General features: G+C 54.6%; 38 protein-coding genes and 1 pseudogene (1 of these 39 only partly in view). 12 read left to right on the top strand and 27 right to left on the bottom strand.

Translation table 11 applies throughout. The features are described from left to right. Nucleotides 1–63 precede the first annotated feature (63 nt). The 13 genes from AC23NW_RS23620 to AC23NW_RS23560 form a co-directional block, all read right to left on the bottom strand. Nucleotides 64–2,493 (bottom strand): ABC transporter permease, encoded by a 2,430-nt coding sequence (locus tag AC23NW_RS23620; RefSeq protein ID WP_487452532.1) that lies wholly within the window; start codon nt 2,491–2,493, stop codon nt 64–66. Between the two features lie 165 nt (nt 2,494–2,658). After that, nucleotides 2,659–5,082 carry an ABC transporter permease gene (locus AC23NW_RS23615; protein ID WP_487452530.1) on the bottom strand — a complete coding sequence of 808 codons (2,424 nt, stop codon included), beginning with the start codon at nt 5,080–5,082 and terminating at the stop codon, nt 2,659–2,661. Between the two features lie 13 nt (nt 5,083–5,095). Next, complete coding sequence (locus AC23NW_RS23610) at nt 5,096–7,462, bottom strand: ABC transporter permease (RefSeq protein ID WP_487452529.1); 2,367 nt, start codon at nt 7,460–7,462, stop codon at nt 5,096–5,098. 143 nt (nt 7,463–7,605) lie between these two features. Continuing rightward, entirely contained in the window at nt 7,606–10,026 is a 2,421-nt protein-coding gene (locus AC23NW_RS23605) for an ABC transporter permease (RefSeq protein WP_487452528.1), read from the bottom strand. Between the two features lie 209 nt (nt 10,027–10,235). Continuing rightward, entirely contained in the window at nt 10,236–14,486 is a 4,251-nt protein-coding gene (gene treY, locus AC23NW_RS23600) for a malto-oligosyltrehalose synthase (protein ID WP_487452527.1), read from the bottom strand. Continuing rightward, nucleotides 14,479–16,326, bottom strand: a complete 1,848-nt coding sequence (treZ, locus tag AC23NW_RS23595; protein WP_487452526.1) for a malto-oligosyltrehalose trehalohydrolase — start codon at nt 16,324–16,326, stop codon at nt 14,479–14,481. The genes treY and treZ overlap by 8 nt, the downstream gene beginning before the upstream one ends. A 327-nt stretch (nt 16,327–16,653) precedes the next feature. Continuing rightward, the gene (locus tag AC23NW_RS23590; protein ID WP_487452525.1) at nt 16,654–17,556 is read right to left on the bottom strand and encodes a carbohydrate kinase family protein; all 903 of its coding nucleotides are present in this window, start codon (nt 17,554–17,556) and stop codon (nt 16,654–16,656) included. An 11-nt stretch (nt 17,557–17,567) separates the two neighbouring features. Continuing rightward, the gene (locus AC23NW_RS23585; RefSeq protein ID WP_487452524.1) at nt 17,568–18,905 is read right to left on the bottom strand and encodes a sugar porter family MFS transporter; all 1,338 of its coding nucleotides are present in this window, start codon (nt 18,903–18,905) and stop codon (nt 17,568–17,570) included. Between the two features lie 199 nt (nt 18,906–19,104). Beyond that, nucleotides 19,105–19,851, bottom strand: coding sequence for an alpha/beta fold hydrolase (locus tag AC23NW_RS23580; RefSeq protein ID WP_487452522.1), 747 nt, complete (start codon nt 19,849–19,851; stop codon nt 19,105–19,107). A gap of 12 nt (nt 19,852–19,863) precedes the next feature. Further along, nucleotides 19,864–22,662, bottom strand: a complete 2,799-nt coding sequence (locus AC23NW_RS23575) for a hybrid sensor histidine kinase/response regulator transcription factor (protein ID WP_487452521.1) — start codon at nt 22,660–22,662, stop codon at nt 19,864–19,866. Nucleotides 22,663–22,902: 240 nt separating this feature from the next. Next, entirely contained in the window at nt 22,903–25,302 is a 2,400-nt protein-coding gene (locus AC23NW_RS23570) for an FtsX-like permease family protein (protein WP_487452520.1), read from the bottom strand. Between the two features lie 9 nt (nt 25,303–25,311). Continuing rightward, nucleotides 25,312–25,989 carry an ABC transporter ATP-binding protein gene (locus AC23NW_RS23565; protein ID WP_293836594.1) on the bottom strand — a complete coding sequence of 226 codons (678 nt, stop codon included), beginning with the start codon at nt 25,987–25,989 and terminating at the stop codon, nt 25,312–25,314. 44 nt (nt 25,990–26,033) lie between these two features. Continuing rightward, on the bottom strand, nt 26,034–27,281 hold the full coding sequence (locus tag AC23NW_RS23560) for an efflux RND transporter periplasmic adaptor subunit (protein WP_293836596.1): 1,248 nt from the start codon (nt 27,279–27,281) through the stop codon (nt 26,034–26,036). A gap of 450 nt (nt 27,282–27,731) precedes the next feature. Here AC23NW_RS23560 and AC23NW_RS23555 point away from each other — a divergent pair, with 450 nt between their 5' ends. Both AC23NW_RS23555 and AC23NW_RS23550 read left to right on the top strand, forming a co-directional pair. Continuing rightward, nucleotides 27,732–29,111, top strand: a complete 1,380-nt coding sequence (locus AC23NW_RS23555; protein WP_487452518.1) for a sigma-54-dependent transcriptional regulator — start codon at nt 27,732–27,734, stop codon at nt 29,109–29,111. A 27-nt stretch (nt 29,112–29,138) separates the two neighbouring features. After that, entirely contained in the window at nt 29,139–30,515 is a 1,377-nt protein-coding gene (locus AC23NW_RS23550; RefSeq protein ID WP_487452517.1) for a sensor histidine kinase, read from the top strand. 127 nt (nt 30,516–30,642) lie between these two features. Here AC23NW_RS23550 and AC23NW_RS23545 read toward each other — a convergent pair whose 3' ends face one another. From AC23NW_RS23545 to AC23NW_RS23525, 5 genes are all read right to left on the bottom strand, one after another. Next, nucleotides 30,643–32,874 (bottom strand): xanthine dehydrogenase family protein molybdopterin-binding subunit, encoded by a 2,232-nt coding sequence (locus tag AC23NW_RS23545; RefSeq protein WP_487452516.1) that lies wholly within the window; start codon nt 32,872–32,874, stop codon nt 30,643–30,645. Beyond that, nucleotides 32,871–33,914, bottom strand: coding sequence for an FAD binding domain-containing protein (locus AC23NW_RS23540; RefSeq protein ID WP_487452515.1), 1,044 nt, complete (start codon nt 33,912–33,914; stop codon nt 32,871–32,873). Before AC23NW_RS23540 ends, AC23NW_RS23545 begins: the two co-directional genes overlap by 4 nt. A gap of 3 nt (nt 33,915–33,917) precedes the next feature. Then, on the bottom strand, nt 33,918–34,463 hold the full coding sequence (locus tag AC23NW_RS23535) for a (2Fe-2S)-binding protein (protein ID WP_293836606.1): 546 nt from the start codon (nt 34,461–34,463) through the stop codon (nt 33,918–33,920). A gap of 96 nt (nt 34,464–34,559) precedes the next feature. Continuing rightward, nucleotides 34,560–35,018, bottom strand: coding sequence for a DinB family protein (locus AC23NW_RS23530; protein ID WP_487452513.1), 459 nt, complete (start codon nt 35,016–35,018; stop codon nt 34,560–34,562). Nucleotides 35,019–35,120: 102 nt separating this feature from the next. Next, nucleotides 35,121–38,096, bottom strand: coding sequence for a serine hydrolase domain-containing protein (locus tag AC23NW_RS23525; protein WP_487452512.1), 2,976 nt, complete (start codon nt 38,094–38,096; stop codon nt 35,121–35,123). Nucleotides 38,097–38,323: 227 nt separating this feature from the next. Between AC23NW_RS23525 and AC23NW_RS23520 the strand changes: the two genes are divergently transcribed. From AC23NW_RS23520 to AC23NW_RS23500, 5 genes are read left to right on the top strand one after another with little or no spacing between them, the layout of a single operon-like run. Beyond that, on the top strand, nt 38,324–38,878 hold the full coding sequence (locus AC23NW_RS23520; RefSeq protein WP_487452510.1) for a Rieske 2Fe-2S domain-containing protein: 555 nt from the start codon (nt 38,324–38,326) through the stop codon (nt 38,876–38,878). 23 nt (nt 38,879–38,901) lie between these two features. Next, complete coding sequence (locus AC23NW_RS23515) at nt 38,902–39,342, top strand: thioredoxin family protein (protein WP_293836612.1); 441 nt, start codon at nt 38,902–38,904, stop codon at nt 39,340–39,342. Further along, nucleotides 39,317–40,276 carry an FAD:protein FMN transferase gene (locus tag AC23NW_RS23510; RefSeq protein ID WP_487452509.1) on the top strand — a complete coding sequence of 320 codons (960 nt, stop codon included), beginning with the start codon at nt 39,317–39,319 and terminating at the stop codon, nt 40,274–40,276. The genes AC23NW_RS23515 and AC23NW_RS23510 overlap by 26 nt, the downstream gene beginning before the upstream one ends. A gap of 11 nt (nt 40,277–40,287) precedes the next feature. After that, nucleotides 40,288–40,512: a DUF4266 domain-containing protein gene (locus tag AC23NW_RS23505; RefSeq protein ID WP_293836616.1), complete on the top strand. Its 225-nt coding sequence runs from the start codon at nt 40,288–40,290 to the stop codon at nt 40,510–40,512. A 12-nt stretch (nt 40,513–40,524) separates the two neighbouring features. Then, a complete protein-coding gene (locus tag AC23NW_RS23500) occupies nt 40,525–41,736 on the top strand; it encodes a DUF3570 domain-containing protein (RefSeq protein ID WP_487452508.1) in 1,212 nt (403 codons plus the stop codon). 141 nt (nt 41,737–41,877) lie between these two features. Here the strand turns inward: AC23NW_RS23500 and AC23NW_RS23495 are convergent, their stop codons facing one another. The 3 genes from AC23NW_RS23495 to fmt all read right to left on the bottom strand — a co-directional run bounded on the left by AC23NW_RS23495 (nt 41,878) and on the right by fmt (nt 47,351). Then, nucleotides 41,878–45,153, bottom strand: coding sequence for a sialate O-acetylesterase (locus tag AC23NW_RS23495; protein ID WP_487452506.1), 3,276 nt, complete (start codon nt 45,151–45,153; stop codon nt 41,878–41,880). Between the two features lie 517 nt (nt 45,154–45,670). Further along, the gene (locus AC23NW_RS23490) at nt 45,671–46,162 is read right to left on the bottom strand and encodes a dihydrofolate reductase (protein WP_487452505.1); all 492 of its coding nucleotides are present in this window, start codon (nt 46,160–46,162) and stop codon (nt 45,671–45,673) included. 265 nt (nt 46,163–46,427) lie between these two features. Then, nucleotides 46,428–47,351, bottom strand: coding sequence for a methionyl-tRNA formyltransferase (gene fmt / locus AC23NW_RS23485; protein WP_487452503.1), 924 nt, complete (start codon nt 47,349–47,351; stop codon nt 46,428–46,430). A 322-nt stretch (nt 47,352–47,673) separates the two neighbouring features. On the opposite strand from fmt, the gene greA reads away from it, so the two are divergent. Further along, nucleotides 47,674–48,147 carry a transcription elongation factor GreA gene (gene greA, locus AC23NW_RS23480; protein WP_293836624.1) on the top strand — a complete coding sequence of 158 codons (474 nt, stop codon included), beginning with the start codon at nt 47,674–47,676 and terminating at the stop codon, nt 48,145–48,147. 56 nt (nt 48,148–48,203) lie between these two features. Beyond that, nucleotides 48,204–48,596: an HIT family protein gene (locus AC23NW_RS23475; RefSeq protein ID WP_487452501.1), complete on the top strand. Its 393-nt coding sequence runs from the start codon at nt 48,204–48,206 to the stop codon at nt 48,594–48,596. A gap of 472 nt (nt 48,597–49,068) precedes the next feature. Here AC23NW_RS23475 and AC23NW_RS23470 read toward each other — a convergent pair whose 3' ends face one another. After that, the gene (locus AC23NW_RS23470; RefSeq protein WP_487452499.1) at nt 49,069–50,367 is read right to left on the bottom strand and encodes an acetylxylan esterase; all 1,299 of its coding nucleotides are present in this window, start codon (nt 50,365–50,367) and stop codon (nt 49,069–49,071) included. A gap of 194 nt (nt 50,368–50,561) precedes the next feature. On the opposite strand from AC23NW_RS23470, the gene AC23NW_RS23465 reads away from it, so the two are divergent. Together AC23NW_RS23465 and AC23NW_RS23460 are read left to right on the top strand one after the other, a co-directional pair. After that, nucleotides 50,562–51,761, top strand: coding sequence for a hypothetical protein (locus AC23NW_RS23465; RefSeq protein ID WP_487452497.1), 1,200 nt, complete (start codon nt 50,562–50,564; stop codon nt 51,759–51,761). A gap of 204 nt (nt 51,762–51,965) precedes the next feature. After that, complete coding sequence (locus AC23NW_RS23460; protein WP_487452496.1) at nt 51,966–54,239, top strand: hypothetical protein; 2,274 nt, start codon at nt 51,966–51,968, stop codon at nt 54,237–54,239. An 11-nt stretch (nt 54,240–54,250) separates the two neighbouring features. Here AC23NW_RS23460 and AC23NW_RS23455 read toward each other — a convergent pair whose 3' ends face one another. The 5 genes and pseudogenes from AC23NW_RS23455 to AC23NW_RS23435 all read right to left on the bottom strand — a co-directional run bounded on the left by AC23NW_RS23455 (nt 54,251) and on the right by AC23NW_RS23435 (nt 57,442). After that, complete coding sequence (locus AC23NW_RS23455; protein WP_487452494.1) at nt 54,251–55,282, bottom strand: ABC transporter permease; 1,032 nt, start codon at nt 55,280–55,282, stop codon at nt 54,251–54,253. After that, a complete protein-coding gene (locus tag AC23NW_RS23450) occupies nt 55,224–56,243 on the bottom strand; it encodes an ABC transporter ATP-binding protein (protein WP_487452493.1) in 1,020 nt (339 codons plus the stop codon). The genes AC23NW_RS23455 and AC23NW_RS23450 overlap by 59 nt, the downstream gene beginning before the upstream one ends. 5 nt (nt 56,244–56,248) lie before the next feature. Continuing rightward, the gene (locus tag AC23NW_RS23445) at nt 56,249–57,109 is read right to left on the bottom strand and encodes a COG1470 family protein (RefSeq protein ID WP_487452491.1); all 861 of its coding nucleotides are present in this window, start codon (nt 57,107–57,109) and stop codon (nt 56,249–56,251) included. A gap of 166 nt (nt 57,110–57,275) precedes the next feature. Beyond that, nucleotides 57,276–57,350: pseudogene (locus AC23NW_RS23440) on the bottom strand (DUF2200 family protein); the annotation flags it as partial. Beyond that, entirely contained in the window at nt 57,323–57,442 is a 120-nt protein-coding gene (locus AC23NW_RS23435; protein ID WP_487452590.1) for a DUF2200 family protein, read from the bottom strand. The gene AC23NW_RS23435 and the pseudogene AC23NW_RS23440, both read right to left, overlap by 28 nt. Before the next feature lie 197 nt (nt 57,443–57,639). On the opposite strand from AC23NW_RS23435, the gene AC23NW_RS23430 reads away from it, so the two are divergent. Further along, nucleotides 57,640–57,671, top strand: the beginning of a protein-coding gene (locus tag AC23NW_RS23430; RefSeq protein WP_487452489.1) for an excisionase family DNA-binding protein. The gene runs 424 nt beyond the window's last position; 32 of the gene's 456 nt are visible here — the first part of the coding sequence; its start codon is at nt 57,640–57,642; the stop codon falls past the right edge of the window.

Raw genomic sequence — 57,671 nt, 5'->3', positions numbered from 1 at the left:
CCCCTACCCATACGGGTAGTTTTTTACCAAAATCAGGCCTTTTTCAGGCTTTTTTTACATGAACTACTCACTTTTTAACGATTTGACCGGATTGATCATGGCGGCCTTAATGCTCTGAAAACTGACGGTAAGCAGGGCAATTGCTACCGTAAAAACACCGGCCAGGGCAAACATCCACCACGCAATGCTGATCTTATAGGCAAAGTCCTGCAACCATTTATCCATAACATACCAGGCAACCGGCGACGCAATGACCAGCGCCAGCAGAACGAGTCTGACAAAGTCAAGCGAAAACAGCCCGACGATGTGGGCCGACGTCGCTCCCAGTACTTTCCGGATGCCGACTTCCTTGGTCCGCGATTCGGCCATGAAGGCAACAACACCGTATAGCCCCAGACAACCGATAAACAAGGCAATACCGGCCAACAGGCGAAACAACGCATAGAACTGTTGCTCACTTTTGTAGAACTTCGCCAGCGAGTCGTCCAGAAATTCATAATGGAAAACAAACTCGGGATAAACCGCCGACCAGGCAGTTTCTACTTCGCTCAGTAGTTGCTGCAGTGCATCGGCACCACCTTCGCGGATCGAGAGCTTGATGCCCAGCGAACGGTATTGATCCCGGAACGAGGCCAGTATCGCAGGCGGGGTTTGTTCCCGCAGGGAAAAGGTATTGAAGTCCTTCACAACGCCGACAATGGGCTTTTTGACATCTTCGCCATTAACCCGCAGGTACTTGCCGATTACCTGCTCCGGATGCCGGAACCCCAGCTTTTTCATAAATGCCTCATTGATGACGAACTCCCGCATGCTGTCGGCTGGCTGGAACATACGGCCGGCCAGCAGTTTCAGCCCGTATGTATGGACGTAGGCTGTGTCGGCCGGGCGCATCAACACACCAAAATCGGGTTCTTTCGTATCATTTCCGAACCGGAAGCCGGTTGTCCAGTTAGCGCTGGACGAGGGCGTAGTCATGGCAAACGTATAGGATTTAATGCCGGGTAAACCCTTGATTTTGGCGCCCAGGTTTTCGAGTGTCCCCGGATCGTTGCGCGGAACCGGTATAGTGATGACGGCCTCATGACTGAAACCGAGATCGGCCGACCGGAAGAACTCCATCTGGTTGTAGGCGATGATGGTGCCGATGATCAGGATCTGCGAAATAGCAAACTGACCGATAATCAGGCCGCGGCGCAGGGTAAAGTACTGACCGGCCCGTGTGGCTTTGATGCGGCCTTTAAGGGCCAGAATCGGCTGGTAGCCCGACAGGACCAAAGCGGGATAAAAACCGGCCAGCACCGTGGTCAGCACACCCGTAAGCAGCAGAAAGCCGATCACCGCCGGATTGAGTATCGAGACTGCGTCCGGCTGCATATTCAGCAGTTCACCGACATAGGGCAGGGCCAGTTTGCCCGCCAGCATCGCCAGCACAACCGCAATGCCGGTCAGGACACTGGTTTCGCCCAGAAACTGCCGGATCAGTTGCCCGCGTGTGCTACCGAGTACTTTCCGGACACCGACTTCTTTTGCCCGCCGGATGGCCTGGGCTGTGGCAAGGTTAATGAAATTGATACAGGCCGTGGCCAGAATAAATCCGCCGATGAGCAGCATGGCCCAGATCATTTCCATGCTGATGGTACGGCGGGCATAGTTGGTTGTTTTAGGATCAAAATGAATGTCGGTCAGCGGTTGCAGGGTGTATTTCAGCCGTTTTACATCCTCGGCACTGTGGTATTTCTGGACAAAACCGAGCAGCAGCTGTTCCATTTGGGCCGGTGAGCGGTTGTCCGGCAACTGCATGTATACGTGCGCCCCGCCATAGGTCGACTGCCAGTCGTCGGGGTTGGTGGTATAGCCGAATTCCTTCATCGATGCAAACGACAGCAGCACTTCAAACGGAATGCTGCTGGTAGCCGGCTGCTCATGGACAACGCCCGTTACCAGAAAATCCATTTTGTTATCGACACGGATGGTTTTGCCCATCGGGTCGGCATCGCCGAAATATTTGCGGGCAATACGTTCCGACAAAACGACAGTACCGGGCCGGTTGAGGGCGGTCTGTTTGTTACCGCTGATCCAGTCGTAGCTGAAGAGGCGGAAAAATTCGGGTTCGGCGAGGGCGATAATACCGTCGGTCTCCTGAAATTTCTGTTTCCCCTGACTGCCATTTACGGTCACCACCGCCGTTTTTACGCGGCTGGTCATCGTTACCTGATCCTTGATGTCGGGGAAATCATTGCGGAGGGCGGCAATGGCCGGGTGCGGAATGCCGGTATTGGGTTTGGCATCGTTATCGACTTTACTCGCCTGAAGCATCCGGTAGATGTGGCTGGCATTGGCATGGTGCCGGTCAAAGCTGAGCTCATAGCGAACGGCCACAAAAAGCAACAGGCAGCAGGTGAGGCCCAGCGTCAGGCCCAGCCCGTTAATGACCGAATAGCTCCAGTTGCGCTTCAGCGCACGCAGGGCTGTGAGGAAATAACTTTTTATCATGTATTTGCTGTTATAAATCGTAGAATGTCAGGTGTATTAATTCTGATAATCAAAGGTTTATTTCACCACATAGCCACATAGAAGACATAGTTTTGACTACGGCCGAGATGCTGGATACCCGCTACCCGTTCACCGCAACGAAGGGCCGCTCTTTCACCCTTTCGCTCATTCACTCTTTAATGACCGTATCGGGTTGACCAGGGCGGCTTTGATGCTCTGGGCACTGACCGTGGCAAGCGCAATGACGATGGCCAATATACCGGCGAGGGCAAACAACCACCAGTCCAGCTCAATGCGGTAAGCAAAGTCCTGCAACCAGACGCTCATGGCATACCACGCAATCGGAATCGCCAGTACCAATGCGATGCCGACCAGTTTCAGAAAATCGGCTGACAGGAGCGCTACCACGCTCATGACAGAAGCGCCCAGTACTTTCCGGACACCGATTTCCTTCTGCCGCTGTTCGGCGGTGAACATCGCCAGCCCGAACAGGCCGAGGCAGGCAATGAAAATGGTCAGGCCCGAGAAGAGGCCCAGAATCAGGCCCGTATTCTGTTCGGCGCGGTAGGTATTGGCAAAACGCTCATCCAGAAAGGAGTAGGTAAAGGGCGCGTCGGGCATCAGCTGCTGCCATTTCTGCTGCAATGTTGCCAGTAAACCGCTGATGTCAGTTGGATTTACTTTGAGAATGATCGTGCCGGTATTCCGGCCCAGTACCATCACCAGGGGCGAAATAGCTTCGTGTAATGACTTGAAATGGAAGTCTTTCACGACCCCGATCACGGTAAACGTGCGTTGTGTGCCGTCGTTGTCCGTGTGCGTAATGTGGTGGCCGATGGCATTTTGCGCCCAGCCAAAGGTTTTAGCGGCGGTCTCGTTCAGAATTACCCCCGACGAATCCGTGCCGTATGCCCGGGAGAAATTCCGGCCGGCGGCAAGTTTCATGCCCAGCACCGACAGGTAGTTGTAATCAACGTCGTAGCGCAGGGTTTTGACCAGCTGCGACGCATTGGTTTCCGGCGAAACGAAAAAGTTATTGTTGTTGGACGGGCCCGCCGGGACATAGCCTGAGACACTGGCGTTGAGCACCCGCGCATCCCGTACGATTTCTTCACGAAACGCGGCTTCCTTATCGCCCAGCAGCCAGGTCTCCGGCAGTACCAGTACCTGTTCTTTGGTGTAACCCAGCGTTTTGTGCTGAATATAACTCAGCTGACGATACACGACCAGCGTACCGGCAATGAGCGTGACAGCAATAAAAAACTGAAAGACAACCAGTCCGCTCCGGAGATTCAGCCGGTTAGGTACAGCCTTGAACGTGCCGCCTTTCAGCACGGCAACCGGTTTAAAGGATGACAGGAAAAACGCCGGATAGCTCCCCGCCAGCAGACCGACGAACAACCCGAACAGCAGGATGGCGGGCAGTATCCAGGGGCGCGCCAGCAGGTTAACACTGAGGGTTTTACCGGCAAATTCATTGAAAGCGGGCAGCGCCATCAGTACCAGGCAATATGCCAGCACCAGCGCAAATGCCGTCAGCAGCATCGACTCAATCAGGAACTGGCTGGCGAGGCTCTGCCGCACTGATCCCAGCACTTTCCGGATGCCGACCTCACGGGCCCGTTTGGCCGATCCGGCCGTTGACAGGTTCATGAAGTTGATGCAGGCGATGATCAGGATAAAGGCGGCAATGACGCTGAAGAGATACACATACTGCCGGTTGCCCGGCGCCGACAGGTCGAACGCGAAGTCGGAATGCAGGTGAATGTCGGTCAGCGGTTGCAGGTACAGCCCGATGTCGTTGCCTTTCCGGCGGAACTCGGCGAGGCTCATGCCCATGCCTTGCTGTAGCTGCGGGCCGATGTATTTTTCGATGACCTGCGGCAGTTTTGCCTCCAGTTGTCTGTAGTTATAACCGTCGGGCAACACCAGATAGGTATAATATTCCGACATCATCCACGACGGGGAACGGGCCTCCTGATTACCGGCCATAGCCATCAGCATGTCTTTGTGGAAGTGCGAATTGGCCGGAATGTCCTGCATTACGCCGGTGATTTTAAGCGACGTATTCCAGCTTTTGATGGTCAGGATATGGCCCATCGGGTTGGCAGAACCGAAATACTTCCGGGCCATCGTCTCGCTGATAACCGCCGTGTTGGGCTGAATCAGCGCCGTTTTCGGATCGCCTTCGACGAAAGGCAGGGTGAAAACCTGCGTAAAATTCGAATCGACAAACGCGATGGACGATTCCTTGAACGTCTTGCTGCCATAGCTGATCAGCGGCGAACCGGCATCGCGCAGGCGGGTGGCTTCGAGCACTTCGGGGTAGTCGCGGCGGAGGGTCTGGGCCACGGGCGGCATCACGGTTGATTCGTTGATGCGGCCACCGGAGGAAGAGCCCCGGAAAATAACCCGCACAATGCGGTCTGCTTTGGCATGGAACCGGTCGTAGCTCAGTTCATCCAGTACATACAGGCTGATGAGCAGACAGGTGGCCAGCCCGATGGCCAGCCCGACGATGTTGATGGCCGAAAACGTACGGTTCCGGATCAGGTTCCGCCACGCAATTTTTATGTAATTTAGAAACATGATGTTGCAGGGGCTACTCCGACTTCAGCGACTTTACCGGATCAATAAGCGCGGCTTTGATGGCCTGGTAGCTTACGGTCAGCAGGGCAATGGCCATGGCGATGAGGGCGGCGGCTACAAAGAACCACCACTCAAATGTAATGCGGTAGGCGAATTTTTCGAGCCAGCCCGACAGGAAGTACCACGCAACCGGAAACGAAATCACGGCGGCAATCAGGACCAGCTTCACAAAATCCTTCGACAGCATCCCGACCAGATTCGGCACCGAGGCACCCAGCACTTTCCGGACGCCGATCTCTTTGGTCCGCTGTTCGGCGGTGAAAGCGGCCAGCCCGAACAGGCCCAGGCAACTGATGAAAATAGCCAGGAACGCAAAGTAGTTCGACAGCTTGCTGACCGTATTTTCGGCCTTGTAGCTGTTGGCAAACTCCTGATCGGTAAACAGGTACTTGAACGGGAAATTCGGGTTAAACTGCTTGAACACCTTTTCCATGCTTGCCAGCGCCTCGCGGGTTTTCCCGGCTTCGGCCCGTATCAGCACAATCCCCCAGTTCTCCTGTTTTGGTTGCAGGCGCAGGATCAGTGGCTCAATATTTTCGTGCAGCGAGTTGTAATGGAAGTTCTTCATTACCCCGATAATCGTCCCTTTTTTATCCCACATGGTCATCTGCTTACCGACGGCTTTTTCGGGCACCTGATAGCCCATTTTCTTCGCCGTCGATTCGTTGATGATATAGTTGCTGGTATCTACGCCGAAATCCGGGCTGAACTCACGGCCTGCCAGCAGCTTAATCTGCATCGTCTTGATGTATTCGTAAGACACCGCGTTTTGCGCGAACAGTATTTGCTGAGTCGTATCCTTGCCCGGCCAGGTAACGCCCATCGTCGAGCTGCCGACTTCGAGCGGGTCCGACTGCGAGCAGGTTACCCCACTGATGCCCGGTTGTTTGACCAGTTCCTGCCGGAACGTGGCAAAGTTCTTTTGCAGGTCACCTTCGAGCGGCATATACAGCAGGTTGTCGCGGTCGTAGCCGAGGTTTTTGGTCTGGATAAAGTTCAGTTGCCGGTAAATGACAATCATACCCAGAATCAGCATGATCGACAGCCCGAACTGAAATACCACCAGCCCTTTGCGGAACAGCGTGGCGCTCGGCTTAAATTTCAGCGCCCCTTTCAGCACAACAATCGGGTTGAGCGACGACATGAACAGGGCCGGATAACTGCCTGATAGCAGGCCGGTCAGCAGCGTCAGGCCAATCAGCAGCGCGGGCAGTATCGGGTTGGTAATGCTGAATGCCAGCTGTTTTTCGGTCAGCGAGTTGAATGTGGGTAGTAAGATGAGCACCAGCATGACCGAAAATGTCAGGGCAAGAAAGGCGATCAGGACCGACTCACCGATAAACTGGCCGATCAGGCTGTTTCGGTAAGCGCCCACTACTTTCCGGATACCGACCTCCTTGGCGCGTTTCACCGAACGGGCCGTGGCGAGGTTCATGAAGTTGATGCAGGCAATGACCAGAATAAAGATCGCGACAATCGAAAAGATGCGTACGTACTCGATGCGGCCACCGGTCTGGACGCCGGATTCCCATTTTCCGTAGAGGTACGATTCGCCGTAATTCTGCAGGAACAGCTCGACATTGCTGTCCTTATTTTTGGTTTTGATGTAGTTTTTGATCTTCGCATTGACCTTGTCGATAGACGTGTTTTCGGCGAGGAGCACGTAGCAGCGCGGGCCGTTGTTGCCCCACTGTTTGGCCCACTCGTTGCTTTTCAGCCAGCGGTCATAGCTCATCAGGAAATCAAATTTGAGCGAAGAGTTTTCCGGAATATCAGCCAGCACACCCGTTACAATGACATCGTCCTTGTTGTCGATACGTATGGTTTTGCCGATCGGGTCCTGTCCCTTAAAGTATTTGTCGGCCAGCTTTTTCGAAATCACCAGACCATCGGGCCGTTTAAGCGCCGTTTTCGGATCGCCCTGGGCCAGCCCGAACGAAAACATCGTCAGGAAATCGCCCTGCACATACCGGCCTTTTTCTTTCTCAAACGTACTGCCGACAGTAAACAGCGGGCTTTCTTCCCACAGCATCTGGCTGGCCATTTTAATCTCCGGAATGTCCTTAGTGATGTTGTCGGCCAGAAGGCCCGGCGTCGACGGATAGGTGTTGATCACACCCGTGTAGTGTTGGTTCTCCATCACCCGGTACAGCCGCTTATCGTTTTTATGGAAGCGGTCCATCGCCAGTTCATCCTGTACCCATAGCGTAATCAGGAGACTGCACGTCATGCCCAGCGCAAGGCCCATGATGTTAATGAAGGAGAACATCTTGTTCTTCCACAAGTTCCTCCACGCGATTTTAAGATAGTTCCGGATCATAGTATTTGAAGAATTGAGTGATTGGGCGATTGAATTATTGAGCGATTGTGTGAATGAGTGATTGAGCGGTTGGATAGGAAACAACCGCACTGGTCACCCGATAACCTTGCGGTAGCCACTTAATCACTCAATCGCTCAATCACTCATTCACTCTTTAGTGACCGCACCGGGTTGGTGAGGGCGGCTTTGATGGATTGGAAGGAAACGGTGAAGAACGCGATCAGGATGGCCGCCAGGGCCGCCACGGCAAATACCCACCACTCAATGGTGATCTTGTAGGCATAATCCTGCAGCCACTGATTCATGGCGTACCAGGCAATTGGTGAGGCAATCACAATGCCCGTGATGACCAGTTTCAGGAAGTCTTTCGACAGCAGTAATACGATGCTGCTTACCGACGCGCCCAGCACTTTCCGGACACCGACCTCTTTCCGGCGCTGCGCCATTACCATCACCGCAATGGCAAACAGTCCCATACACGACAGCAGAATGGCAAGTACCGCCGCGCTGATGAAAAGCTGCGACAACCGTTTTTCGTTCTGGTACTGCCGGTTGGTGTTTTCGTCCAGGAAACTGCCCTGGAACTGGCCTTTAGGCGAAATTTCTTTCCAGACCCGCTCCATCGTTGCCATTGTGGCCGGTACATTGTCAGGTCTTACTTTGACCAGAATGTAAAACAAGGGCGTTTTCGGATCCAGAATCAATGAGTTGGGCTGAATCGTGCGTTTCAGGCTTTCGTGGTGGTAGTTTTTTACCACGCCGATGACGCGCATCGGCTGATCGGGATTGACGTTCAGCAGGGTGCCGACCGGATTTTTCTCGTTCAGCTGCTTCGCCATCTCCTCGTTGATGATAATGCTTTCGGTCGAATCGGTAGCGAACTGCGTTGAGAAGTCACGGCCCGCTATGAGTTTGATATCCAGTGTTTTCAGGTAATCGTAATCAACGATTTGCCAGTGCGTTTTCACCTCGCGGTTTTTGTGCTCAAACCCGACAATAGACGTAAAGGTTGACCCATCGCGGCCACGGCCGAAATTTTTGTAGGCCCCCGTTACGCTTAGCACGTTCGGTTCCTGCGCTACCCGGTCGCGGAAGAGTTTCAGCGCCTGCCGGCCATTGACCCCGCCGTTGATCGGGATACTGATGACCTGATCTTCGTTGAAGCCCAGCGGCATGTTCTGCAGGAAATTCATCTGCTGCCAGGCTACCAGCGTGCAGATCATGAGCAGCGTGGCAATGCCAAACTGAACGATCAGCAGCACATTGCGGAGCGAACCGGCCTTCCCGATCGACAGCGAACCTTTCAGTACTTTCACCGTGCTGAACCGGGTGATAAACCACGCCGGATAGCCACCGGCCACCAGCGTAATGAACAGAAATCCGGCCAACAGGCTGATCAGAATGACCGGCTGTTTCAGGTACGTAATAGACGTGGCACTTTTAAATATACTTTTCAGCTCCGGCAGCAGGGACCACGCCAGCAACCCGCCAATCGACAAGGCAATCAGGCACAGAATCAGCGCTTCGCCCCAGAACTGGAAAATCAGCTGGCTTTTGATCGCGCCCAGCGCTTTCCGCATGCCTACCTCGCGGGCGCGGGTAAGCGAACGGGCGGTTGAGAGGTTAATAAAGTTGATGCAGGCAATTAAGACAATAAAACCAGCTACAATCAGCAGCAGGTAGGGGTATGATTTCTTGATGGCCATCACACTGCCACCGCCAAGCTCCGTCGCGAAGTGCATCTCCGCAAACGGCAGCAGGCGCAGGCTCAGCAGGTCGCCCTTTTCGTCGGGCTGACCACCATCCCGTTTCAGGTTCTTAATATTACCGGCATAATATTTTTTGACAAAGCCACGAAGCTGTTCTTCGACTGAGGCTTGCGTCACCGAGGGAATTAACTGGATGTAGGTGTTATGGTAACGGTTATCCCATGTGTCTTTGTGGATGTGGTAATCGGCTTCCGCCTCAAAACGGGCCAGGGCATCGAACCGGACACTTGAGTTTTCCGGCGTATCGGCAACTACGGCCGACACCACAAACGGGCTCCAGCGCTCCTGCTGCTTCATCTGAACCGTTTTGCCGACCGGATTCTCCGTTCCGAATATGGCTTTTGCCGTCGTTTCGGTCAAAACAATGCTGCTGAGGTTACGGAGTGCACCGGCACTTTTCTGTCCGTTCAATACCGGAAAACTGAACATGTTCAGGAAACCGGCATCAACAAACTGAACATTTTCGACTACTTCCTTATTGTTGTACCGGATGTAGCTGTCACTACCAACAACGCGGGAAATGTTGGCGATTTGCTGCGGAAACTCCTTGCGCAGGGCCGGTTCCAGCGGAGCCGGCATGGTTTCCGATTTGTCTTTGGCACCGGTCTGCTGATAGATCATGAACAACTGCTTCCCGTTTTCCTGGAAGTTGTCGAACGAAAGCTCGTGGTAGGCTGTCAGAAATAACAGCAGGCAACTGGCAAAGGCGACAGACATACCCAGCACATTAATGAGGGCATACGTTTTGTTTTTCCAGAGGTTCCGGACCGCGATCTTGAGATAATTCTTCAGCATGACTCGTTTGTTTACTGTTCTGGCAGGGTAGCTGTCTAAAACGTCGAAAGTAAACAGCTATAGCGTTAACTGTAAACCAAACGGTATACCAAAAAAATAACCGGCTGATTATGAGTGTTTTTTGTTTAGCCGGACTGTGGTCGGTTGTCCGTAAACGGACGATGTTCGTTCATTTGCGGACAACCGGTAAGTACAGGAAAACGCAAAAATTACCAGCGGCTGTAGGTTCTGGCCAGATCACGGAGCAGCTGCTCGGCCTCCGGACTGAACTGCTCCGGCTGTAAACGCCAGCCCCAGTTGCCTGATGCTGAGGCCGGTGTATTCATACGGGCCGTTTCGTCAAGCCCCAATATATCCTGAAGCGGTAAGATGGCGGTACGGGCTACAGACGCATACACCATGCGTCCCAACACCAGGTGCACCGATGCCTCCGACGCCTCATGGCCCAGATAGCTGTTTAGCCGCCGGAGGTGAGACGGGGTGGCATCTTTCCGGAACCAGCCACGGGTCGTGTTGTTATCATGCGTGCCGGTATAGGCAATCGCATTCGGTACGTAGTGGTGCGGAATGTTGACGCTGTCGGCCATGTCGGCACCGAACGCAAACTGCACCACCCGCATGCCCGGCATCCCGAACGCATCCCGTAACTGATAGACGCCTTCGTTGATATCGCCCAGGTCTTCGGCCACAAACGGCAGATCGCCCAGTTCCTGCTGCATGACGAGGAAGAAATCGGCGCCCGGCCCCTGTTTCCATTGCCCGTTTTTTGCCGTGTTGGAGTGGGCCGGAACTTCCCAGTAATCGGCGAAGGCGCGGAAATGGTCGAGCCGCAGCAGGTCGTATAGCTCCATATTCTTCCGGATCCGCTCAACCCACCAGCCGTAACGATGGTTTTTCAGTACATCCCAGCGGAATACCGGCATGCCCCAGAGCTGCCCGTCGGCGTTAAAATAGTCGGGAGGAACACCGGCCACGCCGGTCATGGCACCGTTCTCATCGATGCTGAAAAATTCACGGTTGGCCCAGACATCTACCGAATCGTAGCTAACATAAAACGGTAAATCGCCGAAGAATTGAATGCCCCGGTGATGGCAGTAGGTCCGCAACTGCTGCCACTGCTGCATGAAGACAAACTGCAGCCATTTTACTTTCCGGATGGCATCGGCTTTTTTTCCGGCAAACGCCTTCAGTGCCTCCACATCGCGGAGTTTGTATTCGTCCGGCCAGAGCGACCACGGCTTACCGCCAAAATGCTCTGTCAGGGTAGCATAAAGGGCATAGTCCTGTAGCCACGAGGCTTCCTGCTCACAAAAGGCATCAAACTGCCGCTGCCGGTGACCGGAATGGCCGCTCAGAAACGCGCGGTAGGCCTTCTCAAACAGGTGAGCCTTGCGGGTGCCGGCTTCCGTAAAATCAACGCGGTCGCTGACCGGCTGTGCATAGGCCTTCAGGTCGTCGGGGTCGAGAAGCCCCTCCGCGGCCAGTAGCTCCGGACTGATCAGCAACGGACTGCCGGCCATGCTGGAGGTCGAGCTGTAGGGGGAGTGACCCTGTCCGGCCTCCACCGGATTGAGCGGCAGAATCTGCCAGTAGGCCTGATGGCTGCGGTTGAGCGCGTCGGCAAACCGGTAGGCTTCCGGCCCGAAATCGCCGATGCCGAACGCCGATGGCAGTGAGGTGATGTGCATCAGTACACCGGCTTTACGGTCTTTCGGAACATAGGGAAGGTGCAGCAACGCCAGCGGCAGGCTGTCGAAAACAGCCTTTACCGCAATGCCTTCCTGTGTGTTGCCGGTTGCCTGATGCAGCTGGCTGACCCAATAGGCCGGTGCTTCGTCGGGCAGCAGAATGCGGGTATCTTTCCAGTCGAGCGCGTCGAGGGTTGTTTGCTGCTCCTCGCACAGAAGCGCCAGCCCGAGCGGTACGGCCACAACTACCCAGGTATGTTTGTGGCGCCGCGCAAAGGCAATGACCTGATCTTTGTAGGTGCCGGTTACAGTAAGCGGCATATACTGGCCGTGGGCAAACAAGTCGGGATGCGTCTGCCGTTCCTGAAGCAACTGCCGGATCAGCCATTGCTTGATGCGGGCGTCGTACCGGCAGGCCCATAAATGGTCGCAGCCGTCTGACAATCCGCCCGTATCGAGTCCGCTCAGGTCGCTGTTGCGGAGCTCGTAATCGACCGGCCGCCGGTTGTCGGGATCCACCAGGCTAAGGTCCCAGCCTTCGCAGCCCTGATAAACGTCGGGTGTACCGGGACAGGTGAATTTGAGCAGCACCTGCGCCAGCGAAATGGCCATGCCGAAATCAGCGACCTTGCTGCGGAACCGGTCAAACTGTTGCCGGAACGGACGGTTTTTATCCAGCAGTCCGGTCGCGAAATCTTTGGCAGCCTGTTCGTAGGCTTCATTGGGCTCGTTCCAGGACGAATGCCGTTTTGCTTCCCGCAACGCTTTTTCGAGGTATTCTTCCAGCCGCCCGGCAAAATCCGATGCATCCTGCTCCGGCATCGGATGTGCTCCGATCAGAGTCTGGTAAATAAAATACTCGTCGTTGGCGTCGGGCGCGTGGGTCAGTTCCGGATCATCCGGCGACTGCCACGCCGTTTTGAGGTCTTCGTTGAGCGACTGCCATTCGGTTACCGTTCTGATCCACTCGTCGGTCAGGTCGGTTAGCACATTCAGGCGGCTGCGTACATCTTCGCCCCGCTTGGTGTCGTGGGTCGAGGTTGCGTTAAGCGCCAGCGGCCAGTTCGCCTGGCGGTCGGCCATGAGCCGGTGAAACTCAGGTACGGTCAGGCCGAAGAACGTAGGCGAGTCGCCGACTTCATCGTGGCCGATAAAGCGGTTGTAGGTATACATCAGCGTGTCTTCCATACCCTTGGCCATCAGCGGGCCGGTAAACTGCATGCAGCGCTGGTAAAAACTGACTGCCCGGCTGTTATAATCCGCATCGTTCAGGAGCGGCTGTTCCAGCATGGCTTTTTCAAGCAGGGCAATGCCTGGCTCCAGTTCGGGAGTATGCCGGCGGATGCGTGCGAAAAGGTCAGCAACGGCTGTTGTCTCCGGCTTGCCGAGCGGGAACTGGTTACCATAATACCGGTAAACCGGGCACTGGATCAGGAACCGGCCAATGGTTTGCCGGAGCATATCGGCCGGTACGGCAGCCAGTTCGTCCTGCGGCACAAGGTCAAGCTCCCGGAAGAAATCGGTCAGGTTATCCAGCTCGCCGGCCATGTGTTCGAACAGGATATAGGCTTTTTTCTCGTTGAGTTCCTGGTGGATCTTTATTTTTTCGCCCAGGAGCTGCTGGTAAAAGCGGGTAAAGCTCGTCTCGCTTTTGGTACGGGTAAAGAGGTTATTGACCATCGACAGGTAGCCGTAACCCGTTGTTCCCTGGATGGGCCAGTACGAAGGCAGTTTTTCGTCGGGTTCCAGAATTTTTTCAACAACGATATAAGTCTCGTCTCCCGCCAGCTCGCGGAGGTTTTCGAGGTACAGCGTCGGGTCAGACAGTCCGTCGATATGGTCGACGCGCAGGCCCTGGAAAACGCCTTCGTCCACCAGTTGTTTAATCAGTGTGTGGGTTGCGTCGAAAACCGGTTTATGCTGGATATTAAGGCAGATCAGGCCGTTGACGGTAAAAAAACGCCGGTAGTTGATCTGGTAATCCGTTTCCTGGTGGTAGCAGAGCCGGTACAGCTGCTCATCGGCAATGGCTTTAATCAGCTCAGGCTGGTCGTTGATGTGGTGCAGACAGGCTTCGATGTACACCCGCGTGGCGCCGTCGTTGTGTAATGCCATGAGCTGTAGTTTGATTTCGTCGAAGCCCGCGCGCCAGGCATCCGGATCTTTTACCTGCTGAAGCTGGTGGATTTGTTCAAGCAGGAGCCGGATCGCATCACTGGCCTGTTCCGGACAGGCATGCAGGATGGTCGCATAGGACCGGAGTTGCAGCGGGTAGGCCGATTCGTGATAAACCAGTTCAAAGCGGTCGTTCTGCCAGGCGATGTTTAGTTCGCCGTTTTCTACCACCTCATGCAGGGGCGAGCCCAGAAACGGGACCATGAGCCGGCCGTGATAGACCGGGCTGTTCCAGGTCAGGTCAAAAAACGAAGCATAGGCCGATAACTGCCCTTTTTCGAGCACATCCATCAGCCACTTATTTGTCGTGGCAAAGGCCATGTGATTCGGGACAATATCCTGAATCCAGCCCATATTCAGTTCCTTTAACTGCCCGCTGATCGTCCGGAGCTGCTCCAGTGTGCCAATTTCGGGGTTAATGCCTTGCGGGTTAACAACATCGTAGCCGTGGGTGCTGCCGGGCGTCGCTTCGAAAACCGGTGAGGCATATACCGTTTTAACCCCTAACCGGTGCAGGTAGGGGATGATTTGTTCAAAGTCGGTGAACGTAAAGTCTTTATGGAATTGAATCCGGTACGTTGAGATTGGATTATACATGGTTCTGATAAATCAATAGTGATTGGGGTTGTAACGCCACTTCCGCCGGAGCAGTGAGTGTATCGGGTGCCGCCGCCGGTCCCATCCAGTCGGGTGCGGCGGAATCAAATAGTTTTTGCCAGAGTGCCGCCGGTCCGGGCAGGCTGATGGTTTGGGTCTCCATCGAAAAATTCATCAGGCAGCGCACATGCTGACCGCTGTGCCAGCGATGCAGCTGTATGGTGTTAGCCGTTTCGTTTACCTCAATGTGCAGCTGCCAGCGGTTGGTGGAGCGCAGGGCGGGCTGCTCTTTCCGGAGCCGGATCAGGTGCTGGTAATAACGGAACATGGTGCGGTGTGGCTCTTCAGCCAGCAGCTTCCATTGCAGTTTCGACTGATTGAACGTTTCTTCGGCAATCGGGTCCGGGAAGCTGTCGTCGCTGTGGAAATCGGCAAATTCCCGTTTGCGGCCTTCGCGTACCTTTTCGGCCAGTTCCTGATCCGTATGGCTGACGAAATAAAGAAAGGGATTCGGTTCGGCCCACTCTTCGCCCATAAACAGGAGCGGCAAAAACGGGCTTACCAGCACGGATCCCGCCAGGAGTTTGGCCATTTCGAAGCCAAACAGCTGCGCCGACCGCTCGCCCAGCATCTGGTTGCCGACCTGATCGTGGTTTTGCGAAAAAACAATAAACTGGTGCCCGGGATTTTTTTCGGCTCTCCGGCCAAACGTTTTGCCCCGGTGAGACGAGTACTGGCCTTCATACACATAGGCATCCTGATAGGACTTTGCCAGATGGGTAAGTCCTTCAAAATCGCCGTAATAGCCTTTGCGTTCGCCACCGGCTGTGACCCGCAGTGAGTGATGGAACTCATCAATCCACTGGGCGTCCATGCCATAGCCGTTGACCGCCGGCTGATCGATCAGGAGCGGATCGTTCAGGTCCGATTCAACGATCAGGTAGTGGCGGCGGCCGGTCTGCTGCATGAGCTGGTCAACATGCTCACGGATATCGCGCAGAATGTGTACCGGACTCAGGTCCTTAATGGCATGTACCGCATCGAGGCGAAGCGCATCGATGTGAAAATCGCGGAACCACATGAGCACATTTTCGATCACATACCGCCGTACACCATCCGAGCCGGCATCGTCGAAGTTAATCGCATCGCCCCAGGGTGTGCAGTGCTTATTGGTAAAATAGGGGCCGAAATCGTTAAAGTAATTGCCTTCGGGGCCGATGTGATTGTAGACCACGTCGAGCACCACGGCCAGCCCTTTGCGGTGGCAGGCGTCAACCAGCTGCTGCAGCGCACGGGCACCGCCGTATTCATGCTGCACGGCAAAAGGCAATACCCCGTCGTATCCCCAGTTGCGGGCGCCCGGAAACTGGGCAACCGGCATAATTTCAATAGCCGTAATGCCGAGGGCTTTCAGGTGGTCGAGCCGCTGTTCGATACCGGCAAATGTGCCTTCCGGCGAAAAAGTGCCGGTATGCAGTTCATAAAAAATATACTCGTGAAGATCAAGGTTGTTCCAGGACTGATCGGTCCAGCCGAAATCGCTGAGGTTGACCGCCATTGACGGACCATGAGGGCCGTCGGGCTGTGCAAGTGACGCCGGATCAGGCCGCCGCAGCCGGTCGTTCAGGATAAACTGATACAGATCACCGGGCTGCAGCACATCAGTGGTGCCGGTCCAGTACCCATATTCGTTTTTTGAAAGCTCAACAGGTGTGTCCTTGTCGCAGACAGCGACCGAAACCGTATCGACCGATGGAGCCCATAAACAAATATGCGTCAGGTGATTAGTCAGGAAAGAAATGCCTAATGTACGCTTTTGTATATCTATACCGTTTGTCATAACGTTGCTTAATGCCATCGTTAAACAAACCCGTACGGCCGGTCCTGGTTTATTATTTTTATTTTGGAAGTGAGCAAACGGCGCCGGTGAAGCCCTTGATTCATAGGAAAGTACATGCTCTTTCCTGGTAAATTTATACAAAAAAAGCCCGGCAAAGCCAGGCTTCGTACTACGTTACGGCAGGTGGATCAGGAGATAGCACCGGTTAGTTTGGATAGATGCCCGCAGGCTATATGTAAGCCTGCGGGCGGTCTATCGGTTCATCATAGGTTTGGTACATACAAAGGGAGCGGTGTTCGTATGCTGACTAAGCACCGCTCCGGTGGGTTAATTGAGTATTGGGCTAAGTTTTTTATAGACTGCTGCAAGGGCTTCGGGAGTAACCATTGGTGTGGCTCCCCGTTGCGTGGCCACGTAGGCCCCGACCGCACAGGCATGGTGCAGGATCCGGTCGGGTGCTTCGCCGGCCAGATACATGCTCAGGAAAGCGGCCAGAAATGAATCGCCGCTGCCGATGGTGTCTTCAACCGATACCTGAAAGCCGGGGTGCTCCGTAAAACCATCGGGTGTCAGTAAGATGGCACCCCGTTCGCCGCGGGTAACACAGATGGTTTTTACGTTAAAAATCCGGCTTAAAAACTCCATACTCTGGCGCTCGTTCAGCGTGAACCGTTTGTTATACCAGTTGGTAATAAGGGCCAGCTCATGGTGATTCATCTTCACGATATCGGCCTCACTAAATAGGTCGTCAATCTCAGGTTGTGAATAAAAAGGGGCGCGGAGATTGACGTCAAACACCTTTAGCGCTGCCTGTGAAAGTAAGGTCTTTAAGGTATCGCGGCTGGTCTGGCTGCGACAAACCAGACTGCCATAGACCAGAATGGATGATTTGTAAAAATCGGTTAATGTATCGTCGTACTGAATAAAGTCCCAGGCAACCGGCTGCACCAGTGTATACACTACCTCGTTGCGGTCGGTGACGTTGGCAAGAGCAACACCGGTAGGGTGGGTGCTGGTCACCTGCACGTAGGCCGTCGGGAGGTTTTTTTCGCGCAGAAACGCCAATAATTCCATCCCTAACTCGTCTGAGCCGACGCGGCTGATGAGGTGCGCATCCATCCCGGAATTGCGTAAGTGAACGGCAACGTTCATAGGGGCACCACCGGCCTGCTTACCGGTTGGCAGCACATCCCAGAGTACTTCTCCGAAGCAGATAATGGATTGTGACATGGGTACAGGAATTAATGGACGACAAACGTTTTTTCAATCTGCTCTAAACTGGTCCCCTTCGTTTCGGGCATGACGCGCCAGCAGAAAATGAGCTGTAGCACCATCATGACGCAGAAGAACAGAAACGTCGCAAACCCACCTGCCTGCTCGGCGAAATACGGGAACAGGAAGGTGATGAGTGCGGCCATAAACCAGTGCGTAAAGCTCCCCAGTGCCTGCCCGCTGGCGCGTACCTCGTTCGGGAAAATCTCGGAAATGAATACCCAGATGACCGCGCCCTGCGAAAAGGCAAAAAAGGCAATGTAGATAAAGAGTAAGATTGGAACGGACAACCCACTGAAGGATTCAAGATAAAAGGCCCGCGATACAAGTCCGAGGGTGATAATCAGCCCAAAGGAGCCGATAATCATCAGGGTACGGCGGCCGTAGCGGTCGATCAGGTTGAGGGAGATCAGGGTAAAGGTCAGGTTGATTACCCCGATACCGACCGAAGACAACAGGGCTGAGCTTTTGCCGAGACCGGTCATTTCAAAAATACGCGGCGCGTAATAAATAATGGCGTTGATGCCCGACACCTGATTAAAGACCGCAAACAGTACGGCCAGCATAATCGGGGTCTTGTAACGGGCCGAAAACAGGCGGGGCGCTTGCTGCGGGGTGCCGTCGGCCGGATGGGCGCTGAGTTGCAGGGTTAGCAAAATCTGGCCGAACGACTCCGGATCGATCATCCGGAGCACTTCACGGGCTTCGTCGACCAGCCCTTTTTTCAGCAGCAGCCAGCGCGGGCTTTCCGGAATATTTTGAACGGCAATCAGGAACAGCAGCGACGGCAGAGCCTGAACGCCCAGCATCCAGCGCCAGGCATTATCGCCGATGTCTTGCAGCAGAAAGTTCGACAGATACGCAATCAGGATACCCAGTACCACATTGAACTGGAACATGGCCACCAGCCGGCCGCGTGATTTGGCCGGTGAAATTTCGGTGATATACATCGGAGCGGCCACCGATGAGGCGCCCACGCCCAGTCCGCCCAGAAAGCGGAAGATCAGAAACAGGTGCCAGTTGCTGACCAGGGCTGACCCCAGCGACGATACCAGATACAGAATCGCGATCCAGAACAATGTTTTCTTCCGGCCCAGCTGCTCGGCCGGAATACCGCCCAGCATCGAACCGATGACAGTACCGATCAGGGCGATAGAGACAGTCAGGCCGTGTTCCAGTGTCGTCAGGTCCCACAACGCCTGCAATGATTGCTCCGCGCCTGAGATAACGGCTGTGTCAAAACCAAACAGAAATCCGCCTAACGCTGCGGTCACTGACCAAAAGAAAATACGCTGTGTTCTTGCCATAACGGTGTCTTCGGAAACGCATTGAATAGGTCAAAGCTACGAAAGACGCCGAATGGGCACTTTTGATTTCCGCCCGGAATGCTTTAGATTAGATCAAAATGATAATTTTCTGTACTACAGTTAGTTGTGGTGATTTATTAGAGGCGCACCTTTGGCGTTGTTGCATGGTGTTTTGGCAATGATACAACGGGATAGGCCGTTACTGGCCCCGTTCAATGAACCGCACGACCATATTCCGCACTTCTTCCTTCAGTTCCGGACTGCCGATGTCGCTCAGGTCGCCGTGTTTGACGCGGGTCATGCGGATAATTTTAATGCCGGTCTTCTTTTGTTCGGCGGGCGTTGGTAATACGCCTTTATCCGCTTCGAACTCATCGGCGCGGATGGTCAGGATGGCCGGTTTGCTCAGGCGGGGAACCGGCATCCGGCGATGGTCAAGCGTAATGGCTTTGGCCACCTGTTCCGGGTGTTGCTGTACATACAGCATGCTAATGTCGCCGCCCATCGAATGCCCGATCAGGATCAGATTTTTGGTGTCAATGCGGCCGTATGCGCGGTGCAGTTCGGCAATAACGGCCTGTACGTTCTGCACACCGCTTTCCCAGGCCGGCATCCGGAGCTTGTACAGATCGCCTTCTGTCGCGATCGGCGGATCACTGGCGAGGTCATGCTGAATACCAACGACGAAATAACCCATACCGGCCAGTTTTTCGGCCAGAAACGAATAGACATTGCTGCCGCACTGATAGCAGGCATTGATAATGACCAGCTGCTTTTTCCGGGCGGGCAAGGCTGATGCGTTGTAGAGGGTCACCGGAATATCCCGTTTGCGGGCAACATCGGTAATGGTCAGGGCCTGGGTCTGAACAGTAACAGGTGGTTTTTGCCGGACACAACCGGTCACTAACCCGGCCAGGGCGAGGGTAAGCCAGAAGAAACGATTCATCAGTACGTTGTTTTACGATTGCCCGGCCGGCGACTTACGGTAGTCGGAGGGCGTCCGGCCGGTTTGTTGTTTAAAAAAGGTTGTAAAGTTGGCCGGTGAGCTGAATCCTGTCTCATAGGCAACTTCGGCGACGGTTTTGGTGCTTTCGGTCAGGAGCATTTTCGCCTTCCGCAGCTTGATTTCGGTAATGTATTCATTCACATTTTTCTGTAGCAAGCCCTGCACTCTGCGGTAGAGCTGCACCCGAGAAATGCCCATTTCCCGGCTAAGCCGCTCTACGCCAAAACCCGGGTCGGCCATGTTCTGTTCGATCAGGAGCGTAAGTTCGTGCAAAAACTTCTTTTCCTGCCGGTTTTCGGCTTTGGTCAGGTAGTCGGTAGTATAGCGTTGCTGCCACTTCTCGCGGTTAGTTAACGTGGTACGGATGGTTTCACGCAGGAACGTGAGCACAAACGGTTTGGTGATATACGCATCGGCACCGGCGCGGGTACCCGCAATCTGCGCGTCGATCTGCCCTTTAGCCGTCAGCAGAATCACGGGAATCGTCGAGGTGCGGAAGTCTTTTTTGATGTGCCTCGTAAACGTGAGGCCGTCGGTGCCGGGTAGCATAACATCGCTGATAATCAGGTCAGGTACGGCGTCGATGGCCCGTTGCCAGCCTGCTTCGGCCGTGCTTTCGGCAATGATCTCAAACTCGCCGCCAAGTTGCTGTGTCAGGTAGTCCCGCAGTTCGGTATTATCTTCAACCACCAGAATGGTACAGGTTTTCCCTTGTGTATCCGGATCGGCCGGATCCGGATCGGGCAGAATCGCTTCAACCGGTGCCGCCTGTCGCGACAGGAATGCAGGTCCTTTGGCATCAACTATTTCCGACGGGTCGAGGTGGCTGTTGCCCAGCGGCAGCCGGATCGTAAAGGTTGTACCCCGTCCTTTTTCTGACACCACACTAAGCTCCCCCTGATGCAGGTTGATAAACTCCCGCGACAGCGCCAGCCCGAGACCGTTGCCGAGGTTAAACCGGCGGGTGTTGGTGTAGAAGAGGTCAAAGGCCTTTTCCTGTTCTTCGGCCGTCATGCCTTCCCCGTTATCCTGCACCTGAATCCGGAGCGTCGTATCGCGCACATCCAGCAGTACATGGATCAGCCCGCCTCTGGACGTGTAGGTAAAGGCGTTCGACAGCAGGTTAAACAGCACCTTATCGAGTTTTTCGGGATCAAACCACAGGGGCGTGGCCGGTGTTTCGGTAATAAACTGCAGGTCGATGCGGTGGCGTTCGGCTTTATGTTTAAAGTCGTTGACGATGTCGCGGACAAAGCTTACCACATTTTGCTCTGAGGCCCGCAGCACCAGCTTACCGCTGTCGGTTTTGCGCAGATCCAGCATCTGGTTAACGAGCCGCAGCAGCCGGTGGGCGTTTTTCTGCACCAGCGACAGGTTGTTTTTCAGCTCCGCCGTGCCGACTGTCTTTTTCGACAGCATGTCTTCGGTCGGGGTCAGAATCAGGCTCAGGGGCGTATTGAATTCATGGGATATGTAGGCGTAAAAGCGCAGTTTTTCTTCGGTTGCCAGTCTGGCCTGCTGCGAAACCAGGTCGATTTTATCCCGCTGCTCGCTGATTTCGACGTTTTGTCGTGCCAGAATCTGGTAGGCCCGTTGTTTGGACCGGACCAGATAGAGCGCCCAGGCGCCCAGCAGGATAGCCCCGATCAGGCTGGCCAGCATAATCGACAGGGTATTTCGCTGAGTGGAATAGGTGCGGGTCAGTTCCGCAATGCGCTGGCTCTGCCGTTCGATGTCGCGTTGCTGCGTCAGCAGCTTGTCGCTCTGGGTTTTCAGCGCCTTTACGTTGCTGGCATCGACCTGCACCGAGTTCAGTATGGTTTCGCGCTGCACGGATTTACCTTCCAGGATGCGGATGGCTGTTTCAATGGCCTCTTCGCCGCCGGTCGGATACAGGAAAGTTGCCTTCAGAATGCCGTCGGTGACGAGCTGCATACCACCGGTCGGGCCCGGCAACGCGTCGATACCGACAAATTTCAGGCGGTTGGTCAGTCCGTTGCGCTGGCATACGTCATACATGCCCAGCGCCATGACATCGTTGTGGGCAAAGACAATATCGGCCGACCGGAACGCAGTTAGCTGCCGTTGGGCCAGCAGGCGGGCCGAATCCTTTTCCCAGTGACCGTCGAAGGTGACTATGGTATGGATGCCCGGAAACTGCTTCATCACCTCCCCGAACCCCTGCTGGCGGTCCCGGGCGGGCGATGAGCCGGTGAGGCCGGTCACCTCGATGATGCTGCCTTTTCCCTTCAGATAATTACTGATGAACCGCGCCGCCAGCCGGCCGATTTCAACGTTATCGCCGCCGATAAAGGCATTATACGATTCAGAGTTGATACGGCGGTCAATAACAATCACCGGAATCCCCTGCCTGAATACCTCGTCAATTGCTTTCGTGATGGGGGCACTTTCGTTGGGCGAAACAATCAGCAAATCAATGTTTTGTCGGGAAAGACGTTGTATCTGGGCGATTTGCCGGTCAGTGCTGTTGTTGGCATCTTCGTAGAGGAGCGTGCAGTTCGGGTGGAAGGACAGGGCCCGCTTCATGTCGGACAGCATCGTCTGCCGCCACAAATCACCGCCCGTGCACTGTGAAAAGGCAATGCGGTAGACCGGTCCTGTTTCGCTGGTGGTGCAACCTGCCAGTAAGCTGGTGAGCACCAGCCCCACAACCCTGAGCCATACCGGCAAAAGCCCGGTACCAGACGGCTTTCCCTGCCTGGTTACACGCGAAACGAAAGGTATAGACATGTAGCGCTCTGCAAAAAAAAAGCCCGCCAATCCGGTTTTTCCCTGGCGAGCCACTAACTGGCAATAAAGCAAACAAAATCCATCCAAAATTACAAATGTACGGGCGACCCCACGTGGTCGCCCATCATTTAAAGCGATTGCCTATCAATAAAGCAGCGATTGCCCATCATTAAAGCGATGGGCGACCACGTGGGGTCGCCCGTACATGCATGGCAGAGGTGATTGCCCGTTGATGAGCGCTTATTCCGAGCGTAGCGACCGGACCGGATTCATCCAGGCGGCCTTCAGACTCTGGAAGCTAACGGTCAGGAACGCAATGCCGATCGCCAGCAGGGCAGTGAGGGCAAAGACCCACCATTCGACCGAGACTTTATAGGCAAATTCGTCGAGCCAGGTGTTCATGGCGTACCACGCTAACGGAGATGCGATCAGGATGGCAATCAATACGAGTTTCAGGAAGTCTTTTGATAGCAGGAAAATCAGGCCCGGCACCGAAGCGCCCAGCACTTTCCGGATACCGATTTCCTTGGTGCGCTGCGCCGTGGTAAAGGCAGAGAGGCCGAACAACCCGAGGCAGGCCAGCAGGATTGACAGAACGGTAAACACCGTAAAAATCTGACCGGTACGGGTTTCGTTGTTGTAGAGCTTATTAAACTCTTCGTCCATAAACTGGTACTCAAACGGATAGTTCGGGGCAAGTTTTTTCCAGGTCGCTTCCACTTGCCGGAGCGTACCGGCAATGTCATTACCGGCCAGTTTGACCAGAATGTTGCCACCGCCGAATTCGGTAAACATGACAATCGGTGAAATTTGCCGGCGCATGGACGCAAAGTGAAAATTGGCGACCACTGCCTTGACTTCGCCCTTCCGGTTGCCGCCCATGTCAACGCGTTTACCGATGGCTTCCTGCGGCGTTTTCCAGCCAAAGTCCTTAACGGCAGCTTCGTTCAGAATAAACCGGTAGCTGTTCAGCGTATCAGCTTTCGGGTCGCCGGCGCGTGTCATGTCCTGTTCGGTCAGGTCTGTACCGGCAACGATTTGTAAACCGGTAGTCTTTACGAACCCTTCATCAACGGGCAGGCCGGTAATCATGCGGTAGGTGTTTTCGGGCATATCGGCCCGGCGCATGCCGTAACCGCCATTGACAAACGTCGGCGATTCATAGACAAACGACACATGGTCAACCCCGCTTAGTCCGGTTAGTTGTTGTTTGACGGCGGCAATCTGTCCGTTTACCTGCCGGTTGGCCGGCAGAATGAGTACATGTTCCTTGTTGTAGCCAAGGTTTTTCGCCTGAATAAACGACAACTGCCGTTTCACCACGAGTGTGCTGACAATCAGAAAGGCCGTGATGGCAAACTGGAAAACGATCAGTGACTGCCGGAACCGGCTGGCCGATTGTCCTTTTTGGTGTCCTTTGAGCACCTGAACCGGTCTGTATCGGGTCAGCACCAGCGCAGGGTAACTCCCTGCAATCAGGCTCACAAGTACCCCCAATGCCAGCAGCATCAGGAGATTCCGTGGATCCAGCCAGACCGCCGCTGAAAACTGGCGGTCGGTGAGGGTGTTGAAAAAAGGAAGCAGTAAATAGCTGAGCAGCCAGCCGATGAGCAGCGCCGTAAACGTTACCAGCAACGATTCGCCCATGAACTGACTGAAAAGCTGTTGCTGCATCGCCCCCATTACTTTCCGGACACCTACCTCCTGCGCCCGTTCAACGGCGCGGGCTGAGGCCAGGTTGATGTAGTTGACACAGGCAATGACCAGAATCAGCAGGGCAATGGAGCCGAAAATGTAAATGTAGGTTATGTTACCCGCTGGCTCAAACACGCCGGCAACGGCCGAATGCAGGTGCACTTCCGGCATGGGTTCCAGAAAATAGGTCAGGTAGTTTTTACCCGTCATCTCGGTTTCGGCCGATTTGGTGCGCATATAAGCCGGAATTTTGGCTTGCAGGCTCCGGATTGATTCCGGCGTACGCAGTAACAGGTACGACGCGTAGTTGGCCGACCACCACTGCTCGGTTTTGGCTTCTCCGAGCGAGGTAAAGGAAGCCAGTATGTCGTATTTAATCTGTGAATTCGGCGGACAGTCGGCTACCACACCCGTAACCATAAAGTCCTTGTCTAACCCGATCCGCAGGGTTTTGCCCACCGGATTCCGGTCGCCGAAGTATTTTTTTGCCGCTGATGCCGACAACACGAGCTGGTTGGGCGCTGCCAGTGCTTTGGCAGGGTCTCCCTTCAGCAGCGGAAAGGAAAAAAGGTGGAAGAACGCCGAGTCGGCATACACAAAGCGTTTCTCCCGGAAACGAATGGATTGATTCGAAACGACAGCCTGGCCGCTAAGCATCCGGACACCCGATTCGACTTCGGGAAACGACCGGCCAAAATCGGGGACGACTTTAGTACCGGTAACGCCATACTGCCCGACCTGTCCGTCCATGCTGTACTCCATCGTAACGCGGGCAATCCGGCCGGCTTTGGTATGGAAGGTATCGTAGCTGACCTCCTGCGAAATGTAGAGGAACAGCAGCAGACACGATGCCAGCCCGACGGCCAGCCCAACGATGGTGATGAGCGAGAACGATCTGTGGCGCAGCAGCGTACGGAAAGCGATGGTCAGGTAGTTCCGGATCATGTGAATGCCTTAAACGTGGAAGTTTTCTGTGACGACTTTACCATCGAACAGGTTCACGATGCGGTGCGCAAAACCGGCGTCGTAAGGCGAGTGCGTTACCATGATGATGGTCGTTCCTTCGTCGTTGAGCTGGTTAAGCAGTTTCATTACTTCTTCGCCGTTGGCTGAGTCGAGGTTACCGGTAGGTTCATCGGCCAGGATCAGTTTCGGCTTGGCGACCACGGCGCGGGCGATGGCCGTACGCTGCTGCTGACCACCCGAGAGCTGCTGCGGGAAGTGATTCCGGCGGTGCATGATGTTCATGCGGGTGAGGGTTTCTTCCACGCGGATTTTCCGTTCGTCGGCCGGCGTTTTCAGGTACAGCAAAGGCAGTTCCACGTTTTCATAAACCGTCAGTTCGTCGATAAGGTTAAAGCTCTGGAACACAAACCCGATCGAGCCTTTCCGCAGCTGGGCACGCTGGCGCTCCGACATTTTCGACACCTCGGTGCCATAGAAGTGGTATTCGCCGCCGCTCGGGTTGTCGAGCAGGCCGAGGATGTTGAGCAGCGTGGATTTACCGCAACCGGACGGGCCCATGATGGCCACGAACTCGCCGTCCTGTACATCCATTGAAATGCCGTTGAGGGCTGTGGTTTCCACCTCTTCCGTAGCGAAAAGCTTTTGTAGGTTTACTGTTTTGATCATGGTTTCTGGTTCTTTTCTTATATGCCTATGTGGTAATCAACTTCTTAAAACTCAAGTACCTCATTGTTGCCGAAGTTCTCGTAGCTGCTGGTAATCACCTGCTCGCCGGGCTGAAGACCTTCCAGTACTTCATAGAACTCAGGGTTTTTGCGGCCCAGTGTGATGTTACGCTTCACGGCGCGTTTGCCCGAATTGTCCAGGACATACACCCAGTTCCCGCCCGTGTCGGAGAAGAAACCGCCGACCGGCAGCAGGGTTGCCTTGGCTGCTTTACCCAATTCCAGCTGCAGCGGTGAGGACTGACCGCGTTTGATGCCGGCCGGTGTGCCTGAGGCAAAGATCATGTCTACTTCGAACCGTCCGTTTTTCACTTCCGGATACACGCGGGAAATTTCCAGTTCGTTTTTCTTGCCGTTGAACTCAAACGATCCTTTCAGGCCCACAAAGATGCGGCTAATGTAGTGCTCGTCGATGCCGACGCGCATTTTGAAACCATCCATGTCGTCGATCTGACCGATGTTCTGGCCCTGGTTGATGTTGGAACCAACTTCTACGTCAACACTCGACAGCTGACCCGATACCGGTGCTTTTACCACGAGGTTTTCCAGCGTCTGCTGCCACAGGGCTACGTTGCGTTGGGTGCGGCCCAGCGTACCTTCCAGCTGTTTGATCTGGAGATTGGCGTTTTCTTCCTGGTATTTCTGAGATTCAACCTCAATTTTCCGTTGCTCAACCAGCCGGTCATAGGCCCGTTTCGCTTTCAGGTATTCTTCTTCCGACACCACTTTGTCTTTAAACATGCGGAGCTGGCGGTCATAGGTATCTTTGGCCTGATCGAGCTGGTAGTCCAGTTCGGCCAGTGACTTGCGGAGGGCAAAACGTTCTACCCGTAAGCGCTGCCGCGTATTCTGGAGGTCATTGACCAGTCGGTTGGCCTCCGTTTCTGATTGCAGGAAGTTCAGTTTCAGGTTCTGGTTTTCGAGGCGCAGAATGATGTCGCCTTTCTTAACCATGCTGCCGCCTTCAACCATTTTCTGGGTCACATACCCGCCGACGATGGCATCGAGCCGGATGGTTTTCAGCGGTTGTACGACGCCCGTTACGGCAATAAAATCTTCGAATGGCCCCGTAGAGACCGTTGAAACGGTGAGTTTATCGCGTTCGACGTTCAGCTTCGAACGGTAATCGGCAAACAGGAAAGTATAGGCCAGCAAGCCGGAGATAACGGCGGCTCCGGCTGCAATCGCAATGCGCTGGTTTGTCCAGAATCGTTTAGGTAATACGCGGTCCATGTGCTTAAAGATTGTAAGAGATGAAGAGCGGTGGCGCCTTTTACAGCTCTAACGTATTAAAAATCGTTGAACAGTAATAGCCAAGGAACGTGCCAGAATGGTAATGCGGCTGATGGTCAGTATGTTAGCCCGAAAGCGTGCCAACGCCATGTCCGATTACGGACAAAACCCGTCCAGTGGCGGACAAAAGGACCCGGAGTCGTAAAATAGCGCTGTTCGTGCAGACACGGACATTTAAGAGGCCGCATCCTAATTATCAGCGTGTTGGCTCACAGGAAACCGCCTTGCGCTCTCTAACCGCTCTGAAAGTAAGTACCTGCGGAATCATTTTTGCTGATTATCTTTAGCGTCGCCAGCCTGTCCGGAGTCATAAACCGGACACGTACGGCCTTCTGAACAATAATGAATCCCATAGGCTATCCTCCGGCGGGGAGGCGATAACACAACCACATGAGCAAACTTCTCATCATTGACGACGATCCCGATGTATTAATGGCTGCGCGGCTGTTGCTTAAACGCCATTTCGGTCATGTTGATATTGAAAAAAATCCGGAACGCATTCCTTTTCTGATTAATAACGGGCAGTACGATGTTATTCTGCTCGACATGAACTTTGAGCGGGACGTGAGCAGCGGCCGTGAAGGGTTTCTCTGGCTCGACCGGATTCTGGACATCGACCCGATGGCTACCGTGATCCTGATTACGGCCTACGGTGATGTCGAAATGGCTGTCCGGGCCATCAAGCTGGGGGCAACCGATTTTGTGCTGAAACCCTGGGAAAATACAAAGCTGCTGGCGACCATCGAAGCGGCCCTGGCCAAGAGTGCCAAAGCCGCCGAAGCGTCGGGACGGCCAAAGGCGGGAGGCGATGCGGCAAAGAAAGGAGCCGTGAAAAGCGCTGCTCCGGCCGGAACCATACTGATTGGCAGCAGCCCGGCCATGCGGCAGGTCTTTGCTACGATTGATCAGGTGGCCGGTACTGATGCCAACGTGCTGATTCTGGGCGAAAACGGGACCGGTAAAGATGTGATTGCCCGCGAAATTCACCGGCGTTCGCACCGGGCCGATAAGCCGTTTGTCAGCGTCGACATCGGCGCCCTGAGCGAATCGCTGTTTGAAAGTGAACTGTTCGGCCACGTAAAAGGCGCCTTTACTGATGCCCGTGATGACCGCGCAGGCCGTTTTGAAGAGGCCCATACCGGTACGATTTTCCTGGACGAAATCGGCAATATTTCCCTGCCGCAACAGGCCCGTTTGTTGACCATTCTGCAACAGCGTAACGTCACGCGGGTCGGTTCCAATAAACCCAAAGCGGTGGATGTGCGGTTAATCTGTGCGACTAACTCGGATGTCTACGGGCGGGTTGCCGACCGGTCGTTCCGGCAGGATTTACTGTACCGGATCAATACGATTGAGTTGCGGTTGCCACCGTTGCGGGAGCGGGTTGAGGACATCGTTCCGCTGGCCGAGCACTTTATGAAGCAGTACCGGCAGCAGTATAACCGGCGGATTATGGGGCTGAGTCCGGCGCTGGTGCGTCAGATGCAACAGTATGCATGGCCGGGCAACGTGCGGGAGTTGCAGCATGCCGTAGAGCGGGCCGTGATTCTGGCGCAGGGCACCGAGCTGGAACCGGCAAACTTTTCCCTGGTCCAGTCGCCGCTGCAACCGACTACGACGGCCGCTGAGTCGCTGCACATCGAAGACATGGAGAAGCAGATGATTCAGCACGCGATGCAGAAATACCAGGGCAATATTACAGACGTGTCCCGTGAGCTAGGCCTGTCGCGTCAGGCGCTGTACCGGCGGCTGGAAAAGTATGGATTGTAAGGCGGCTATTTTTTTAAACTCGTTCGGATGAATCGTTTTTCCATTGGTATTTCCTGGCGGATTGCCCTGATTGTGTTGTCGGCGTGGGCCGTCGGGTACCTGTGGCTGGACCGGCAGCAACCGTTTCTGACCCTGCCGCTTTTTATCGCCCTGATCTCGACCTATGTCAGTCTGTACCGGTACGTGACGGGTATGAACCGCAAGCTGACCCGGTTTCTGGAATCGGTACAATACTCTGATTTCGCCGTTTCGTTCAAGGCTGACGATAAGCTGGGGGAGAGCTTCCAGGCCCTGAACCAGCAGTTTAATGAAGTACTCGAAGCCTTCCGGCAGGCGCGGGCCGAAAATGAAGCGAACCTGCACTACCTCAACACCATTGTTCAGCACGTAAGCGTCGGCCTGCTGACGTTCGATGCGGCCGGTAAGGTAGAACTGGTCAATCCGGCGGCGTTGCGGCTGCTGGAGGTGTACCGGCTGCGGCAACTCTCTGACCTGCAACAGGCCCATCCGCAGCTGCTGAACATTCTGCACTCCACCGAAACGTCGGCGCCGGTCATGTACCAGATGGTCAACGGGTCGGAGGTATCGGTGCGGTGCGCCAATGTACGGCTGCGCGGCCGGCTGGTCACGGTGGTGTCGCTGCAAAACATCCGGACCGAGCTGCAGCGGCGCGAACTGGACGCGTGGCAAAACCTGACGAAGGTGCTGCGTCACGAAATCATGAACTCACTGACGCCGGTGGTCTCGCTGACGGGCACCATGCGCGACATTCTCGACAACGACCTGGCCCCGCACGTACAGGCGATGGAAGCCGTTAACGGAGAAACGGAGGATACCGGCGGCTACAAGGTAAGCGATGCGGTTTCGGATCTCGGGGATGCCCTGATTACGATCGAAAACCGGGGCCGGAACCTGATGCGGTTTGTGGAGGCCTACCGGCATTTCACGACCATTCCGCAGCCGCAGTTTGCCGATGTGCAGGTGGTGGACGTGTTCCGCCATATCGGTCAGCTGGTCCAGGCAGATATTCAGCCGAAAGGGGTAAAACTGACCATTACCCCGCCGTCGGCCAATATGGTGGTCCGTGCGGATGCCGGGCAGATTGAGATGGTCCTGATTAACCTGTTGCGGAATGCGGTCGAGAGTCTGGATAACCGGCCAAACCCTCAGATTGAAGTAAATGCCGTCATGGAGGGGCCGCGTATTCACCTGAATGTACGCGACAATGGCCCGGGCATTGAACCCGAAGCGCTGGAGCAGATTTTTATTCCGTTTTATACGACTAAAAAGACCGGCAGCGGCATTGGCCTGAGCCTGTCGCGCCAGATTATGCAGCTGCATGGCGGCCAGCTTACCGTCGAATCCAAACCCGGTGACGGTAGTTTATTTACCCTTATCTTCTGAGACTATGATTGGAATGATTGAATGATGACTATGATTAAAAGATAATAATGATACAAATCGTTTTAATCATAGTCATCACTCAATCACATGAATCATAGTCATCATTCAATCACATGAATCATAGTCGTCATAGTATTTTGTCCAGCGTAATCGGCAGTTCGCGGATGCGTTTGCCGGTGGCGTGGAAGACGGCGTTTGCGATGGCGGCCGGCATACCAACGATCCCGATTTCGCCCAGCCCCTTCACCCCGAGCGGATTGACGATTTCGTCGTGCTCTTCGACAAAAATCACGTCCAGATCGTGAATATCGGCGTTGACCGGCACGTGGTACTCGGCCAGGCTGTGGTTCATAAACCGGCCAATGCTGTGATCCATTACCGATTCTTCTTCCAGTGCCTTGCTGATACCCCACACCATGCCACCGATGATTTGTGACCGTGCCGTTTTCGGGTTCAGAATTTTTCCCCCCGCAATGGCACTGACTGCCCGCGTTACGCGGATCGTCCCTAAATCCTCGTCCACCATCACTTCCACAAACACCGCCGAATGCGCTGCCCGTGCGTAATTCTTCTGCTTCATCATCGCAGGGAGTGACGTTGACTTCTGCCACACCGCCGCCCCGCCGTTCTGGTCAACGGCCTGTTGCAGCGAGACCGCCGCCGCCGGGTTTTGTTTCAGCCGGATGTGCTTGTCCGCAAATTCAACGTCTTCCCACTTCGCTTTGGCCAGGGGCGAACCCGGAACTTTCTGCGCCAGCTTAAACAGTTTTTTGCCCAGCTCTTCGCACACGACCTTAACCGCCGAACCTACCGTAGCTGCTGTCCATGAACCGCCTTCAATCGGAGCGAGTGGCATGTCGCTGTCGCCGAGTTTGAACATGACATCTTTGAATGGCATACCCAGTGTGTCGGCCGCAATCTGCGTCATGATGGTGTAGGTACCGGTGCCGATGTCAGCCGTGGCCGACGTAACCCGCAGCTTGCCGTTGACGGTCAGTACCGCTTCGGCGCGGGCCGGCATCTGATTGGCATCCCACATGCCGGTGCTCATGCCCCAGCCGATGAGGTTGCGGCCGTCGCGCATCGACCCTGGTTGTGGATTTCGCTTCGCCCAGCCAAACCGCTCGGCTCCCTGCCGGAAACACTCACGCAACTCTTTACTGGAGAAGGGTTTATCTTCGGCCATATTGCGGTCCGAATAATTGATGAGCCGGAGTTCAAGCGGATCAATACCCAGTTCATACGCCATTTCATCAATCGCCGTTTCGATGGCCGGTACGCCCGTGACGCCGCCCGGCGCACGCATGTCGAGGGGCGTAAAGACATCGAGTGGTACAATCTTGTAGTCAAGCGTTACGTTCTCTGCCGGATAAATCATCGGCGACCAGGTCGGGACAATCTCCGTGTAGTCTTCAAACTGCGAGGTTTCACCGACCGCATCGTGGTAAATCGCGTTGATTTTCCCAGTACTGTCGGCACCGAGGGCAATGTTCTGGATCGTGGCCGGGCGGTGCCCGAACGTAAACATCTGCTGACGGGTGAGCGTAACCCGTACCGACCGCTTCAGCTCGCGGGCGGCCATGACTGCCAGAAACAGCTGATACTGTGGCCGCAGTCCCGAGCCGAAGGCACCACCGACAAAGGGTGAAATCACCCGTACATCGCTGAACGACATATTAAACGCCTGTGTGACATACAACTGGCTGTTCTGAGCGCCCTGCGTTTTGTCGTAGATCGTCAGCTTATCATCTTTTTCATAAACCACCGTACTCGCAAACATCTCCATCGGATTGTGGTGTTCCGGCGAATGGCTGTAACGGCCTTCTACTTTCGCGGATGAAGCAGCATATACCTCATCAAAATTCCCGCGCGGCTTTGGCGGTGGCGGCTTCAGCAGGCTGGCCAGCCCTGATTTAGGCTTACTGGCCCGATGCAGGTTGGTGTCGAGGTTGGTTTCGTGGGGCGCTTCCCGGTAATCGACCCGGATCAGCGACGCCGCATAGCGTGCCAGTTCAAATGTTTCGGCAACTACCAGCGCAATCGGCTGACCGCTGTAACTGATTTTATTGTCGCGCAACGGCCGGAAAGGCGAACCCGGCGGAGCATCCTGATCCTTATAACTCATGTCGAGCCACGCGATTTTCGGGCGGTTTTCGTGGGTTATAACCGACAAAACGCCGGGCAGGCTCAGGGCTTCGCTGGTATCGATATGCGTAATCCGGCCTTTGGTAATGGTACTTGATACCACGTAGCCATAAGCCAGATCGGGCGCATCGAACTCGGCGGCATATTTTGCCTTACCGGTCACCTTCGCCACGCCATCGACACGGCTGAGGGGTTTTCCAATGTAGTTGCTCATAAAATGTCTTCCTGGTTATAGGCGTCATCCGCCTGTGTCGAACCTGCATAAGCCAGCTCCAGCGCCCGGACAATGGCCCGTTTGGCCAGCTCAATCTTGAACGTGTTGTTGCAGTAGCCCTGCGCACCGTCCAGCAACTGCTCAGCAACCTGCCGGAAGAGCGTTTCACCGGCGGTTTTACCGGTCAGGAGCGCTTCTGCCGCCGGATTCCGCCACGGTTTATGGGCCACACCACCCAACGCAATGCGGGCTTCTGCAATCTGACCACCTTCATCAAGACGCAGCGCCACCGCCACCGAAACCAGCGCAAAGGCATAGGACGCCCGGTCGCGGAGTTTCAGATAGGTATAATGGGTGTTGAAGTGTTCCTGCGGCAGGTCAATGGCCGTCACCAGTTCGTCGGGTTCGATGGTGTTATCCCGTTGGGGTTCGTCACCGGGCAGGCGGTGAAAATCAGCAATCGGTACCGTCCGTTCGCCGTTCGGCCCCGACACGCGGACTACGGCATTGAGGGCCCGGAGCGCCACGCACATGTCCGACGGGTGGGTAGCAATGCACTGCGGCGTATCACCCGATGAGGCCGTGCCCAGAATGGCATGGATGCGGTTGTAGCCGGTTAGTGCCCCGCACCCTGAGCCGGGCTCCCGCTTATTGCAGGGCGTTGCGGTATCGTAAAAATAATAGCAGCGGGTCCGCTGAAAGAGGTTACCGCCGTTGGTCGCCATGTTCCGGAGTTGCGGAGAGGCGCCGGCCAGAATCGCCATCGACAGCAGCGGATAGTTTTTTTGGACCAGCTCGTGGTATGCCGTATCTGCATTGGTAACCAGTGCGCCCAGACGCAGACCACCTTCCGGCAGTTCGTCAATAAAGCCCGGCGGCAGGTGGTTAATGTCGATCAGGTGGTGCGGATGTTCAACATTTTCCTTCATCAGGTCGAGCAGATTGGTGCCGCCGGCGATGAATTTTGCCTGTTTCTGTGCTGAAATTTCGCTGACCGCAGCGTTTACGTTGTCGGGGCGGCTGTAGGAGAAGCTGTTCATGGGCTATGCGTTTTTAGGGGTTTGCTGCATGACCTCCTGAATCGCATCCGTGATGTGCGGATAGGCACCGCACCGGCAGATGTTGCCGCTCATGAGTTCCTGTATATCGGATCTGGATTTCGCATGGCCTTCGTTCATCAGCCCGACCGCCGAGCAGATTTGTCCCGGTGTGCAGTAACCGCACTGGTAGGCATCGTGTTCGATAAAGGCGCGCTGCATCGGGTGCAGGTTTTCCGGATTGGCCGGATCGCCGGTGGCCAGGCCTTCAATCGTCTGAATGTCGTCGCCCTCTTTCATGACGGCCAGCGTCAGGCACGAGTTAATGCGTTTGCCGTTGACGAGCACCGTACAGGCACCACACTGGCCATGATCGCATCCTTTTTTTGTGCCGGTCAGGTGCGCATACTCGCGCAGGGCATCCAGCAGCGATGTCCAGGGCGCCAGCTGAAGCTGATGCGGCGTCCCGTTGATCGTCAGCGTGACGGGTTGTGTGGGAACCAGTCGGGGTGCCGGACGTGTAACCGGTTGTTTGGGAAGTGTCGTTTGCATAAAAGTCCACTGTTTTTGTAGGTAAAGACAAAACAGCGGACTTCCGGAGATGTTTTTAAATGTTATTCTGGTGGTAAGTATTGTCTCTGAACAGGACTATACTTCTCGTTTCCAGACGATGTAATCGGTGGCGGGCACGTCATCGCGGACGGTTTTCAGTAGTTGAATTACCTGCCCGCGGTGGTAAGCCGAGTGGTTGCCAAGGTGCAGCAGAATATCCTGCATGGTATTCTGAAACGGGCCGTCGCCTTGCAGATTCCGGTACGAAACGACGGTAATCAGCTCTTCGTTGGTCAGGTTAACCAGCCAGTTTGTATAATTCGTATAGTATTTTTCGGCCAGGTGCCGCAACGATGTAACGGGCGTCTGCGGCCACGATACACCCGGTTCGGGGTTGTTTGTCATGCGGTTAAACCAGACATCCTGCGCGCCCAGAATATGGGCCATGAGCGTTAGCGCTTTTTCCGGCGGATTTCCGGTTGTTTCCAGTACCCCGATCACCCGCTGATTGGCCCAGTACTCATAGGCCATCAGATTCAGAATTACGTTTTTCATATTTTTTTTTGATGCCGGATGTTCTGGATACTAGATATTAGAGAACCATCCAGAACTATCAGAATCATCCAGAACCATCAGTACTAAAAAACTCCCATCTGCTTAAATTCCCCGCTTAATACCCTGATACAACGCTTCAACCACATTAGTGCGCACGTTCAGCTCACTGATTTTGTTGTTGTTACGGGTTGGATAGACGCGGTTCGACAGAAATACATAGCTGATGCCGTAATCAGGGTCAATCCAGGTGAATGTACCCGTAAAGCCCGAGTGACCGTAGCTCGACGGACTGGCCGAACGCGGTGCATTGCCGCTGAATTTAAACGTCGGTTTATCAAAACCCAGGCCACGGCGGCTGCCCTGCTCAGGGAACTGGTAACGCGTAAACTGCGTCACTACATCGGCGCTCAGGAACTGTTCGCCGCCGTAATTACCCTTCCGGCGATACATTTCAACCAGTTTCATCAGGTCATTTGCCGATCCGAACAAACCGGCATGGCCCGATAAACCGTCCAGCATGGCGGCACCCTCATCGTGTACGCGCCCCCAGATCAGCGACTTGCGGAACAGAGAATCGTATTCGGTTGGTACAATGCGGTCGAGGGCGTAGAACCGGCGCGGATTGAAGGTCAGCGTCGTGGCACCCAGCGGACGGTAGAACGTATCTTTAATAAAGTCTTCGAAGTCAACACCGGTCTGGCGCTTCACGATTTTCGGGTAGAGGTAGAACGACAAATCGCTGTAGATATATTCTTTTTTAGCGTTCAGCGGCGAGTCCCGGATTTCGTCGTAAATGTGCTCAGGATATCTGCGGTATTCATACAGACTGTCGGTAACGGCAATCGGATAGCGGCGGCTTTTTTCGTCGTCCAGGGTCTTAGGCTTAAACGTACCGTCGGGGTTAACGGTTTCGCGCCAGAACGGAATCCATGCCTTTAACCGCGCCTGATGCGTCAGCACATCCCGCCAGACAATATCTGCCTTGTTCGATTTGGCATAACCAGGCATGTAGTCGGCCATCGTGGCGTCAACGTTGAATTTGCCCATATCAACCAGCTTCATCAGCGCCGGTGTCGATGTGCTGATCTTGGTTACCGAGGCCATGTCAAACAGGTCGTCGAGGCGGACAGGCCGCGGGGCTACGCCGTAGGTGTTATCGTACGTAATAGAGCCATAGGCTTTCCGCAGGATCACTTTGCCGTCTTTAGCCATCTGCACTACGCAGCCCGGCATGGCTTTCTGCTGAAGGGCATAGTTTACAATCGAGTCAACGCGGGCGGTCAGGTAGGCCGACGAAATGCCGACTTCTTCCGGAATGGTGTATTTCAACCGGCCAAGCGACGGCGTCGGAATGCTTTGTCCGTAGGTAAACTGCTTGTTGACTGTCACCGGCAAATGACCAACCGCGCCGAATGCCCCGAAAATCAGCTGTGCCGACAATTCTTCGGTGAAGTTCGTCAGCTGGTACGACATCACAACGGCCCGTGCCTGTTCGATGCCCGGCAGTTTATCCAGCACATACGGGTTTCCGAAAACCGTCATTACGGCTTTACCGGTAGCTGCCAGTTCGGCAACAAGGGCGGCCGTTTTGAGCTGCATGCCGTAGCGCGCACCCGGACGGATATTGTTCAGGTGAACACCGACCAGCAGGAGGTTGTAGTTTTTCAGCTGCTCACGAATGCGCGTCAGCGTCGTGTCGGCCATGCCGCTGGTGATGTTAAAGTGATCGACCTGCGTGTAGTTGCCGAGCATCTGCTGGAAGGCAGTCGGGGTGGCGGCTTCGAGCGAAACCGATGCAATTCTCAGCGTATCGAGTTGCTGAAGCGGTAGCAGGTTACCGTCGTTTTTCAGAATTGTAATGCTGTTTTCAGTCAGCTGGCGGTTGACCAGTTCCGAAAACGGCTGGTTCAGGTCGCGGACCAGGTTGTCGAGCACGACCGGCTTATACTGGCTCAGACCGGCATAGGCTTTGGCCAGCAGCATTTTCCGGCAACGCGTGTCGATTGACTCCTGAGTGATGCGGCCTTCAGCAATGGCTTTTTTGACCTCAGCAATGGCCAGCGGCACGTTTTCGGTGAACTCCAGCACATCCATACCAGCTTCCAGTCCATAGCGGTCGGCCTGACCAGACGGGAAGTACTTCGTCAGCCCCTTCATGTTCATGGCGTCCGAAAAGACGAGGCCCTGGAAGCCAAGCTCATTTTTGAGCAGGTTGGTAATGATATTGGGTGACAGGGTCGACGGGCGGTTCGGCGTAGGATCGAGGGCCGGAACGCTCAGGTGCGCGACCATCACGCCCGAAGCACCGGCGTTGATCAGCTCGCGGAAGGGATACAGCTCCAGCGTATCGAGCTGCTGGCGGGTTTTATTGATCAGCGGCAGGTCGTAATGCGAGTCCGTGCCCGTATCACCGTGACCCGGGAAGTGTTTAAGACTGGTCAGCAAGCCTTCCGACTGCATCCCGCGCATGTATTGCAGGGCCTTGCGGGCCACTTCGTATTTATTTTCCCCGAACGACCGGAAATTGATCACCGGATTATTCGGATTGTTGTTAACATCGGCTACCGGTGCAAAATTCACGTGGATACCCATCCGGCGGCATTGGCGGGCCATGTCGGCCCCCATCTGGTAGATGAGGTTTTCGCGGTTGGCCGGAAGCGCACCGAGGGTCATCTGATACGGATACCGGACGGTACTGTCCAGACGCATGGCCAGACCCCATTCGCCATCAATGGCGATCAGGAGCGGCACCTGCGACATGGCCTGGAGGCGGTTGTTCAGTTTGGCCTGCCGGACCGGACCGCCCTGAAAGAACACCACACCGCCGACTTTATAGTCGTGGACCAGCATTGTCAGCGAGTCTTCATAGCTGCGGCTGCGGTTGGAATAACCGGCCACCATGATGAGCTGGGCAATGCGTTCGTCGGGGGTAAGGGCGTTAAAAACAGAGTCAACCCAGCGGAGGGCTTTATCGTTCGGAATTGTACGCAGAAAGGAAGGGGTAACCTGGGCGTTAAGTACGGTTGTTGAGACGGTTAGCAGGCAGACAGCCAGCCAGCGTTGGAAGCGTAGGGTCATACAATTAGACATAGAGAATCCCAAAGTTAATGAAATCGGCCAATTCTGCTAATCAACACTTATTATGTGTCAGGTATACATGACAGGCCACGGTGAAAATAACCACAACTAACGTAAAAAAAAGTTAAAAGGCCGTGCAACGTCGGGTGTCTATATTTCGTAATAATAGACAGATGCAGATCGCAGCTAACCATCGTACTTACTGATCTAATCTGTCTTATTGAATCATGGAACAAATGACGCGTGTAGAGTTTCTGAAATCGATGGGCTTTAAAGGGGCAGCCCTGATGGCTTTATTAACATCGTGTGTGCGGGAGGAGGATACCTATGTGGATGCTATTACCATAGGCGGGACAACAACACCAACGTCAACCTCAACATCGTCGTCGACAACGTCGGCACCCGTCTCATCGTCAACGTCCTCGTCAACAACCTCAACGCCGTCGACAACGACTGGCGGGGTTGACCCGACGACGATTACGAATTACAAACTGAAGATTGACCTGACAGCCTCATCGAGTGCTAACCTCAAAAAAGTGGGTGGCTACATTGTGTCGGGCGGTATTGTGGTAGCACAGTCGAGCGCAGGGGTGTATGTAGCGGCTACGCAGACCTGTACGCACGAACCGAAAAAACAGGTGGTCTACAGCAGCGGCGAGTTTTACTGCACGGCGCATGGTGCGCGCTTTTCGGTGACCGGCCAGGGGCTGAACAGCCTCGGCTCAAGAGGCCTGACGGTCTACAAAACAGCGTCTAACGGTTCTATTGTTGTTGTCTATTAATCTGAAAACCAACGTAACTCCACATGAAAATGCTGACTATTTTGCTGACTACGTTCCTGCTGAGCGTATCGGCTGACTGGGGTCTTGATTTTGACAAAGCGAAGAGCGAAGCGTCGCAAGGGCACAAATACATTCTGCTGAACTTTTCAGGTTCAGACTGGTGCGCACCCTGTATCAAACTGAAAAAAGACATTTTTGAAGCCGATGCCTTTAAAGCTTACGCGGCTGACCACCTGGTCTTGGTGCGGGCTGATTTTCCCCGTTCTAAAAAAAATCAGCCTGATAAAGCCCAAATGGCTCGTAATGAAGCACTGGCTGAGACGTATAATACCCAGGGTAAGTTTCCGCTGACCTTACTGCTGGATGCTAACGGGAAAGTAGTAAAGGTTTGGGATGGCTACGTTAATGAAACGCCGGACGCATTTGTAAAGGAACTGGATGGAGCTACCCACCCTGCAAACTGATCCGTCCGGCCTGATTCATCAGAAAGTCCTGCGGCTGATGGGTAACCGGTTCGAAATCAGTGTGGTGGCTGCCGATAGTCAGTGGGCTGAAAAGCAGATTGATGCGGCCATCGGTGAGATCAGACGCATTGAGGCACTGCTGACAACCTTCAGTGAGGAGAGTCAGACAGCACTGGTTAACCGGCAGGCGGGTATCGCACCCGTACGGGTAGACCGGGAAGTGTTCGGGCTGATCCAGCGGTCGCTCCGGCTGTCAGCGCTGACGCAGGGTGCTTTCGACATCACCTATGGCTCCATCGACAAACGCCTCTGGAACTTCGACACGCAGCTGACGGAATTGCCTGATCCGGCAACTGCCCGCAAGCTCGTCCGGCTGATTAATTACCGCAACGTGATCCTGAACGAAGCGGAGCAATCGGTTCTTCTGCGGGAATCCGGTATGCGCATCGGCTTCGGGGGAATCGGGAAAGGGTATGCCGCCGAAATGGCCCGGCAACTGCTGCGATCAGCGGGCGTGGCCAGCGGCGTGGTCAACGCCGCCGGTGACCTGACGACCTGGGGCATGCAGCCCGACGGCAAACCCTGGACCATCGGTATTGCCAATCCGAATGCCCGCAACGAAGCGTTCTCGTACATGAACATCAGTGATCTCGCGGTAGCCACGTCGGGAAACTATGAGAAATATGCCCTCATCAACGGAAAGCGCTATTCGCATACCATTGATCCGAAAACCGGTTTGCCCGTGACGGGCATCAAAAGCGTAACCATTATTTGTCCGAATGCCGAAATTGCGGATGCGATGGCAACACCGGTGATGGTGATGGGCGTTCGGGCGGGCCTGAACCTGATTAACCAGATTCGCGGGCTGGCCTGTGTGATTGTCGATGATCAGGATCGTGTCTATACATCGGCCAACATAACTATTGATTCGTAACGAACTCCCCTATGAATTATTCAAAAAAAGCAGCGGCCTTTGCCGGTCTGGGATTATTGTTTAGTCTGGCGTCGTGCGTGCCGGTTAAAGAATACCAGAAAAACCGCATCAACGACTCAGAAATGGAACTGGCCGGCCGCAAGTCGGAAAAGTTCGAAACAAACTTCTACCTGTACCGCGAGGGCGCGGCAGGGGCCAATGGTGGCAAGAGTGGCGGAGGTTGTGGTTGTAACTAAGCAAAGCAGCAGATGAAAAAACTCACCGTAACCGTTGGCTTATTGCTTAGCCTGTTTACTGCCCGCGGGCAGGGCCAGCAGCCGGCACAGAATACGTCCTATACATCCAGAAAACTGAAACTGGAAGAAATTAACCTTGTCTCAAGCTATTATGAGCAGGATGGCAACCGCTCAGCCGTAACGGGCGGGATTGGTACCGAAAAACTGACCGATTATGCCAACTCGCTCGAAGTCAGGCTGTCGTTCCGGGATAAGCGCAACCGCCTGCATACTATCAATGCCGACGGAACAATTGATTATTACACGTCTGCTTCGTCGGATAATATTGACCCGCGGACTATTTCGTCGGCCTCCATGTCGGATATTCACCGGTATGGGACGCTGTCGTGGAGTGTGAAGGATGAAGTGACCAACAGTACAGCCGGTGTCAGCGGCTATTTCTCAAAAGAGTATGATTACGTTTCCCGCGGTATTACATTCAGCATGGCACAAGGCTCGCGGGATAATAACCGGGAAGTGAGCCTGAAAGCCGGTGCTTTTTTTGATACCTGGTCGGCTATTTTACCGGCCGAGCTCCGGTCGGTAACCTATGGCTCGGGATCCAGAAATGACTTTGCACCAATTGCCTACAAACCGAGAAATTCTTACAATGCGTCACTTTCGGTATCGCAGGTGATCAATAAGCGGTTGCAGATGCTGGTTACCGTTGAACCGTCGTTTCAGGAGGGCTTACTGAGTACGCCATATCACCGGGTCTATTTTACGGATGGTTCGGAGCGGGTGGAAAAGCTGCCCGGTAACCGGATGAAGCTGCCGATCGGGATGCGGGCCAGTTACTTTCTCGGTGATAAAACGATCCTGCGCTTTTTCTACCGCTATTACGTAGACAGCTGGGGAATGACGGCTCATACCGCCAGTCTTGAGGTGCCGATTAAGTTTACCTCGTTTATTTCACTCAGTCCGTTCTACCGGTTTAATACCCAGACGGCGGTCCGGTATTTTGCGCCCTATGCCAAACACCTGGCCACGAGCCAGTACTACACCAGCGACTATGACGTTTCCGGGTTCGACAGTCATTTTGTCGGTACCGGCCTGCGGCTGGCTCCTCCGGGCGGTGTGCTGGGGATCAAACACCTGAACGCTATTGAACTTCGCTACGGTCACTATTACCGCACCACAACCATGGTGTCGAATATCGTGACGTTGCTTATGAAGATAAAATGAGTGAAAGAACGAGAGAGTGAAAGAGCGATCCGCCGAAGCGGCGAAAGGTGGCTGGCCCAGGGTACGTATTCCGGGTTAGCCACCTTTCGCTGCGTCAGTGTATCACTCTTTCGCTCTTTAGCCGCTAAAGCAGCCGCTCTTTCACTCTTTAATCACTCTGACCGTCTGGAGGGGTTGGATCTCGTCGGAGATACGCAGAAGGTACAGACCGGCCGGAACCTGGTTCAGGTCTACTTCCAGCTGGTTATTGCGGATGGCGGGTTCGGCGATGCTGACCGGAACGCCGCTTGCTGAGAACAGAACCACGCGTAAGGCTTTAGCTGTCGCCGTAACCGGCAGGGATACCGTTGCGAAGCGGTTAACCGGATTGGGCCACACGCGCCAGCTGGCTTCGGGCGACGTAGTAGCGGCTTCGCTGACAACCGCCTGACGACCGGCCGGAGCCCAGACACCGAAGCTTCCATTGCCCAGCGTAACATCTGTACTGGTGCCTGAACCGGTATCACCGGCCAGACGTGCCGACAGCCGGTAGCGCCCTGGCTCAACACCGCCCACACCCATTGCTAACGGGTTATAGGTCCGGAAGTTTGTATACCCGGCATACTGATTGCCGGCCGTAGCGGTTGCCCAGTTTGTTTCACCGAAATAACCGTCCAGCCGTTCCAGCCTTACTTCAACAGCTGCCGTTGCATTTACCAGCAACTGGAAGCCGTGGGTCGGCATGTCGTATTTGTAGCCAATGGCTGCCAGCCGGCCGTTTGCCGGTGCCGGCTGGGGTGTTGTTATGACATCCTGTTTCGCCGAATTGACACTGCCCGTCCCGACGCCGAATAAGCCGTTCTGCAGATCAACCTCAACCGACTGTCCATTGCTGTTATCGCCGGTTTTGCGGACCGACAGGCGATAGCGGCCAGCTTCGACACCGGCCACGCCCATGGCGAGGGGGGCATAATAGCGGGTAACAGAATAGCCCCCAAACTCGCTGTTGGGCGTGGCCGCTGCCCAGTTCGTTTCGTTAAAGGTTCCGCCGTCGATACGTTCGAGACGCATTTCTACGGATCCGGTCACATCGGCCAGCAAATGAAAGCCGTGGGTTGGCATGTCGTACTTGTAGCCAATGGCGCGGATAACCACATCAGTAGCCGGATTAACCGGTAACGGTTTATCCCAGGTTGTCGGAATGGTCGGCTGGCCGGTATCCATAACCGAAATCGTATGAATGCCGTTTTCAAGCGTCACCTCGGTGGCTACTAACGTGCTGGCATCGTTGGGTTTGCGAACCGACAGGCGGTAGCGGCCAGCTTCAACGCCGCCTACGCCCATGCCTTGCGGCGCGTAGTAACGAAAATTGTTGAAACTGAAAAATTCCTGACTCTGTGTAGCGTTGCCCCAGCTGGTTTCTCCAAAGGAAGCATCCAGCCGTTCCAGCTTCATTTCAACAGCTCCGTTGGCCTGAGCCAGTAGCTGAAAGCCGTGTGTCGGGGCATCGTACTTGTAGCCAATCCGCTGTACATACACGGTAACCGGTGGTGTGCCTGGCTGAGTGGTCGGGTCTGACGTTGTAGTTGAGGCAGGAGGGGTCGTGGTCGTTGCACTTGGCGGAGTCGTTGTTGTTGTGGCCGGCGACGTAGTGATGATACCGTCACTGTCAGCCTGAAATATGGTATTCCGGCCGTCAACCAGTGTTACCTCGACCCACTGACCGGCACCGCTGTTGCCTGCCTTGCGGGCGGATAACCGGTATCTGCCCGGCTCAACGCCACCGACACCTACCGAAGCAGGTGAGTAATAGCGGCCGAAATTAAAGCTGCCGTATTCCGAATTAACCGGTGCGGTTGCCCAGTTTGTTTCGCCGAAATAACCGCCGTCGATCCGTTCCATCCGGACGTCAGTGGCACTGGTTGCGTTGATCAGCAGCGAAAAGCCGTGACTTGGTGCATCATAGCGGTAACCGATCCGGATGATAGCGGGATCCGGCTGACCGCCAATTACATTCGGTAATACCGGCTGTTCATTGCTGCCCGACGGAGCACCACCCTGTGTAATCCGGAATGCCTCGCTGGCGGTACCGGCAATGGCCGGTTGCGTCGCCACAACCCGGACACGATAGGTGCCTGTCGGCAGATTGCCCGGCAACGGAAGCGGTAACGGATTCTGCGTGCCTGTACCGGATTCGGCTACTACGGTTCCAGTGGCAGACAGGAGTTGTGCCTTAAACTGGTTTGTGCTTTCGAACGGACCACGTTGTACGTAAGGTACCCAGATCTGTTCGCCGGAAGCGCGGTTATACGGAGTTATGTGGCCGGTGGTAATCAAGGGCGTATCGCCGCTGACACTGAACGGAGTAGACCGGTTGAAAAAGTCATCGTTCAGGCTCTGGTTCCACATTTCAGTCAGCCGGAGCAGACCGGTACCGCCAAAGTGAACATTGTCCGGCCGGTTTTCACTACCGGTCAGGATGTCGGTATAAGGGCCTTCAAAGGCATTGGGAACGATGTTGATCAGCCGGTTCTGAGCCGAAATAACGCTCTCATCCGTCTGTCCGTAGGTGTAGGTTGCCCGCGAAATAACCCAGGCCAGGTTGCCGAAGTTAAGCTGTTCCCGGCTTTTATTGATGATGTACTGAAGATTGCTGATATACTGGTCACCGCCGCGCCCGACATCACCTTCACCCTGGTGCCACAGGATGCCGCGCAGACCGGTCCGGGAGGCATAGTGCAGAATGGCCACGCCTAAACGCCGGTAAGGCATTCCTGACGCGTCGCCGGTACCCTCGGCCGTACGCCGCCATTGCTCACTGGTGGTGGCGGCCTGTGCCGCGCCCAGCATCAGTACCGGCACATTCAGCCGCTGAACGAGGCGCTGACCCAGCATTCCCCAGACATGCAGCGGGTTCGACGGACCAATATTAGCCCCCGTCACGGCCTGACTGAATGCAACAGGCAGCAACTGTTCATGCAGGTCGTTGTCCCGGAAATCGACGCAGGATATGCGGTCGTCGGTAGCGCCTTCCGTTGCCTGAACACCTACTGCATTTGACTGGCCCGCCACGATAAATACTTCGCCGATGCCGACGCGGTCAACGGTACTTTCGCCGAGCAGCGTACCGTTATTCCAGACCCGGACATTGAGCTGGTACCAACCGGCCTGACCGGTTAGTGATCCCTTAAAGGCCTTGCCGGATGAGAGGAGGGGAATGTTGGCCCAGTCGGTCGTCTGACCGCCGTTAATGGCTACGAGCCGTGCTTCAGCGCGGGTGGCATTGCCGGGAGCAGTTCCGGCTACCATCACATTAGCCTGATTACTCTTATTACGCTGATAAACAATACGCGATTGAGGAGAGGCAATCTGCACTTGTGCTTTCAGTGTATGCACACTAAAGGCAAAGAGGAAAAACAATAAACAAAAATTTCTCATTAGGTTAGTCGTGCGATAACCCGAAGGATACGGCCCGGAAAAAGAGGAACGGATCTGGCTGAGCGATCAGCAGATGTATTAGCGGTAATCAGAAAAGAGGGCACTTAATACCGTCTGAAGGTCGAGGCTTACCTGCCGGCCGGTCAACGAAGTACAGAAAGAAATGGTAAACAGGATTGTTTAACTGATAGAGAGATTATTCGTAGCTGGAACCTGTTTTCACAACCCAACCCCACGTCCGACACACATTCATACTACACGGTTCATTTTGCGTTAAAATTGTCTTTTGTAGGACTTTTGCCTGAAGTCCGGATGTTACGGTTCTGTTTATTATTGTTGACAAAGTTAACCGGATAATTTTATTGTAGAATAATATTTGGATTAAATTTCCAATAAAGAATAAAATATAGTATTTAGTTTGGAAAGTTACTATTTGTTTTGTACTCTATAAGGCCGAAAGATTAACCTTTATTGTTATAAAAACGGGTAGCTACCTGAAATGAAATTGCACTGAAAACTATTTTCGGGTAAGAACAACGAAATCAAAAGAGGCTTCGTGGCGATCATCGGCGGGGTGATGTATACGGCTTACCTCATTCCATTCACTCCGGTTAATGGCAGGTGCATGCGCATCGCCTTCGTAGTGCTTGTGTACTTCGGTAATATAGAGTGTATTAGCGTGAGGGAGTGCCTGCCGGTAAATTTCGGCTCCGCCGATAATAAAGATCTGCTCCCCATTAACGGCCTGTGCTGCGTTGATGCCGTCTTCAAGGCTGTTTACCACCGTAACACCCTCCGGCCGGAAATCCGGATTGCGGGTAATGACGATGTTCGTGCGTTTGGGGAGTGGTTTGCCGAGGGATTCAAATGATTTCCGGCCCATAATAATCGGATGGCCGCTGGTCGTTTCCTTGAAATATTTAAAATCGTCGGGTAAATGCCAGGGCAGGTTATTGTCGCGTCCGATGGTGCCGTTTTCGGCTTCGGCCCAGATCATGGAAATTTTCATCTGTAATCGTATTTGATACATGTAGAGACGCAATATTTTGCGTCTCGTGGCTGCGTCTTAGTCAACAGTTTCGGTAAGGCCGGTCGTTTAGAGACGCAACATCTTGCGTCTCGTGGCTGCGTCTCAGTCAACAGTTTCGGTAAGGCCGGTCGTTTTGAGACGCAACATCTTGCGTCTCGTGGCTGCGTCTTAGTCAACAGTTTCGGTAAGGCCGGTCGTTTTTGAGACGCAAAATATTGCGTCTCTACGGGGCAAAAATACCTTTTTAGATTTTATTTCCCCGCAAAAACTCTTCGGCGGTCATCCGGCGTTTGCCTTCGGCCTGAAGCAGGTCAATGGATAGCCATTGGTCGGCGGCGCGGACGAGGATTTTCTTTTTATGATCTGAATACGCCTGACCCGGCTCAGCGTCGAACGGCGACTCATTGGCGACCGACACGGCAAATACTTTATAAAACTTATCGTTGATCATTGTCCAGGCGGCGGGGAAGGGGGCCAGGCCACGGACAAAATCCCGGATTCGGGCGGCAGGCTGTTCCCAGCTGATCTGTGTCGTTTCGCGGAACAATTTCGGGGCCGGTTTCAGGTCACCGGACACGGGTTGCGGCGTGCGCGGGTACTCGCCTGCTTCAATCGCCCGGACCGTTTTTACTACCAGATCAGCACCCAGTGCCATCAGGCGGTCATGCAGGGAACCAGCCGTATCGTCGGGGTGGATGGGTTCGGTAGCCTGAAAAATCATCTGACCCGTATCAATCTCCTTTTCGATAAAAAAGGTCGTTACACCCGTTTCGGTCTCACCGTTGATTACGGCCCAGTTGATCGGAGCAGCACCGCGGTACTGGGGCAGGAGTGAGCCGTGGAGGTTAAATGTACCGATGGTTGGCATAGCCCAGACCACCTCCGGCAGCATCCGGAAAGCCACCACTACCTGTAGATCGGCCTTGTATGAACGGAGTTGCTCCAGAAAGTCCGGATCGCGTAATTTTTCAGGTTGCAGAACCGGTATACCGGCGGCTTCGGCGGCTTTTTTAACCGGTGAACTAATCACCTGCAGCCCCCGTCCCGAAGGTCGGTCAGGTGCTGTCACGACAGCCACGACCTGACAGCCGGCGTCAATCAGTTTTTGCAGGCTCGCTACCGCAAAGTCGGGCGTACCCATAAAAATTATTCGCAACGGAGGAATCATTTTTTGCGTCATTGTTTTTAAGAACAGGGGCCCGATACTTGAAATGGCCCCGAAGTATTATTATTTTTGTCATCCCAATGGCGACCGGTTGGTTGGCAGGGAAACAAAACTGAATCGACATATGCTATCAAAACGTTTCGGTATGGCCGGTGTGTTCTGACGTAGCTGCAAAGAAAAGAAATTGCTTGCAGAACGGTCAGTGTACCGTTCTTTTTGTTTTTATAATACGGGGCATGACGGGTAAAGCGATGGGATTCGCATCGGTTACGCGTCATGCCTCTCGTGACTGAAACCAGTGTGAACCGAGTAGATTAAGTAAGTTATGGCAAAGATTTCGTATTATACTGAAGAAGGACTAACGCGGCTGAGAACTGAGTTAAGTGATCTGAAAACCAAAGGCCGGGCGGATATTGCCCGTCAGATTGCCGAGGCGCGTGATAAGGGCGATTTGAGTGAAAATGCTGAGTATGACGCAGCAAAGGACGCTCAGGGCCTGCTGGAATTAAAGATTTCGAAGCTGGAAGATATCGTGGCCAACGCCCGTATTCTGGACGAGTCAACTGTGGATACGTCGCAGGTGTCGGTGTTGTCGAAAGTAAAGATCAAAAATAAGCGCAACGGTGCTGAAATGACCTATACGCTGGTATCCGAAGAAGAAGCCGACCTGAAACTGGGCCGGATTTCGGTAAGTTCACCGATCGGCAAGGGGCTGCTGGGTAAGAAAGTCGGCGAAGTAGCCGAAATCAAAGTACCGGCCGGTATGATGGAGTTTGAGGTTATCGACATTGGGCGTTAATTTGTCCGGCGTTGCCGTGCATTGGCATGGCGCTTTCATTCTACAACAAAACTGGCATGGCTTCTATCTTTTCGCGTATTGTTGCCGGCGAAATTCCGGCCCACAAAATTGCTGAAACCGACGACTATCTGGCTTTTCTGGATGCATTTCCGTGTGCCGTCGGGCATACGCTGGTGATCCCGAAAAAAGAGGTTGATTATCTGTTTAACCTCGACGATGAGTTGTATACGGGACTGATGCAGTTTGCTAAACAAATTGCGCCGGCTATTGAAAAAGCGGTTCCCTGCAAACGCATCGGGGTCGCCGTTATCGGGCTTGAAGTACCACACGCGCACGTTCACCTGATTCCGCTCAACAGCATGGCGGATATGAATTTCAGCAGTAAACTGAAATTAACACAGGAAGAACTGACCGAAACGGCCGAAAAAATCCGCAGTCACCTCGCCTGAGGTGATGCCCTCCCGGCAGCATGCCGGACGCGGGCATTTTACTCTTTTCCCAAAAAACATCACGCAGCGATTCATGAGCTCTCCGTGCGGCGGTAACCGCCCGTACGTGGCCTCATGCATCGCTGCGTTTGTTGCTCCGGGCGCTACCCCGCGCGGTGCACGGGGTAAATGATTGTGGCCCTTCAGGCCGTGTTGGCTTGTGCGGCGGTTGTCGCCCCGCGCGGTGCACGGGGTAAATGATTATGGCCTTTCTGGCCGTGTTGGCTTGTGCGGCGTTTGTCGCCCCGCGCGGTGCACGGGGTAAATGATTGTGGCCCTTCAGGCCGTGTCGGCCGGAGGCTATGGCCCGTAGGGCCTGTACAGCCGCAGGCGTCGGTAGCCCCCCGGGTCATTGTCCGAAAACAAAGCGTGCCGTCAGGTACGCCACAAAGGCATGACCTGACGGTACGCGGTTTCCGGTATTCCGGTTATTTTATTTCTTCGCTACATTCCCTTTCAGCTGCTCCAGCAGCCAGTTGTTCATGGCTTCGGTTTGCTCCGGATAGGTCCAGTGGCCGGATTCACGGTACAGGTCAAGGCTTTTCGGAGCCGTAATGAGGTTATACGCTGCATACATCGACGTAGGCGGACAGGTCTCGTCATTGAAACCCCACGAATACCGACCCGTAACCTTCACCTGCCGCGCAAAATTGACAACATCGTAATAACCAACCGTTTTGATTTTGTCGGCCTTGTTGGTAAACGTGTTGCTGCCACCGGTAAACATGTGCGGCCAGCCACCGGCACGGCCCTTCAGGTAACCGGTCATGTCGCTCAGCGCCGGGTAATAGGCCGCCAGGTATTTGATGCGGCTGTCGAGGCCGGCCGTTACAATCGACAACGCCCCGCCCTGGCTGCCACCCGTTACGGCCAGGCGATTGGCGTCGCACTGTGGCAGACTCGTCAGAAAATCGAGGGCGCGGACGCAGCCGAGGTACACGCGCTTGTAGTAGTAGCGGTCACGGTCGTCGAGGTTAAAGAGCATATAGCCCGACAGCGCACCGGCCGCCAGGTTGTTGTAAACCGATACATCCATCGTCACCGGAATGCCGTGGATGCCGATTTCAAGCGTAATGACGTCTTTTTCGGCGTTGGCCACATCCCCGTAATACGGCCGGATGCCCGCACCGGGTACTTTCAGCATGGCCGGATAGGTGCCGGGTGCTTTCGGTACGCACAGAATGCCGTACAGCCGTGAGTTGCCCCAGTTCTGGATATTGACGTGGTAGACATTCACGCGTTCGGTGCAGCGTTCGGGCAGCAGCGTCATGCGGGCGTCGAGGGGGATTTTAGCCAGTTCAGCCTTGGCGTTGTCCCAGAAGCCGGTAAAATCGGCAGGGTTTTCGACGGTCGGGTTGATGTCCTGCGGGTTAAAACCGGCGGTACCAAGGCCCTTATACTCCTTGCCGTCGATTTCGGCATAGGCAATGCAGCGCAGAAAGCCGCCTGTCTTCATCGTACCGCCGTCGATGGTCAGGGTACCGGTGGTGAGGGTTACGGTCTCTTTACGGGTCGGGTCCATCTTCTCGGGACCAAGCTCCAGCCGCACCTTCGCCCCTTTGACAGGGTTGCCGTCTTTAAGGACCGAAATGGCAAAGCGGGCTGTTTCGCCGGTTTTATAGGTCCAGTCGGTATGGTCAGGGGCCACGACTACCTTAATGAGTCGTTCGGCGGGCTGCGCCAGGAGTACATGGGCTTGCAGCCAGAAGAGGATCAGGCATATTTTTTTCATACCGGTAAAAGCACATACAGGGCAGAACCTACGCACTGTAACTCAGGAGTGTGCCGGCCGCAGATTCATCCATGATATAAACTGCTCATGCATCATTCCCGGTTATTTATAAAGCTATTATTTGCAGCTATGTTGCATTTGTAGGCATGTGTGCTATTTTTGCAACGTTGTTGCATTAAAAAGGTATTAAACTTATGAACAAACGCTTTTACTTTTCAGGACTTGCGGGGCTATGCCTGGCCATTCTGGTCAGCGCCTGTAAGCATAATGACGATGTTGATCCGCAGGATGCGCAGGAATTCAAACACATCCGTGTATTGGTAACGGACGAAAAAACGACAGATGTATCGTTGATTAATCCACGGACAGGCGAGGTGTTAATGCAGCAGGCCCGCTTTCCGATGGCGGCAACCTATACGATGCAGTCGGGTCGGTATGGTGTTCTGGTACATCGCGCCGATAACCTGGTACAGGCATTTGATACCGGTCTGGAAAATCACGGCGATCATGTCGATGTGAAAGGTACGCCCAAGTGGGCAGCCATTGCCAGTGACGGCAAACTACCGACGCACTTTAAGAGCAAGGGCAATGAAATGATTATTTTCAACGATGGTGACGGTACGCTCGACATTGCACAGGAAGCAGATTTTCACACCACCGGTGCTAAAATGACGCGGATTAACGCCGGTAATGCGGCGCACCACGGGGCTATGACAAAGTTTGATAACGGTCTGTATGCCATCACGGAGAAAGACGGCTCAGTGGCCGGAACATTGCCCGAACGCGTGAAAGTTATTGACGCGGGCGGTAAGCAGGTGTACGCCTCAACGGTGCAGACTAAAGGTATTCACGGTAATGCCAGCGATGGCAAAGTGGCCCTGTTCGGGTCGTCGGGCGGGATTCTGGTTGTTGACGCCAATGGGAGCCAGCGGCTTATTGCCCATCCGGCCGATTTCGGTACGGCCTGGTTCGGCACGATTCTGGAAGGAAACGGCGTATTTGTCGGGTATACGGCCGCAATGGGTGCTTACCTGATCGACGTAACTAACAGCAAGGTGACGCCGGTGGTTGCCAACAAAGACATTATGCAGTGTAAAGTTGACTACTCCGGTAATCAGCTTGTGGTGCTGCTCCATTCCGGCGAAGTGCAGGTATATGAGCTGAAAACCAACAAACTGCTGAGAAGCGCAGTCGTCATCGCGGCAACCGATAAGGCCGAAACGCAGAAGCCGCAGCTCGAAGCAACCTCGAAATACCTGTACATTACCCAGCCTAAAACGGGACAGATTCTTCAGGTGGAAACGGCTAACCTGACCAGTAAGAAAACTATCAAGGTCTCGGCTACGCCCTACCGCTTGTCAGTCGTGGGTGTGGAGTCGAACGCCGATCATTAACAGCGAATAGCCCGCCAGGGGAGCCTCCATCTGCCGGTATTCCGGCAGATGGAGGCTTTTTTTTGTGCTTTGCCGCCAAAATAACTCATATGAAAAACTACAATTTACAGATTATTTCTGTGTTTTAATTTACTTTACACACCTTAAGGTATCCTCTGCCTTATTCGTATCTGTCGGCTGGGGAGCAACATAATCCTTGTCATTATGAATCGGGTAGTAAGCCGGATAAGTGCTCTGCAAACTGTGCGTTTGTTGTTAATCATTAATAGTTTCTTATTGAGTCTTTCGGCTTCGGCGCAGGTAATCCGTTACGTCAGACCGGTGGCAAGCGGTTCCGGTGACGGCAGCACCTGGCAGAACGCGACAGCTGATTTACAGGGTGCCATTGATGCAGTATGGGCCCTGAGCGGCGGGCAGGTGTGGGTGGCCGGCGGACTCTATAAGCCTACAACCGGCTCCGACCGTTCGGCAAGCTTCCGGTTGCGGAACGGGGTGCAGGTCTACGGGGGCTTTGCCGGTACGGAGGCCCGTCTGAGCGACCGGGCTGCAATCCGGCCGGTGATTGGGCAGCCCTCAAGCACCACGCTGTCGGGGGACATCGGTACGGTGGATCCTGCCAACAATGTCTACAAAGTGGTGCGTAATGAGGGCAATGCGGGCACGGTAGTGCTGGACGGTTTTGTCATCAGCGGGGGCTACAGCCGGGGGGATGGCAGTCTGGAGTCGCTGGGTGCGGGGTTGTATACCGAGGGGGGAAGCCTGCTGGTGTCTGGCTGTGAATTCATCGGCAACGTGGCTAAAGGGAGCTCGGGTCTTGGTGGGGCCATTTTCAACAATCAGACGAGCCTGACGGTAACGGGTTGTCGTTTTGCCAACAATGTGGGCGAAGGGAAAGGGGGAGCAGTGTATGAGAACCGGAGCAGTGGTTACTACGTGAACAGTCTGTTTGTGAGCAACAGCAGTGCTGACGGTGGTGCAGTATCGACAGAAAATGCATCACCTGTGTTTATCAACAGTGTATTTCTGGGCAATACGGCCTCGTCGCAGGGCGGAGTCTGCAATAACGGTTTTGGCAGTACAGCCGTGTGGCTTACCTGTAGTTTTTCGGATAACAGTGCGGGCAGCGGGGGTGTTGTAAATAACATCTTCAACAGCCATTCATCGCTGACGAATTGTGTTATATACGGCAACGGTCCGGTAACGGGCTTGTTTGTTAACGACAACATCGTCGGCAGTAGCAGCACGCAGATCAACTACAGTCTGCTGGAAACGGGTACGACGGGGTTCACGGGCGCCAACAACCTGACCACTAACACCTCACCTTTTGTCCCGGCAACCAGCGCCGTATTGTCGGTCACCGCTAGTGCCGTAAATCAGGGGAATACCGCCGCCTATGCGAATGCAGGAGGCCCGCCGGAGGATATCGCGGGTAACCCACGGCTGACCGGGACTGGTTGTACGATTGACATGGGGGCGTATGAAGTACAAAACGGGGGCTTGATCTCAACCTTGATTCTGCAACAGCCGGTAAGTGCAACAACCGTTTGCAACGGCGGAAATGTAACTGCAAGCGTAAGTGTTACCGGCACGGGCCTGAGTTATCAATGGTACAAGGACGGGCAACTTCTGAATCCGGCTCAATCCACCACGGCACTTTCGCTGTCAGCGGTAACACCTGCCGATCAGGGGGCTTATCGACTGGGTATCACGGGTGACTGCCTCAGCGCTACCTCAACGGCGTTTAACGTGACCGTGCAGACACTGCCGTCGGCCACCGTTACCGCTGCTCCGTCGGCAACGCTTACCTGCGACGTAAGCAGTTTGACCCTGACGGCCAATACGGATGCAACGACATATGCCTGGCCCGATGGGAGTACAGGTCAGACGTATGTCGTTCAGCAAACGGGAACGTACTCTGTCAGTGTCACGGATGCAAACGGGTGCAGCGCGGTTAGCAATTCCCTGACAGTAAATCAGAATCTGCAACCACCGGTAATCAGTATTCAGTCGGTCACGGTTTGTCAGGGTCAGCCGGGCAGTTTATCCGTAACAGGCTGTCTGGCTGGTACCGTGCACTGGGCTTCAGGAGCTATCGGGCCGGTACTGACAATGGCCAATCTGCTCAGTACAACGGTGATTTCGGCAACCTGTCTGACCGGCAGCTGTTCGGCAACCGCCAGCGGAAGCGCGGTGGTGGGGCAGGTATTGCCAACGCCGGCAGCGATTCATACGCTGTCAGTCAACGAAACGGCCTGCCCCGTACGGTTGCAGGGCCTGGCTTCCGGTACATCGTTTGTAGTAACTAATACCAGCGGATATGTATTCAGCCAGGTATTCCGGCAAAGCAGCATGTACGCTGTGGCTGTAGAAGGTCTCACAACGGCAGGCGTTTATACCCTCACCGTTACCAATGCCAATGCGTGCGGCACCGGTACGCCCGTCAGCCGTACCCTGACTGTCGGGCGTACATGTCCGTAAGCGCTTCCGCGTTACCCCCGAATCTCCCGCCGCATAAACGAAGCATAGGCGAGGGCGAAACACACGACCGTGGCGGCCAGCAGCCCGCTTACCTGCGGCCACACAATGAGCAGGCTCTCGCGGAAGGGCAGGGGCGAGGGAATTGCACCGGCCATCTGCTCAATCGTCAGCGGGCCCAGGCTCCGTACCGACGGCATCAGCAGCGTGGTGGTCGCGTCGGTATAGAGCTGTCCGGGTGCAAGCCGGAGGAGGTTCAGGACCAGATTATTATACCGGACAGCGTCGTACGGCAACACATAGGCAGGGTCGGGCAGAAACGCCTTTACCGCCAGATTGACGCCGATGCTGTAAAACACCGTGAAAAACAGCCAGATGCCAATGGCCGTCAGCGCCGAGGTCGATGTTTGCCGGAACCGGACCGACAGCAGGATCGACAGGCTGAGCCAGAACCCGACATAGACGATGTTCAGCGCCACAAAGCTGATGATCCGCAGAATTTCCTCCGGCTCAATGCCGACGCCCGTTGTCAGGATGCCGGCTCCGACCAGCAGCAGCGCCAGGGCACCGAACAGGTAGCTGACCACCAGCAGGGCACTGGCAAACTTGGCCAGCAACAGGTTGTCGCGGTAGACGGGCTGCGCCATCAGCCGGATCAGCGTGCCGTTGTTCTGCTCGGCGTTGATTGCGTCGAAACCCAGGCTGATGCCCAGCAATGGCCCCAAAAAGTTCATGAACACGTGGAAGGGCGGCAGGGTCCCGTCCGTGATTGTCAGAAATTTCAGGTACAGGTAAAACCGGTCAGTGTCTTCCGGATTGGCCACTACGGCGCGTATATTGCTCAGCGACACGTACATGGACCCCAGAAAAGTAAGCCCGATCAACGCCAGCAGAACAATAAACCGCCAGCTCCGGATGTGGTCGGCCACTTCTTTCCGGACCATCACACTAAACGGCCCCCGCGCGGTTGCCGGCCGGCTAAACCACTCAGGATGCCTGCTGATAGGTAGTAAACGTTCTCTGGAAAAGACGGCCGGACTTTTCATGGGTATTGGTTTCGGTTGCATGATCGTCGAAATACTTCTGATAAATGTCGTCGAGTTCGTACTGTTTCTTGTGGACGCCCATCACATCGAGTCCCTGCTGCACAAAGAACCGGACAAGGTCAGGCGTGATGTCGGCATGGCACGTGATCTCCGCTACCTGCCCGTTGACCGTCACCTGCTGCACCGCCGGCAACTGCCGTAACGACTCGCTGAGCGGCCACGGCACCGGCAGTTTTTCGCGGACCGCAATGCTGACCATGTAGCCCTCGCTCGTGGTGAGGGTACGCGAGAGCTTGTCCATGCTGCCTTCCGCCTGTAGCCGGCCACCGGCAAAAATGCCGACGCGGTAGCAGACCTGCTGCACCTGATTGAGGTGGTGTGACGACAGCAGCACCGTAAGCCCCTGTTCGCGGCTCAGGCGGTGGATGAGCGTCAGAAACTCCTTAACGCCGCTGGGGTCGATGCCTAGCGTTGGTTCGTCGAGAATAATCACTTCGGGACGTTTAAGCAGCACCTCCGCAAGGCCTAGCCGCTGTTTCATGCCCCGCGAAAAGGTGGCCGTTTTCTTATGGGCTGATCCGCCCAGACCGATTATGTCGAGCATATCGAGGGCGCGGTCGGTGACCTCCGCCTCCGGAATGCCGTTGAGCCGGCCGATGTAGACCAGGTTATCGAGGGCCGACATGTTGTCGTAAAACCCGACGTTGTCCGGCATATACCCCACCTTTTTCTTGACGGCAATCGGGTTGGTCGTAGCATTGTAGCCGCAGACCGTGGCCGTCCCCGATGTAGGCTCGGTGAGGCCCAGCATCATCAGGATGGTGGTTGTTTTGCCGGCGCCGTTAGGGCCGAGCAAGCCGAAAATTTCGCCTTTGCTGATCGACAGGTTCAGGTTATCAACGGCTTTCAGTGACCCATAGCATTTTGTCAAGCCCTTGAGGTCAATGACAGGATTTTCCATGGTACTTATCGTCTGCCGTATTTGCGGGTAAGGTTAAAGACAAGACCAATGGCGCCGAGGATGGTCAGCATGCCGAACCAGCCTGACAACAGCGAGGTTTTGACGGTCATGCGGAAGGTGGCGTTGGCGGTTGAGTTGTTGTTTTTGGCGGTCAGGGTGGTGACGTAATCACCGGCGATGGTTTTGCCGGGGACCTTGATGGTGGCCGTCACGTCAGTGACCGTACCGGGGTCGAGGCGCGCGGTTTTGGCGGGGGCAAACGAAACGTCCCAGCCCGTTGGCGTCTGCGCGGTCAGCTCCACATTGTCGAGCGGGAGCGTGCCGGTATTTTTCAGCAGCAGGTGCACTTCCTTGCTGCTGCCCTCGGTGATGTCGTCGCTGAGGCGGCCGGTCGGGGTGGTGAGCTCGAGGCCGTAAGCGCCCTTCACGACGGCTTCGAGGCTGAGGCTCAGGTTCTCATCGGGGGCGGTGGCCGTAAACGGCACGGTGTATTTGGCCGGTTTAGTGTCGGGGCGTGCCAGCAGCTCGACTGTTACTTCCTGCGACTGCCCGGGCTCGACGCTGACCGCCGTAACGGGGCTGCCCATGACCCTGAACACACCGGCCCATCCGGCGGGGAGCTGCGCGTGCAGGTCATACAGTTTGGCTTTCGGGGTTCCGTTGTGCAGCGAGGTCGCGAACCGGAACGTTTCGGTGGAGGCCGCCTCTAAGTTGATGAGGCCGGACTTAAGCGACGATTTGTCGCCGGACTTTGCGGCTGTTTGCGCAAAAAGGGGTGAGGTTGTGAGCAGTCCGGACAAAAAAAACACAACCAGACCACGAGGGTTTACTTTGTTTTTTGTGATGTTTGAACGAAACGCAGACATAATCTAATAAACAAAAGATAGGGTTTACATTTTATTTATTAAAACATGACACCTGCCGCTACGTTTAGCGGCAGTACTCCTGCAAAATTAATACGTGATACTATTTTGGGTCAAGACTATCCCCGCAAAATATTCGCTATGCTGTCAAACGGAATGGCATTCCGTTCTACCTTAAAATTTTCTCCATAGCCTTTCCCTTCGCCAGTTCATCAATCAGCTTATCCAGGTAGCGGACCTTCTGCACCAGCGGATGATGGTATCGACCTCGGCCTTTGTACGGCCCTTTTTCGCTGCCTTCTGAATATAGTGCGGATAAACGCCGGCAAACGACATCTTGTAAATGCGTGAATTGTCCATATGTATTGTGTTGACCGAAAGAGGATTATGAAGCAAGATACCTCCACTTCTCCGGATTTACCTAGCCGGAGTATAACGAAAGTAGAGTACCAATCTCCTTTGGTAGGTGCTTGTTGCGAATATTTCGTTTGTTGCGAATATTTTGTTTAAATTTGCTGATAAAACAGCGATATATGGAAACTTTAGCACAAATAAAAAGGCCTAC

The sequence above is a fragment of the Arsenicibacter sp. R0_47 genome, assembly GCF_057652235.1.
Note: the sequence above shows the minus strand (reverse complement) of the source record. Positions and strands in the feature narration are given on the sequence as shown.

Excerpts from the sequence above, each read along its gene's own strand:
- AC23NW_RS23620 (WP_487452532.1), bottom strand. The coding sequence starts at position 2,493 with ATGATAAAAAGTTATTTCCTCACAGCCCTGCGTGCGCTGAAGCGCAAC.
- AC23NW_RS23615 (WP_487452530.1), bottom strand. The coding sequence starts at position 5,082 with ATGTTTCTAAATTACATAAAAATTGCGTGGCGGAACCTGATCCGGAAC.
- AC23NW_RS23610 (WP_487452529.1), bottom strand. The coding sequence starts at position 7,462 with ATGATCCGGAACTATCTTAAAATCGCGTGGAGGAACTTGTGGAAGAAC.
- AC23NW_RS23605 (WP_487452528.1), bottom strand. The coding sequence starts at position 10,026 with ATGCTGAAGAATTATCTCAAGATCGCGGTCCGGAACCTCTGGAAAAAC.
- treY (WP_487452527.1), bottom strand. The coding sequence starts at position 14,486 with ATGTATAATCCAATCTCAACGTACCGGATTCAATTCCATAAAGACTTT.
- treZ (WP_487452526.1), bottom strand. The coding sequence starts at position 16,326 with ATGACAAACGGTATAGATATACAAAAGCGTACATTAGGCATTTCTTTC.
- AC23NW_RS23590 (WP_487452525.1), bottom strand. The coding sequence starts at position 17,556 with ATGTCACAATCCATTATCTGCTTCGGAGAAGTACTCTGGGATGTGCTG.
- AC23NW_RS23585 (WP_487452524.1), bottom strand. The coding sequence starts at position 18,905 with ATGGCAAGAACACAGCGTATTTTCTTTTGGTCAGTGACCGCAGCGTTA.
- AC23NW_RS23580 (WP_487452522.1), bottom strand. The coding sequence starts at position 19,851 with ATGAATCGTTTCTTCTGGCTTACCCTCGCCCTGGCCGGGTTAGTGACC.
- AC23NW_RS23575 (WP_487452521.1), bottom strand. The coding sequence starts at position 22,662 with ATGTCTATACCTTTCGTTTCGCGTGTAACCAGGCAGGGAAAGCCGTCT.
- AC23NW_RS23570 (WP_487452520.1), bottom strand. The coding sequence starts at position 25,302 with ATGATCCGGAACTACCTGACCATCGCTTTCCGTACGCTGCTGCGCCAC.
- AC23NW_RS23565 (WP_293836594.1), bottom strand. The coding sequence starts at position 25,989 with ATGATCAAAACAGTAAACCTACAAAAGCTTTTCGCTACGGAAGAGGTG.
- AC23NW_RS23560 (WP_293836596.1), bottom strand. The coding sequence starts at position 27,281 with ATGGACCGCGTATTACCTAAACGATTCTGGACAAACCAGCGCATTGCG.
- AC23NW_RS23555 (WP_487452518.1), top strand. The coding sequence starts at position 27,732 with ATGAGCAAACTTCTCATCATTGACGACGATCCCGATGTATTAATGGCT.
- AC23NW_RS23550 (WP_487452517.1), top strand. The coding sequence starts at position 29,139 with ATGAATCGTTTTTCCATTGGTATTTCCTGGCGGATTGCCCTGATTGTG.
- AC23NW_RS23545 (WP_487452516.1), bottom strand. The coding sequence starts at position 32,874 with ATGAGCAACTACATTGGAAAACCCCTCAGCCGTGTCGATGGCGTGGCG.
- AC23NW_RS23540 (WP_487452515.1), bottom strand. The coding sequence starts at position 33,914 with ATGAACAGCTTCTCCTACAGCCGCCCCGACAACGTAAACGCTGCGGTC.
- AC23NW_RS23535 (WP_293836606.1), bottom strand. The coding sequence starts at position 34,463 with ATGCAAACGACACTTCCCAAACAACCGGTTACACGTCCGGCACCCCGA.
- AC23NW_RS23530 (WP_487452513.1), bottom strand. The coding sequence starts at position 35,018 with ATGAAAAACGTAATTCTGAATCTGATGGCCTATGAGTACTGGGCCAAT.
- AC23NW_RS23525 (WP_487452512.1), bottom strand. The coding sequence starts at position 38,096 with ATGACCCTACGCTTCCAACGCTGGCTGGCTGTCTGCCTGCTAACCGTC.
- AC23NW_RS23520 (WP_487452510.1), top strand. The coding sequence starts at position 38,324 with ATGGAACAAATGACGCGTGTAGAGTTTCTGAAATCGATGGGCTTTAAA.
- AC23NW_RS23515 (WP_293836612.1), top strand. The coding sequence starts at position 38,902 with ATGAAAATGCTGACTATTTTGCTGACTACGTTCCTGCTGAGCGTATCG.
- AC23NW_RS23510 (WP_487452509.1), top strand. The coding sequence starts at position 39,317 with ATGGAGCTACCCACCCTGCAAACTGATCCGTCCGGCCTGATTCATCAG.
- AC23NW_RS23505 (WP_293836616.1), top strand. The coding sequence starts at position 40,288 with ATGAATTATTCAAAAAAAGCAGCGGCCTTTGCCGGTCTGGGATTATTG.
- AC23NW_RS23500 (WP_487452508.1), top strand. The coding sequence starts at position 40,525 with ATGAAAAAACTCACCGTAACCGTTGGCTTATTGCTTAGCCTGTTTACT.
- AC23NW_RS23495 (WP_487452506.1), bottom strand. The coding sequence starts at position 45,153 with ATGAGAAATTTTTGTTTATTGTTTTTCCTCTTTGCCTTTAGTGTGCAT.
- AC23NW_RS23490 (WP_487452505.1), bottom strand. The coding sequence starts at position 46,162 with ATGAAAATTTCCATGATCTGGGCCGAAGCCGAAAACGGCACCATCGGA.
- fmt (WP_487452503.1), bottom strand. The coding sequence starts at position 47,351 with ATGATTCCTCCGTTGCGAATAATTTTTATGGGTACGCCCGACTTTGCG.
- greA (WP_293836624.1), top strand. The coding sequence starts at position 47,674 with ATGGCAAAGATTTCGTATTATACTGAAGAAGGACTAACGCGGCTGAGA.
- AC23NW_RS23475 (WP_487452501.1), top strand. The coding sequence starts at position 48,204 with ATGGCTTCTATCTTTTCGCGTATTGTTGCCGGCGAAATTCCGGCCCAC.
- AC23NW_RS23470 (WP_487452499.1), bottom strand. The coding sequence starts at position 50,367 with ATGAAAAAAATATGCCTGATCCTCTTCTGGCTGCAAGCCCATGTACTC.
- AC23NW_RS23465 (WP_487452497.1), top strand. The coding sequence starts at position 50,562 with ATGAACAAACGCTTTTACTTTTCAGGACTTGCGGGGCTATGCCTGGCC.
- AC23NW_RS23460 (WP_487452496.1), top strand. The coding sequence starts at position 51,966 with ATGAATCGGGTAGTAAGCCGGATAAGTGCTCTGCAAACTGTGCGTTTG.
- AC23NW_RS23455 (WP_487452494.1), bottom strand. The coding sequence starts at position 55,282 with ATGAAAAGTCCGGCCGTCTTTTCCAGAGAACGTTTACTACCTATCAGC.
- AC23NW_RS23450 (WP_487452493.1), bottom strand. The coding sequence starts at position 56,243 with ATGGAAAATCCTGTCATTGACCTCAAGGGCTTGACAAAATGCTATGGG.
- AC23NW_RS23445 (WP_487452491.1), bottom strand. The coding sequence starts at position 57,109 with ATGTCTGCGTTTCGTTCAAACATCACAAAAAACAAAGTAAACCCTCGT.
- AC23NW_RS23435 (WP_487452590.1), bottom strand. The coding sequence starts at position 57,442 with ATGTCGTTTGCCGGCGTTTATCCGCACTATATTCAGAAGGCAGCGAAA.